Origin of the sequence: Pseudooceanicola nanhaiensis (assembly GCF_020171315.1) — a bacterium.
GTDB lineage: Bacteria > Pseudomonadota > Alphaproteobacteria > Rhodobacterales > Rhodobacteraceae > Pseudooceanicola > Pseudooceanicola nanhaiensis_A.
In genome coordinates, this window is record NZ_JAIUZP010000001.1 from 619424 (window position 1) to 674876 (window position 55453).

General features: G+C 66.9%; 51 protein-coding genes, 1 tRNA gene and 1 pseudogene (2 of these 53 cut by a window edge). 26 read left to right on the plus strand and 27 right to left on the minus strand.

Annotated elements, in window-relative coordinates:
- Positions 1-2623, plus strand: partial view of a calcium-binding protein gene (locus tag LCM32_RS02900; RefSeq protein ID WP_224819546.1) — the 3' portion only. Its footprint begins 281 nt before the window's first position; only the last 2623 of its 2904 coding nucleotides appear in the window; its start codon lies beyond the left edge, outside the window; its stop codon occupies positions 2621-2623.
- A 70-nt stretch (positions 2624-2693) separates the two neighbouring features.
- Here LCM32_RS02900 and LCM32_RS02905 read toward each other — a convergent pair whose 3' ends face one another.
- From LCM32_RS02905 to LCM32_RS02925, 5 genes are all read right to left on the minus strand, one after another.
- Entirely contained in the window at positions 2694-3158 is a 465-nt protein-coding gene (locus LCM32_RS02905; protein ID WP_224819547.1) for a hypothetical protein, read from the minus strand.
- Between the two features lie 143 nt (positions 3159-3301).
- Positions 3302-4411 carry an S-(hydroxymethyl)glutathione dehydrogenase/class III alcohol dehydrogenase gene (locus LCM32_RS02910; protein ID WP_224819548.1) on the minus strand — a complete coding sequence of 370 codons (1110 nt, stop codon included), beginning with the start codon at positions 4409-4411 and terminating at the stop codon, positions 3302-3304.
- Between the two features lie 44 nt (positions 4412-4455).
- Positions 4456-4722, minus strand: a complete 267-nt coding sequence (gene frmR, locus LCM32_RS02915; RefSeq protein WP_224819549.1) for a formaldehyde-responsive transcriptional repressor FrmR — start codon at positions 4720-4722, stop codon at positions 4456-4458.
- Between the two features lie 382 nt (positions 4723-5104).
- Positions 5105-6541, minus strand: coding sequence for a PAS domain-containing protein (locus LCM32_RS02920; protein ID WP_224819550.1), 1437 nt, complete (start codon positions 6539-6541; stop codon positions 5105-5107).
- A gap of 124 nt (positions 6542-6665) precedes the next feature.
- Positions 6666-7541 carry a Crp/Fnr family transcriptional regulator gene (locus tag LCM32_RS02925; protein WP_224819551.1) on the minus strand — a complete coding sequence of 292 codons (876 nt, stop codon included), beginning with the start codon at positions 7539-7541 and terminating at the stop codon, positions 6666-6668.
- A gap of 326 nt (positions 7542-7867) precedes the next feature.
- On the opposite strand from LCM32_RS02925, the gene LCM32_RS02930 reads away from it, so the two are divergent.
- Positions 7868-8647: a Crp/Fnr family transcriptional regulator gene (locus tag LCM32_RS02930; protein ID WP_224819552.1), complete on the plus strand. Its 780-nt coding sequence runs from the start codon at positions 7868-7870 to the stop codon at positions 8645-8647.
- Positions 8648-8694: 47 nt separating this feature from the next.
- Here LCM32_RS02930 and LCM32_RS02935 read toward each other — a convergent pair whose 3' ends face one another.
- On the minus strand, positions 8695-9633 hold the full coding sequence (locus LCM32_RS02935) for a helix-turn-helix transcriptional regulator (protein WP_224819553.1): 939 nt from the start codon (positions 9631-9633) through the stop codon (positions 8695-8697).
- 127 nt (positions 9634-9760) lie between these two features.
- On the opposite strand from LCM32_RS02935, the gene LCM32_RS02940 reads away from it, so the two are divergent.
- Both LCM32_RS02940 and LCM32_RS02945 read left to right on the plus strand, forming a co-directional pair.
- On the plus strand, positions 9761-11863 hold the full coding sequence (locus LCM32_RS02940) for a TonB-dependent siderophore receptor (RefSeq protein ID WP_224819554.1): 2103 nt from the start codon (positions 9761-9763) through the stop codon (positions 11861-11863).
- Entirely contained in the window at positions 11863-12717 is an 855-nt protein-coding gene (locus LCM32_RS02945) for an alpha/beta hydrolase (RefSeq protein WP_263618053.1), read from the plus strand. Before LCM32_RS02940 ends, LCM32_RS02945 begins: the two co-directional genes overlap by 1 nt.
- Before the next feature lie 156 nt (positions 12718-12873).
- Here the strand turns inward: LCM32_RS02945 and LCM32_RS02950 are convergent, their stop codons facing one another.
- Positions 12874-13791 carry an ornithine cyclodeaminase family protein gene (locus LCM32_RS02950; protein ID WP_224819555.1) on the minus strand — a complete coding sequence of 306 codons (918 nt, stop codon included), beginning with the start codon at positions 13789-13791 and terminating at the stop codon, positions 12874-12876.
- Positions 13792-13801: 10 nt separating this feature from the next.
- Positions 13802-14941, minus strand: coding sequence for a DSD1 family PLP-dependent enzyme (locus tag LCM32_RS02955; protein WP_224819556.1), 1140 nt, complete (start codon positions 14939-14941; stop codon positions 13802-13804).
- Between the two features lie 95 nt (positions 14942-15036).
- On the opposite strand from LCM32_RS02955, the gene LCM32_RS02960 reads away from it, so the two are divergent.
- On the plus strand, positions 15037-15936 hold the full coding sequence (locus LCM32_RS02960; protein WP_224819557.1) for a LysR family transcriptional regulator: 900 nt from the start codon (positions 15037-15039) through the stop codon (positions 15934-15936).
- Between the two features lie 296 nt (positions 15937-16232).
- A complete protein-coding gene (locus tag LCM32_RS02965) occupies positions 16233-19118 on the plus strand; it encodes an FAD-binding and (Fe-S)-binding domain-containing protein (protein WP_224819558.1) in 2886 nt (961 codons plus the stop codon).
- Between the two features lie 66 nt (positions 19119-19184).
- Here LCM32_RS02965 and LCM32_RS02970 read toward each other — a convergent pair whose 3' ends face one another.
- The 4 genes from LCM32_RS02970 to LCM32_RS02985 all read right to left on the minus strand — a co-directional run bounded on the left by LCM32_RS02970 (position 19185) and on the right by LCM32_RS02985 (position 22967).
- Complete coding sequence (locus LCM32_RS02970; protein ID WP_224819559.1) at positions 19185-19823, minus strand: glutathione S-transferase family protein; 639 nt, start codon at positions 19821-19823, stop codon at positions 19185-19187.
- Between the two features lie 140 nt (positions 19824-19963).
- Positions 19964-20791 (minus strand): formate/nitrite transporter family protein, encoded by an 828-nt coding sequence (locus LCM32_RS02975; RefSeq protein WP_224819560.1) that lies wholly within the window; start codon positions 20789-20791, stop codon positions 19964-19966.
- A gap of 209 nt (positions 20792-21000) precedes the next feature.
- A tRNA-Leu gene (locus LCM32_RS02980) sits at positions 21001-21087 on the minus strand.
- Positions 21088-21269: 182 nt separating this feature from the next.
- Positions 21270-22967, minus strand: a complete 1698-nt coding sequence (locus LCM32_RS02985) for a peptidoglycan-binding domain-containing protein (RefSeq protein WP_224819561.1) — start codon at positions 22965-22967, stop codon at positions 21270-21272.
- 104 nt (positions 22968-23071) lie between these two features.
- On the opposite strand from LCM32_RS02985, the pseudogene lipB reads away from it, so the two are divergent.
- The 4 genes and pseudogenes from lipB to LCM32_RS03005 form a co-directional block, all read left to right on the plus strand.
- Positions 23072-23755 (plus strand): annotated as a pseudogene (gene lipB / locus LCM32_RS02990) (lipoyl(octanoyl) transferase LipB); the annotation flags it as partial.
- A 150-nt stretch (positions 23756-23905) separates the two neighbouring features.
- Positions 23906-24307, plus strand: coding sequence for a c-type cytochrome (locus LCM32_RS02995; protein WP_224819563.1), 402 nt, complete (start codon positions 23906-23908; stop codon positions 24305-24307).
- Between the two features lie 306 nt (positions 24308-24613).
- On the plus strand, positions 24614-26287 hold the full coding sequence (gene ctaD / locus LCM32_RS03000; protein WP_224819564.1) for a cytochrome c oxidase subunit I: 1674 nt from the start codon (positions 24614-24616) through the stop codon (positions 26285-26287).
- Between the two features lie 93 nt (positions 26288-26380).
- Positions 26381-26875: a DUF2244 domain-containing protein gene (locus LCM32_RS03005; protein ID WP_224819565.1), complete on the plus strand. Its 495-nt coding sequence runs from the start codon at positions 26381-26383 to the stop codon at positions 26873-26875.
- A 9-nt stretch (positions 26876-26884) separates the two neighbouring features.
- Here the strand turns inward: LCM32_RS03005 and LCM32_RS03010 are convergent, their stop codons facing one another.
- On the minus strand, positions 26885-27067 hold the full coding sequence (locus tag LCM32_RS03010) for a DUF3008 family protein (protein WP_224819566.1): 183 nt from the start codon (positions 27065-27067) through the stop codon (positions 26885-26887).
- A gap of 101 nt (positions 27068-27168) precedes the next feature.
- Here LCM32_RS03010 and LCM32_RS03015 point away from each other — a divergent pair, with 101 nt between their 5' ends.
- On the plus strand, positions 27169-28092 hold the full coding sequence (locus LCM32_RS03015) for an acyl-CoA thioesterase (RefSeq protein WP_224819567.1): 924 nt from the start codon (positions 27169-27171) through the stop codon (positions 28090-28092).
- Positions 28093-28126: 34 nt separating this feature from the next.
- On the opposite strand, the gene LCM32_RS03020 is transcribed toward LCM32_RS03015, so the two are convergent.
- The 4 genes from LCM32_RS03020 to LCM32_RS03035 form a co-directional block, all read right to left on the minus strand.
- A complete protein-coding gene (locus LCM32_RS03020; RefSeq protein WP_318246168.1) occupies positions 28127-28822 on the minus strand; it encodes a DUF1045 domain-containing protein in 696 nt (231 codons plus the stop codon).
- Positions 28823-28950: 128 nt separating this feature from the next.
- Positions 28951-30015, minus strand: a complete 1065-nt coding sequence (locus tag LCM32_RS03025) for a YeeE/YedE family protein (protein WP_224819568.1) — start codon at positions 30013-30015, stop codon at positions 28951-28953.
- 98 nt (positions 30016-30113) lie between these two features.
- Positions 30114-30401, minus strand: coding sequence for an ArsR/SmtB family transcription factor (locus LCM32_RS03030; RefSeq protein ID WP_224819885.1), 288 nt, complete (start codon positions 30399-30401; stop codon positions 30114-30116).
- A 145-nt stretch (positions 30402-30546) separates the two neighbouring features.
- Positions 30547-30933 carry a thioredoxin family protein gene (locus tag LCM32_RS03035; RefSeq protein ID WP_224819569.1) on the minus strand — a complete coding sequence of 129 codons (387 nt, stop codon included), beginning with the start codon at positions 30931-30933 and terminating at the stop codon, positions 30547-30549.
- A gap of 163 nt (positions 30934-31096) precedes the next feature.
- On the opposite strand from LCM32_RS03035, the gene LCM32_RS03040 reads away from it, so the two are divergent.
- From LCM32_RS03040 to LCM32_RS03105, 14 genes are all read left to right on the plus strand, one after another.
- A complete protein-coding gene (locus LCM32_RS03040) occupies positions 31097-31834 on the plus strand; it encodes a cytochrome c biogenesis CcdA family protein (protein WP_224819570.1) in 738 nt (245 codons plus the stop codon).
- 45 nt (positions 31835-31879) lie between these two features.
- Entirely contained in the window at positions 31880-32449 is a 570-nt protein-coding gene (locus tag LCM32_RS03045; protein ID WP_224819571.1) for a SoxW family protein, read from the plus strand.
- 123 nt (positions 32450-32572) lie between these two features.
- Entirely contained in the window at positions 32573-33055 is a 483-nt protein-coding gene (gene soxX / locus LCM32_RS03050; RefSeq protein WP_224819572.1) for a sulfur oxidation c-type cytochrome SoxX, read from the plus strand.
- 28 nt (positions 33056-33083) lie between these two features.
- Positions 33084-33500, plus strand: coding sequence for a thiosulfate oxidation carrier protein SoxY (soxY, locus tag LCM32_RS03055; protein ID WP_224819573.1), 417 nt, complete (start codon positions 33084-33086; stop codon positions 33498-33500).
- 23 nt (positions 33501-33523) lie between these two features.
- Positions 33524-33853: a thiosulfate oxidation carrier complex protein SoxZ gene (gene soxZ, locus LCM32_RS03060; protein WP_224819574.1), complete on the plus strand. Its 330-nt coding sequence runs from the start codon at positions 33524-33526 to the stop codon at positions 33851-33853.
- Between the two features lie 31 nt (positions 33854-33884).
- Positions 33885-34757, plus strand: coding sequence for a sulfur oxidation c-type cytochrome SoxA (gene soxA / locus LCM32_RS03065; protein ID WP_224819575.1), 873 nt, complete (start codon positions 33885-33887; stop codon positions 34755-34757).
- A gap of 130 nt (positions 34758-34887) precedes the next feature.
- Complete coding sequence (gene soxB / locus LCM32_RS03070) at positions 34888-36585, plus strand: thiosulfohydrolase SoxB (protein WP_224819576.1); 1698 nt, start codon at positions 34888-34890, stop codon at positions 36583-36585.
- A 119-nt stretch (positions 36586-36704) separates the two neighbouring features.
- Positions 36705-37979: a sulfite dehydrogenase gene (gene soxC / locus LCM32_RS03075; protein ID WP_224819577.1), complete on the plus strand. Its 1275-nt coding sequence runs from the start codon at positions 36705-36707 to the stop codon at positions 37977-37979.
- Positions 37963-39039 (plus strand): c-type cytochrome, encoded by a 1077-nt coding sequence (locus LCM32_RS03080; RefSeq protein WP_224819578.1) that lies wholly within the window; start codon positions 37963-37965, stop codon positions 39037-39039. The genes soxC and LCM32_RS03080 overlap by 17 nt, the downstream gene beginning before the upstream one ends.
- A gap of 308 nt (positions 39040-39347) precedes the next feature.
- Positions 39348-39983, plus strand: a complete 636-nt coding sequence (locus LCM32_RS03085; protein WP_224819579.1) for an ATP-dependent Clp protease proteolytic subunit — start codon at positions 39348-39350, stop codon at positions 39981-39983.
- A gap of 143 nt (positions 39984-40126) precedes the next feature.
- Positions 40127-41389 (plus strand): ATP-dependent Clp protease ATP-binding subunit ClpX, encoded by a 1263-nt coding sequence (clpX, locus tag LCM32_RS03090; RefSeq protein ID WP_224819580.1) that lies wholly within the window; start codon positions 40127-40129, stop codon positions 41387-41389.
- Between the two features lie 240 nt (positions 41390-41629).
- Complete coding sequence (locus LCM32_RS03095; RefSeq protein WP_224819581.1) at positions 41630-42013, plus strand: NADH:ubiquinone oxidoreductase subunit NDUFA12; 384 nt, start codon at positions 41630-41632, stop codon at positions 42011-42013.
- Positions 42014-42023: 10 nt separating this feature from the next.
- Complete coding sequence (mlaD, locus tag LCM32_RS03100) at positions 42024-42476, plus strand: outer membrane lipid asymmetry maintenance protein MlaD (RefSeq protein ID WP_224819582.1); 453 nt, start codon at positions 42024-42026, stop codon at positions 42474-42476.
- A complete protein-coding gene (locus LCM32_RS03105; RefSeq protein ID WP_224819583.1) occupies positions 42473-42847 on the plus strand; it encodes a DUF2155 domain-containing protein in 375 nt (124 codons plus the stop codon). Before mlaD ends, LCM32_RS03105 begins: the two co-directional genes overlap by 4 nt.
- On the opposite strand, the gene aat is transcribed toward LCM32_RS03105, so the two are convergent.
- The 10 genes from aat to LCM32_RS03155 form a co-directional block, all read right to left on the minus strand.
- Positions 42811-43455, minus strand: a complete 645-nt coding sequence (gene aat, locus LCM32_RS03110) for a leucyl/phenylalanyl-tRNA--protein transferase (RefSeq protein WP_224819584.1) — start codon at positions 43453-43455, stop codon at positions 42811-42813. The two genes, LCM32_RS03105 and aat, sit on opposite strands and share 37 nt — an antisense overlap.
- Before the next feature lie 120 nt (positions 43456-43575).
- Positions 43576-44928, minus strand: a complete 1353-nt coding sequence (gene accC / locus LCM32_RS03115; protein ID WP_224819585.1) for an acetyl-CoA carboxylase biotin carboxylase subunit — start codon at positions 44926-44928, stop codon at positions 43576-43578.
- 11 nt (positions 44929-44939) lie between these two features.
- Positions 44940-45437: an acetyl-CoA carboxylase biotin carboxyl carrier protein gene (accB, locus tag LCM32_RS03120; RefSeq protein WP_224819586.1), complete on the minus strand. Its 498-nt coding sequence runs from the start codon at positions 45435-45437 to the stop codon at positions 44940-44942.
- Positions 45438-45648: 211 nt separating this feature from the next.
- Positions 45649-46434, minus strand: coding sequence for a PRC-barrel domain-containing protein (locus LCM32_RS03125; RefSeq protein ID WP_224819587.1), 786 nt, complete (start codon positions 46432-46434; stop codon positions 45649-45651).
- A gap of 289 nt (positions 46435-46723) precedes the next feature.
- Positions 46724-48670, minus strand: a complete 1947-nt coding sequence (gene acs / locus LCM32_RS03130; protein WP_224819588.1) for an acetate--CoA ligase — start codon at positions 48668-48670, stop codon at positions 46724-46726.
- A gap of 82 nt (positions 48671-48752) precedes the next feature.
- A complete protein-coding gene (locus LCM32_RS03135) occupies positions 48753-49508 on the minus strand; it encodes an ABC transporter ATP-binding protein (RefSeq protein WP_224819589.1) in 756 nt (251 codons plus the stop codon).
- A gap of 59 nt (positions 49509-49567) precedes the next feature.
- Complete coding sequence (locus tag LCM32_RS03140; RefSeq protein ID WP_224819590.1) at positions 49568-50332, minus strand: ABC transporter ATP-binding protein; 765 nt, start codon at positions 50330-50332, stop codon at positions 49568-49570.
- 12 nt (positions 50333-50344) lie between these two features.
- Positions 50345-51547, minus strand: a complete 1203-nt coding sequence (locus LCM32_RS03145) for a branched-chain amino acid ABC transporter permease (protein ID WP_224819591.1) — start codon at positions 51545-51547, stop codon at positions 50345-50347.
- Between the two features lie 3 nt (positions 51548-51550).
- Positions 51551-52582, minus strand: a complete 1032-nt coding sequence (locus tag LCM32_RS03150) for a branched-chain amino acid ABC transporter permease (protein WP_224819592.1) — start codon at positions 52580-52582, stop codon at positions 51551-51553.
- A gap of 136 nt (positions 52583-52718) precedes the next feature.
- Entirely contained in the window at positions 52719-54065 is a 1347-nt protein-coding gene (locus tag LCM32_RS03155) for a substrate-binding protein (RefSeq protein WP_224819593.1), read from the minus strand.
- A gap of 210 nt (positions 54066-54275) precedes the next feature.
- Between LCM32_RS03155 and LCM32_RS03160 the strand changes: the two genes are divergently transcribed.
- A protein-coding gene (locus tag LCM32_RS03160) for a helix-turn-helix domain-containing protein (RefSeq protein WP_224819594.1) crosses the window boundary here: on the plus strand, positions 54276-55453 show its 5' portion. Its footprint extends 142 nt past the window's final position; the window shows 1178 of its 1320 coding nt (coding positions 1-1178); the start codon lies at positions 54276-54278; its stop codon lies off the right edge, out of view.

Sequence of the window (55453 nt, forward strand, 5' to 3'; positions counted from 1 at the left end):
GACGGCCGATGGCGGCTTCATCGTGGCCTGGACCACGGAGGAGTACAACGGCGGCTACAACACCGGCCGCAACGTGATGACCCGAACCTACGACGCCAGCGGCACCGCCCTGAGCGACCCCGTCGTGACGGTGCTCCAGATGAGCGATAGCGGCTATGTCGTCACCAGCAGCTGGGAACAGCAGCCCAGCATCGCGCAGCTTGCCGATACCGGGGCGCTGGCGCTGGCCTTCTATGACGACCTCGAGATCGGGGTGAAGATCCTGTCACCGGACGGGCAGAGCGAGCTGACCAGCTTCCGCGCCAACGAGGTGACGGCCGAGGACCAGCGGATGCCCGTCGTGGCGGGGCTGGCAGCGGGCGGCATGGTCGTGGCCTGGGTCGGGGACGATGATCCGGTGAGCACGTCGCAGGGGGTCTTTGCCCGGATCTTCGCCTCGGACGGGACGCCGCTGACCGGCGAGTTCCAGGTGAACGAGACCACCTATGCCAGCCAGACCGCCCCGATCGTGGCGGCACTCTCCGACGGGCGTTTCCTGGTGAGCTGGTATGACGGCTACGACGAGGCCACCAGTTCGTTCCGCGGCCAGATGATGGCCCGCTACTACACTGCCGACGGCGTCGCGCAGGGGGGCGAATTCGCCATCGCGCCTGAGTTCGACGGCGGCTATGGCGGCGAGGCGCAGCAGGCGGTGCTTGCGCTGGAAGACGGCGGCTTCCTCGCGGTCTTTACCGGGCTCGTGGATTACTACGAGGACCGTACCGATATCTTCGCCTGCCGCTTCGCCGCGGACGGGACGCGGCTGACCGGGATCATTCATCTGGGGACGAGCTTCGTCGGCTACCAGAACGCCCCGCGCGCCACGCTTCTGGAGGATGGGCGCGTCGCGGTGACCTTCTATTCCTCCGCCGAGGGGACGCGACCGGAAGGGCTTCGCACCCAGATCCTCGAAATGGCCGAGATCAACGGCACGGCCACAGAGGACGCCGATTTCATCGTATTCGACGACGCGCCGCACAACGTGGACCTGCTGGGCGGGGACGATGTCGCGACCGGCGGGGCAAGCGGCGATACCCTGCTGGGCGGGGAGGGAAACGATTTCCTGTACGGGCGGCGTGGCGGCGATGTGCTGGATGGCGGCGTCGGCAATGACCAGCTCTTTGGCGATGCGCAGGACGACACGATCTATGGCCGGGACGGCAACGACGTGATCACCGGCGGTGACGGCCGGGACCTTGCGTGGCTGGGGGTCGGGAACGACCGGTTCCAGGACAACGCGCAGGAGGGCGAATACGGCCGCGACACCGTCTATGGCGAGGCGGGGAATGACACGATCGTCGGCGGCGCCGGCGATGACGCCTTCTATGGCGGCGTGGGTCAGGATTATGTCTACGGCGGGCTCGGCAATGACCTGATCTACACCGGCGCGGATGACGACCACGCCATGGCTGGAGGCGGCAACGACACTCTCGTCGAGGGCGGCGGCAGCGATTACATCTACCTCGGGGCCGGGGATGACCTCTTCTATACCGTTGCAGGCGACACCGGCGGCGACACCGTCTTTGGCGAGGCCGGGAACGATACGCTGGTCGGCGGGGAGGGGGGCGATTACCTCGGCGGCGGCTTCGGGGCCGATCTGATCCGCGGGGGGCTCGGCGATGACTCGCTGCGCGGCGGGGACGAGGCCGATGTGATCTATGGTGGCCTTGGCGATGACACCGTGGACGGCGGGGACGGGCCGGATACCGTCTGGCTGCTGGAGGGCAACGACCTCTTCATCGACAATATCGAGGGCGGCGTCGAGGGCAGCGATACCGTCTATGGCTATCTCGGGAACGATACCATCGACGGGGGCAACGGCAACGATGCTTTCTATGGCGGGGCGGGCGCGGACCTGATCCGCGGGCGTCTCGGGGATGACCTGATCTATGGCGGCGATCAGGACGACGTGATCTGGGCCGGCGCGGGCAACGACGCCGTCAACGGCGGCAACGGGCGCGATCTGGTCTATCTGGAGGACGGCAACGACAGCTTCTCGGACACGGCGCAGACCACGGCCTATGGTGCCGACAAGGTCTTTGGCGGGATCGGGAACGACACGATCGCCGGAAACGGCGGGGCCGACACGCTGTTGGGCGAGGATGGCGACGACCTGATCTATGGCGGCAGCCAGGCGGATGTGCTGTTGGGCGGCACCGGGAATGACAGCGTCTATGGCGGGGATGGCCCCGATCAGGCGTGGCTCGGCGCGGGCAACGACATCTTCTTCGACAACGCCCAGACCGGGGTCTATGGCGCGGACAGCGTCAACGGCGAGGCGGGCAATGACACTTTGCGCGCGGGGGGCGGCAACGACACCCTCACGGGGGGCGAGGATCAGGACAGTTTCCTCTTCATCGGGGCCGCGATCGGCGCGGACGTGGTCACGGACTACGTGGCCGGAGAAGATCTGGGCCTCGACGATGCGCTCTGGGGTGGGGGGCTGACGGCGGCACAGGTGGTGAGCCAGTTCGCCGACGACAGCGGCGCGGATGTCGTCTTTGACTTCGGCGGCGGCAACACGATCACCCTTGTCGGGCTCGACAGCAAGCTGGGGCTGGACGCGGACGTCTTCCTCCTCTGATCGTCCCGGGGCGTCGCGCGGCCGTGGCCGCCGCGCGGCGACGAAGGCAAAGCAGCGGTCCGGGCTGGCGTCAGCGCCCGCCTTCGGTGAAGACGCGGGCCAGGGCCTGGAAGGCGTCCATATGCGGCGCGATCACGGGGGCGTCGTTGATGTGCAGGCGGTCCGACCAATCGTCGAAGCCTGCCCCGGGGGACCACCGGCCCTGACGGTTCACCACGCCGAGCCGCACCGCGTCATAGGCGGTGAGGATGCGGTCCGTATCTGCGGGCAGGTCCACGGCGATGCCATGAGCGGCGATGAAGGCCGGCACCGCGTCGCGCAGGTAGCTGTCCGCACCGGCGGTGGCAGGCAGGCCCTGCTGGCGCGCCGCAGCTTCCAGCTTGCGAAGGGCGGCCAGCACGGCCTCAACCTCGCGGTCGGTGACAGGAGGGGTATCGGTTTTCCAGTCCACGCCAGCCTCCACGCGTGTGGTGCAGAAGGCGCCGAGGGCGGCCAGCACCAGTCGTCTGTTCGGGAATTTCGGGTCGTGTCTCATGTCGCCTCCTGCGCAGGTCTCGATCCGATCCGGCGGGGGCGGGCAGGGCCCTGCACCGTCGCCATGGGGCGAGGGTAGCCGCTCGACGGCTGCGGGTCCACAGGGGCTTCGGCCCCCGCGTGGTCGCGGGGGCCGAGGGGGGATCAATACTTGATGACCGAGCGGATCGACTTGCCTTCGTGCATCAGGTGGAAGGCTTCGTTGATCTCTTCCAGCGGCATCGTGTGGGTCACGAAGGGCGCGAGGTCGATGTCGCCCTTCATCGCGTCCTCGACCATGCCGGGCAGCTGGGTGCGGCCCTTCACGCCGCCGAAGGCGGTGCCGAGCCAGCGACGGCCGGTGACCAGCTGGAACGGACGGGTCGAGATTTCCTGACCGGCGCCCGCGACGCCGATGATCACCGACTGGCCCCAGCCACGGTGCGCGCATTCCAGCGCCGCCCGCATGACATTCACGTTGCCGATGCACTCGAAGGAGTGGTCGACGCCCCAGCCGGTCATCTCGATGATGACCTCCTGGATCGGCTTGTCATAATCCTTGGGGTTCACGAAGTCGGTCGCGCCGAACTCCTTGGCCAGCTCGAACTTGTCGGGGTTGGTGTCGATCGCGATGATCCGGCCGGCCTTGGCCTGACGCGCACCCTGGATCACGGCAAGGCCGATGCCGCCGAGGCCGAAGACCGCGACGGAGTCACCCGCCTGCACCTTGGCGGTGTTGTGCACGGCGCCGATGCCGGTGGTCACGCCGCAGCCCAGCAGGCAGACGTGTTCGTGGTTGGCTTCCTCGTTGATCTTGGCCAGCGAGACCTCGGCCACGACGGTGTATTCCGAGAAGGTCGAGCAGCCCATGTAGTGGTAGATCGGCTCGCCATTGTACGAGAAGCGGGTGGTGCCGTCGGGCATCAGGCCCTTGCCCTGCGTGGCGCGGACCGAGATGCAGAGGTTGGTCTTGCCCGACTTGCAGAACTCGCACTCGCCGCATTCGGCGGTGTAGAGCGGGATCACGTGGTCGCCCGGCTTGACCGAGGTCACGCCCTCGCCAACCTCGATGACGACGCCTGCGCCCTCGTGGCCCAGAACGGCGGGGAAGATGCCTTCGGGATCGTCCCCCGACAGGGTGAAGGCGTCGGTGTGGCAGACGCCGGTGTCGGTGATCTTGATCAGCACCTCGCCCTTCTTGGGCGGCGCAACGTCGATCTCGACGATTTTCAGCGGTTCGCCGGGGGCGAATGCGACAGCGGCACGGGATTTCATGCGCGGGCTCCTTCTGGCTTTGGCGGTCGTGGCCGCCGGGGCAATTATTTGAGGTAGGTTCTCACAAGGCCGATCAGGTCGTCGACCTTATCTCCGCCGTGTTGTGGGTCAGATGCGAACTCTTCGCGGACGTGGGTCTCCAGCACTTCGGCCATCAGCCCGTTCACGGCGCCCCGGACAGCGGCGATCTGTTGCAGGATCGGGCCGCAGTCCGCGCCCGATTCCAGCGCGCGCTCAAGTGCCTCGCACTGGCCTTTCACGCGGCGCACGCGTGTCAGGACACGTTTCTTGGCTTCGGGGGAATGGGGCATCGGGGGCCTCGGGTGCTATACTGGGGTATAGTATATTTCAGGCGGCCCGGAGAGGCAATCGCGATCTGGCTGGGGGCAGAGACACGGGTGTCCGCCCCTCGTCCACGGGACAGGCGAAGGGCGGACGGTCGAGACGCTCCGACAGCAGGGGATGGGTATCACCGCCGGAACCGCGCTGCCGGTGGGGACCAGCAGGGTCGATGTTCCCGGAGCGCGTGCCGTCTCCGGGACTTGGGGATCCCGGGAGCGGTCGATGCGGAGCGCCGAGATGCAGCGCGCCCCACGCAAACTCCGCCGGGAACCCGTTTAGCATAGCCTCTCAGGGGCTTGGCGCATTGACGGCGGACAACGGCGCCCGGTTTCACCGGGGCTGTGCGGGCGATCAGATGTCCGTGTCGCGCAGCCATTCGTGGAACAGTGCGATCTGGCTGTCGATGTGATCCTGCAGCAGGCGCGCGCGCTGTTCGGAATGCACCCGTTCGGTGATATCGACCTGTGCCCCGGTCAGGCGCTTGGGGCGGTCGGCCTCATCATATTGCACCTGTCCGCGGATCAGCAGCCAGACGACCTCGCCGTCGGGGCGGATGACGCGCCATTCGCCCTCGAATTCGCCCATCTCCAGCGCAACCTCGAGCCGCCGCGCGGCCTCGGCCCGGTCCTCGGGGTGGACCATGGCGATCCAGTCCTCGTAGCTGCCGCCGAGCGCGCCTTCCTGCAGGCCCAGCATGTTCAGCGCCTCGGGGCTCCAGCGGCCCTCGTTGGTCTGGATCAGCCAGTCGAAGGTCGCCACGCCCGCGCTGTCCTGCGCCAGCCTCAGGCGCAACTCGGCATCGCGGACGGCCTCTTCGGCGACCTTGCGTTCGGTCACATCCGTGGCGGCGCCGAACCAGTCGGTGATTTCGCCGCTTTCATCCATCAGGGGCACCGCGCGGGAATGGACCCATCCCTCGGTGCCGTCCGGGCGCATGATGCGATGTTCAAGCTGGAAGGGTTCGCGGCCCTCGATGGCGGTCTTGATCGCGGCGCTAAGCTCGGTCTGATCCGCCGGGGCGATGTAGTTCTGCAGCCAGGCCGTCTTGGAGATCGGGACATTCGGGGGCAGGGCGGTGCCCTGAAGGTCGCGTATCTCGCGCCAGTCGGGCCGCATCCGGTAGACCACGTCCGACGTGGCCGTCACCAGCGCGCGGAATTGCTGTTCGCTGACCCGAAGGGCCAGTTCGGCCGAGACGCGTTCGATATCGGACCAGATGCGGCTGGCCACCTCTTCCATCAGGCTGATCTCGTCGTCCTGCCAGCGGCGCGGGCGCGGATCATGGGCCGTGAAGACCGCGATCAGTTCGCCGTCCTTCAGCAGCGGCGCCACAACGAAACTGCCGATATCCAGCGCCGCATAGGCCGCCTTGTCCGCGCGGGTCAGCCGGATGTCCTGCAAGATGTCGTCCACGGCGAGGGTCTTGCCCTCCAGCAGGCTGCGGGTCAGGCCGGGGAAGTCCGAAAGCAGGTAGCGCCCGTCGAAGGACTGACGCCCCGGTGCGGCATAGCTGTTGCGGGCGACGAAATGCGCCTTGCCGTCCTCCCGCTCGATCAGGGCGTAATTCGCGTTCGCGACCGCGAATTCCTCGGCGATCATGCGGGTCGCCTGCGCGATGATGGCATCGGCCCCCGACTGGGGGCGCATGGCATCGCTGAGCTTGAGCAGGAAGGATCTGCGGGCCTCTTCGCGCCGCATCGCCATCTCGGCGGTGTCCAGATGTTCCAGCGTGTTGATCAGGCGCCGGAGGAACCGCTTTGGCCGCGTCTTATGGGGGGGCGACGTCATGGTATCCTCCCCGCGCAGGGCCATATCTGCCGCCGCCGGGCGGGGCGCTGCCCCCCGGGCGGTGTCTTGCGGGCCTGCGTCGCGGCGGAGAGGGGGAGAGGCCCTGTCATCCCGCGCTCCCGGCTTACACGACATCCGGGGCCACAACTGCGCCGAGGGGCGCGTCGGACAACGGGCGTGCGTCCACGTCGGGGCGCGCCGCGGGGACGGCGTGGGGCAGCGCCGTGTTCATGGCAGAAAGCAGCGACAGCCGCGGCCGCAGCCCGGAGCTGTGCGGCAGCACGGGGTCGAGACCGGCGAAGTGGCGCAGGCTGTCCATGTCGTGGATATGGTAGCGATCGGCGCCGAGGCTGGTGACCAGCTTCCGCTTGGCAAGCCATGTCATCGTGCGGCTGATCGACTCGACCGAGCTGCTCGACAGATCGGCCCAGTCCCGCCGGGACAGGTTGATCGTGACGATGACCCCGCCATCGGGTTGCGGTTCGGTCGGCATGAACTCCGACGAGGTGACGATGAAGTCGATGATGCGCTCGCGGCTGGTCAGGGCCCCGCGGCGCCAGATCAGGTCCAGCATCGATTCCCGTTGCTGGGCGGCATCTTGCATCAGCATCAGCCGGATGATCCGGCTTTTCGGCGCCAACCGCGTCAGGCCGGTGATGTCGAAGGTGCACAGCTCCACGTCGGTCGCGGTTTCTAGGGAATATTCCAGCGGGACATCCTGCGTGCCAATGATCAGGTCGCCCGGACGCAGCAGGCCCAGCAGGGTCCGCCGCCCGTCGTCACGCAGCTTCTCCTTGCGCAGGTAGCCGCTGCGCACGACGCCGAAGAACGTTGGCGGCGTGCCCTCTTCGGCGATCATCCGGTCGCGGCCGATCTTGCGGGTCTGCAGGCTTCGGATCGTCGTTCGGGATCGTTCGGCGACGGCGCGGCACAATTCGGCCCCCGCCAGCACGCACTCCCGGCACTGCGCGGGGCAATCCGCGTCGAGTATCTTGTACATTGTCACCCCCCTTGGACGTCCTTTGGTATTGCCTTCCCGATCGTGTTGCGGCGATCACAGGCCGTCTTTGCGCACGGAGTGTCCGACTGGCAGCAGGGGCCAGAACGCTCCGAAAAGACAGGGCCGTCGAATCGACTCGCTGCAGTCCCGGAAGATCAGTATGGCACCGTTTGTCCGCTTTGCCATTGATCGGCCTCAATTGATCTATTACTTATGATCGTGTTGGGTGCGGTTTCCGCAATAATCGTGCGGACGTAATGCATGTGGATCTGCCTGGTTCCTTGAGAAAAGGACCGGCCTGCACCTGGGTGGAGGAGCACGATCTCATGTCAGTCATCCCCAACGGTGGGCCTGCCACCGCCTGCGGTCTGCGGCGTTTTCCCAAGCTGAGCCAGATCGCCGGCGACCTGATGGACGACCTCGAGGCCTCCTGTCACATCCAGCATTTCTCGGCCGGTCAGGTCGTGGTGGAGGCCGGCGACGCCCCCGATTTCGTGGCCTGCGTCCAGTCCGGCTACCTGCGCCTGCAGAAGACGCTCGCGGACGGGCGGCGCCATATCGTCGGGCTGCTGGTGGAGGGCGATCTCTTCGGCCGGGTCTTCGATGCGCCGATCCAGTTCACCATCGAAGCGGCGACCGATGCGGAGGTCTGCTGCTTCCAGCGCCGCACCTTCGAGGATATCCTGCTGCGGTCGCCCGAACTGGAGCGGTCGCTCATGCTCAATATCCTGAGCGAGCTGGACCGGGCACGCGACTGGATGACGATCCTGTCCTGCCACAAGATCACCGGCAGGCTTGCGGGCTTTCTGCTGATCCTGTGTTCGCGGTTCCGCGCGGTGGATCATGTCGTGCGTGTCGACGGGGAGTGCCTCGACGTGCTGGTGCCGATCAGCCGGCCCGATCTGGCGCACCTGCTGGGCACCCGGCGCGAGTCGGTCTCGCGGGCGTTTCACGCGCTGGAGGACGAGGGCATGATCGACATCCTGCGCCCCGACCTGATCCGCGTGCGGGATGTCGAGGGGCTTGCCGCCGAGGCGGGGGACGAGGAACTGGCCGGGCGCGTCGCGCTGCTGCAGTCGACCCGGAACCTCAGCCGGAAGGCCTGACCGGGACGCCGGCCTTCGATGTGCAATCCGCGTGCCTGCTTGCCGGCCTAGTCGCGCCCGGTTGCATACTGCGAGGGTGACATCCCCATCTGCTGCCGGAAGGCCGTGGCGAAGGCGGCGGCACTCTCGTACCCCGCGATCCGCGCCGCATCGGTGACCGCATGACCGTCGCGCAGGGCGCTGGCTGCGCGTTCCATGCGCAGCGCCCGCAGGTGGCTCAGCACCGGGCGGCCATGGGCGCGGCGGAAGAGGCGCTGCATCGAGGAGAGGCTCATGCCCCCGGCGGCGGCGATCTCCTCCAGCGTGGGCAGGGGGCCGGGGCGCAGCGCGTGACTTTCCATCCGGTGCAAGCGGTCGCGATCCTGCCGGCGCAGGCCGGCGGGGTCGGACAGCAGCCCCTCCATCGCGTGGCGCAGCAGCGAGATCGCCAGCGCCTCCTTCTCCAGCAGGCGCAGGGATGCGGGGCCGGTACCGCGCAGTAGCGCCTCGGCCTGCGCCACATTGGCGGCGGCGGCGATCCAGCTTTCGCAGCGGTGGTCGGTGCCGGCCATGACGGTGTCTCGATCCAGCCCGCGGGCGGCCAGCCAGTCCCACGACATCACGACCGTCACCTTGCGCAGCCGCTGGCCCTTGTGGATGCGGCGCCGGAAGGGGGCGGGCCGCGCGGTGGCGCTGAAGACGAGGCGGACCGGGGCCGTTCCGCTGCGCGACAGGGGCAGCGCTTCTGCGCCCAGCCGGGTGTCCACCGTGCCATCCAGCACCATGTGCAGCACCACGTTCGCGGGGCGGGTGACGCGGGTCTCGAAGGTTTCGGTGACTTCCGTGTCCTGCAGGTTCACCCGCGGACCGGAAGGCGTGGACAGCCCCTCGCGCCCGCCCGTCAGCACGATGCGATCGCCGGGCACGGTTGCGCCGAAGTCCCGCAGGCCGCCCTCCGCAGCCGGTGGCAGGCTGCGTGCGATGTCTTCCAGTCGGATGTCGGCCATGCAGTCCCCCAGAGAATTTGACCGTTCTGCGAATCTTTCTGAACGTGGCGCGAAGGTCTCTGGCTGGTTCCCGCGCATCCTAGCGCCTAAAGCTTGACTTAAACAGTCGGAATTTGGGGATGCCATCATGACCACCACCGCGCGCACGCTGCGCCTTGCCCTTCTTGCCAGTACCGCCCTCTCGGCCCCGGCCTTCGCGCAGGAGGACGCCATCGTCCTCGACGAGATCCAGGTCGACGGCTCCAGCTACGAGACCGAGGGCAGCGACAGCTACACCACCGACCTGATCTCGGTCGGCGAGAAGATGACGCTCAGCCCGCGTCAGGTGCCCCAGTCGACCTCGGTCGTGACCAGCAAGCAGATCGAGGACGGCGGCTATACCGCGCTGGAAGAGGCGCTCGCCGATGTGCCGGGCATCATGATCCTGAACAACGACACCGGGCGCTCCTCGATCTACTCGCGCGGTTACGAGTTCGATTACCTCTACTTCGACGGTCTGCCCGCGCCGGTCTCCTCGATCTACGGCACCCAGCCCGACCTCTCCATCGTGGACCACGTCGAGGTGCTGAAGGGCCCGGCGGGTCTCTTCATCGGCACCGGTGAGCCCGCGGGCTCGATCAACATGCGCCTCAAGCAGGCGACGTCGACCGAGTTGAAGGGCTATGCCCTGACATCGATCGACAGCAACGGCCAGAAGCGGGCCGAGGTCGATGTGGCCAACAAGCTGAACGCGGACGGCACCCTGCGCGGGCGCCTCGTGGCGGCCTGGGGCGATGGCGATGATTTCGTCGACGGGGTCGAGAACGGGGTGACCTCGCTTTACGGCACGCTGGCCTGGGACGTGACGCCGGACACCCAGCTGACCTTCTCTCTCAGCCACATGGAGCGTGACATCACGCCCTTCAACGGCCTGCCGACCTATGATGACGGCTCGCTGATCTGGACCGATACCTCCTCCGGCATCGTGCCCGACTGGAACAGCTTCGACAACGAGACCACCGACGCGGTCGTCTCGGCGCAGCATTTCTTCGACAACGGAAGTCGGCTGAAATTCTCGCTGCGGCAGTCGAACCAGCAGGCGAATTTCCTCTACGGCTATTCCGGCTCCACTGCCGATGCCGACAACAACGTGTCGCGGCTGGCCTGGCTGGCGCGGGACTTCGAGCAGGACAGCCTTGCTCTCGACGTCCATGCCGAGATGCCCTTCATGCTGGGCAGCTGGGTCGGCACCGCCATCGTGGGCGCCGACTGGCAGAAGGTCGACAGCACCATGTACCAGGCGCGCGGCACGATCTCGGGCAGCTGGAACCTCGACAGCTTCGACGGGTCCTCCGTCGCTGCGCCGGATGTGGATTACTCCACCCGGACCGATACCGAAGCGACCTCCACGGGCCTCTACACGCAGCTGCGTCTCTCCCCGGTGGAACGTCTGACCCTGATCGGCGGCGCGCGGCTCAGCTGGTATGACGCGACCACCGAGGCGACGACAATCTCCACCGGGGCGACCACGACCTCGAAGAGCAACGTGGACGCGCATCTGACGCCCTTCGCCGGGCTCACCTACGACCTGACCCCGCGCACGACGCTCTATGCCTCCTATTCCGAGATCTTCATCCCGCAGACCGATGTGGACAGCAGCGGCAGCCTGCTCGACCCGGTCGAGGGCCAGCAGATGGAAGCGGGCATCAAGGCCACGCTGGGCTACGGGCTGAACGTCTCGGCGGCCATCTTCAACCTCCAGGAGGTGAACCGCCCCGTCGCCGTGCCGGACGAGAGCTACTACATCGCCGAGGAAGAGGTCCGCTCGCGCGGGATCGAGCTGGAAGCGGGCGGCGAGCTGGGCAACTGGCATCTCGGCGGCGGCTATACCTACACCGATACGGAGTACCTGAACGGCGACAGCGCGGGCGAGGATTTCTCGACCTACACACCCGAGCACATGTTCAAGCTGATGGCCTCCTATGACGTGACCCAGGGCGCGCTGCAGGGCTGGAGCTTCGGCGGGCGACTGACGCTGATGTCCTCCTTCTCCTCCCGCGGGATCGAGGCACCGGGCTACGGCGTGGTGGACGTGATGGCGTCCAAGACCTTCGCCAACGACCTCACCCTGCGGCTCGGCGTGGATAACCTCTTCGACGAGGAATATTACACCCGCGTCGGCTCCACGACGGTGTTCAACTTCCGTGGCGCGCCGCGCACCTTCAACGTGTCGCTCAAGAAAAGCTTCTGATGCGCCTGCGCATCGTAGCCATGGTGGCCAGCTTCCTGCTGGCCGCCTCCGCCACGCCCATGACAGCCCAGACCTCCTCCGCTCCCGCCCCCGCCGCCGAACCCTTCGGCAGCCCCTGGACCCCGGCCCGCACCACGCAGTTCGACCTCGGCCCCGCGGTCGCGCCCTTCCGCATCCTCGTCTCCCTGCCCGAGGCCCCGCCACCGCCGGAAGGCTACGGTGTGATCTATGCTCTCGACGCGGGCTGGACCTTCGGCACCCTGCGCGACAGCGTGCTGATGCAGACCGGCCCCTATGCCGGGAACGGTTCCGCCCCCACCGTGGTGGTGGGCATCGGCTGGCCCGGTGACACGCTGACCGATTTCGACCGCCGCGGCCCCGACCTCGTGGGGGACCGGCGCGCGGCCATGCTCACCTTCATCGCCGAAGACCTCATCCCCCGCGTCGAGGGCCGCCTCTCCATCGACCCGGCGCACCGGATGCTGGCCGGGCACAGCTTCGGCGGCGCCTTCGCGCTTCAGGCCCGGATCGACCGGCCCGGGCTCTTCTCCCATATCGCCGCCGGCAGCCCTTCGATCTGGACCGACCCGGAAGGCCTCTTCGCGGGCGCCACGCCCGACGGCCCCCCGGTCCTGATCACCGTGGGCGGCCTCGAGGCGCCCGAGGCCGCCGAGGCCGCAGGTACGCCCGCGGACCGCGTCGCCCGCCTGCGCGAGCGCGACATGACCGGCCGCGCCGCCCGGATGGCCGAGGCGCTCCCCGGTGCCTTCGAGGTCTTCCCTGACGCCAGCCATGGCGCTTCAGTCACGCCTTTCCTCGCCCGCGCGGTCCAGTTCCTCTGGGCCCGCCCCTGACGGAAAAACGCCCCCTCGACCTCTCGACGGGGCGTCCCTGATCCATCCACTGTTCAAAAATATCCCGGGGTGAATTGCGCGGCCCCCCGGGCCGCGCAAGAGGGGCAGCGCCCCTTCACCCCGCCGATCTGCCCGGCGCACCCGCCGGGCCGCCTCTCACGCCGCCAGCAGCGCGATCAGCGCCTCGGCCATGTAGAGATCCTGCAGCGAGATGCCCGAGCTGTCGAAGACGGTGATGTCTTCCTCCGACACCCGTCCCGGCACCGTGCCTGCGACAACAGCACCCACGGCCACCACCTCCGCACCCTCGGGCGCATATTGCATCTCGCCGATGCTGGTGGATTGCGAGGGCAGGTCGCAGGTCAGCCGGGCGCGGGCCAAGAGGGCGGGCGGCAGCTCCTGCTTGCCGCCCCCGTCCGACCCCATGGAGGAGACATGGGTGCCGGGCTTCACCCATGCTGACTCGAAGAGCGGGGCCATGGCATTCGTCGCCGTCACGACGATATCCGCCGCACGCACCGCTTCTTCCGCCCCGCACGCCCGGGCGGGCAGGCCGTCGGCCACGAGGTCCGCCACGAAGGCCGCGGTCTTCTCGGCGTTGCGGCCCACCACGAGGATCGTCTCCAACGCCCGCACCCGGGCTACGGCGCGCACCTCGTAGGCGGCCTGATGCCCGGTGCCGAAGAGCGCCAGCACCTTCGCATCGGCCCGGGCGAGCGCATCCACCGCCACGGCATCGGCGGCGGCGGTGCGGTAGGCATTCACCTTGCCGCCCTCGACGATCGCCCCGATGCGCCCCTTCTCCTGATCGAAGAGCAGGGTGCAGGAATTGTGCCGCGGCATGCCGATGGCATCGTTGGTCGGGAAGTAGGAGCCGATCTTGACCCCCGCCAGCGTTGCATCCGCGCCCGACTTCAGGGTGAAGCGGCAATCGGGCCGGCTGGCATAGCCGATGACGACGGGGTAGAGCCGCGCCTCTTCACCCGCGGCGGCCACAAGGGCGCGTTTCACCGCGTCATAGGCCAGTTCGTGGGTGATCGCCGCGGCGGATTGCTCCTCGGTGATGTGGATCATGTCTCTCTCCTTACCAGCCGCCGAACCGGGACCAGAGCGCAAGCGGCGCCCCGGGGTCGGCGGGAATGACGTGATAGGCTTCGTGCTGGGCGCCGGTGGCGCAGGCATGGTTCGGCAGGATACGCAGCTGCGTGCCGAGGGGAAGATCGGGCAGGGCGCCCTCGGTGCCGGGGCGCCGGGTGATGATCCCGTGCTCCTGGTTGGCGGCTGACAGGATCAGGTCGGGGATCACGGTGCCCTCGGCGTCGCAGACAAGGCCATAGCCCTGATCGACGGCCTGAGCAGCGGTGCCCCGGTCGCGCGACATGGCCATCCAGCCCGCATCGACGAGGATACGGCCCTGCGCGGGCTGGTGCCCGATGACGGTGGTCAGCACGCTGAGGGCGATATCCTCCACCTCGCAGACAGCAATCCCGGCCATGAAGAGATCGAAGAAGACATAGACGCCCGCCCGCAGCTCGGTCACGCCGGTGAGGTCGCGGGCGGAATGCGCGGTGGGGGTCGATCCGATGCTGACCACCGGGCAGGGCAGGCCCGCCGCGCGCAGGCTTTCGGCGGCGGCGACGGCGGCGGCGCGTTCCTGTTCGGCAAAGGCGGCATGGGCGACGTGGCCGCTCACGCCATAGCTTTCGCCTGCATGGGTCAGCACGCCGCGCAACTCGGCCCCCTGCGCAAGGCAGGCGCCGATCTCCACCAGCGCCGGGTCATCGGCCTGAAGCCCGCCCCGGTGGCCGTCGCTGTCGATCTCGATCAGCGCGGGGATCGGCGTGCCCGCCGCGCGGGAGGCCGCGACCACGGCCTCGGCCTGCTGCAGGCTGTCGAGCAGCACCGTCAGGTCGCATCCCTTGTCGCGCAGGGCCACGACACGGGGCAGCTTGGCGGGCGAGATGCCGACCGCATAGGTGATGTCGCGGATGCCGGCCTCGAAGAAGACCTCCGCCTCCTTCAGGGTCGAGACCGTCGCGGGGCCGGTGCCGCCCGTGAGCAGGCGGCGGGCGACCTCCACGGATTTCGCCGTCTTGAGGTGCGGGCGCAGGATGACGCCGAGGCTGTCGGCGTGCTGCGCGAGGCGGGTGATGTTGCGGGTCATCTTCGCCTCGGCCAGCAGCAGGCAGGGCGTGGGCAGGGCGGCAAGGCCGGTGTGGGGCATGGGCTCTCTCGGTCAGCTGTCTCCTGCGCAGCATAGGGGATGTGGCGTAAGTCCGGTATTTCCGGGTGCTGAAGTTCACGTTAAGCTTGGGCTTAATGATAGAGCTTTCCGATCTCCGCTTCTTCGGTGCCATCGCCGATGCGCCCTCGCTGGCCGCGGCGGCCCGTGCCCTTGGCATCACGCCGCCTGCCGTGTCGCAACGCCTCGCGCAGATCGAGGCGCGGCTGGGGCTGCGGTTGGTGGACCGGGGCGGCGGACGCCTGTCGCTGACGGCCGAGGGCGAATTGCTGGCGCGCCGGGGCGCGGCGCTGCTGGATGCGGCGGGGGCGTTGAGCGAGGACCTCGCGCTGCGCCGGGGCGCGCTGACCGGGCCGCTTAGGGTGATCGCGCCCTTCGGCTACGGCCGCATCCATATCGCGCCGTTGCTGGCGGACTTCATGGAGGCCCATCCCGACGTGACGCCCGAGCTGACGCTGGCCGAGGACCCGCGCGGGGCGATCCGGGGCAGCAGCTGGGATGTGCTGATCCACGTGGGTCGCCTGCCGGACCTCGACATGACGCAACGCTTCCTTGCGCCGAACCGGCGGCTGCTCTGTGCCGCGCCGGGATACCTCGCACGGGCGGGACGCCCGGAACGGCCCGCGGAGCTTGCGCGCCACCGCTGCGGCGTGGTGCGGGAGGATCAGGCGGATGTGACCCTCTGGCCGTTGAGCAGCGCGGAGGCGCGGCAAGGCGTGCGGATCACCCCCGCCTTTGCCTGCAACGACGGCGAGGTGGTGCGGGACTGGGCGCTGCGCGGTCACGGTATCGTTGAGCGGTCGGAGTGGAGCGTGGCGCAGGACATGGCCGCGGGGCGGCTGGAGGAGGTGCTGCCGGGCTGGCGGTTGCCGAATGCGGATATCGTGGCGCTGCTGAACCCCCGCAGCGGGCGGGCGGCGCGGGTCGAGGCCTTCTTGACCCATCTGGTGGCCGCGCTGTCGCGCGGGGAGGGATGAAGGCGCCTGCGGGCGTGTCTGTTTTCTGTGCCGCTGACATGCATTTGTCCCGCGCGGTCCAGCTGTCGGTAGACAAGCCCGCGCCGCTGGCCGATGAGGAACGGGCCGGGCAGGGCCTGTTCTGGGATGGATCTGGGCCGGGCCCGTGCGGTGCAGCGCCGCCTGTTCGCCCGGCGGGGCGGAGGCGAGGCCCTGGACAGGGGCTTGGCACTCCACAGTGTCCGGCATCGGGCGATCCTGCGGGGCGCCGCAAGATCGGAATGGCCCCCTCCGGGCGGCACAGGAAAGAGCGAGAGATGAAAGACCACGTCGACGACCACGAAGCCGCCACTGTCACCGCGTTCCTGCAGGCGCTTGGCTCGCGCGGTTTCAAGGGGCAGGCCCGGACCTCGCGGGCGGTCCGGGTGGTGACGGCGACGGACAATTCCATCTACTACCGTGAACCCGCCTGCGTGGTGGAGCCGAAGAGCACCGCGGACATCTGCGCCGCCCTTGCCGCCGCCGCCGCCGTCGGTCTGCCGATCACGGCGCGGGGCGGCGGGACGGGCACCAACGGCCAGTCGCTGACCGGGGGCGTGGTGCTGGACACCTCGCGCTTCCTCAATCGCATCCTCTCCTTCGACGCGGAGACCGCAACCGTGCGGGTGGAGCCGGGCGTGGTGCTGGACCAGTTGAACGCCTACCTCAAGTCGCGTGGTTTCTTCTTCCCGCCCGCCGTCTCGACCGGGTCGCGGGCGACGCTGGGGGGCATGGTGGCCACCGATGCCTCGGGCAAGGGCTCGCGCCGCTATGGCCGGACGTCGGACTACCTGCTGTCGGCCGAGGTCGTCCTCGCGGATGGCTCCACCGCCCATGTGGGCGACCTGCCTGCCGAGGCGCCGCTGCCCGGGGGGCCGCTTGGCACCGTGGCGGGGCTTCTGCGCGCGGAACTGGCCGGACAGGCCGAGGAGATCGCCCGCGTCTTCCCGGTGATGAACCGCGGACTGACCGGCTACAACCTCGACGAATTGCGCGGTGAAAACGGCGCGCTGCGGCTGACCAAGCTGCTGGCGGGCTCGGAGGGGACGCTGGCCGTCACGGCAGAGCTGGAACTGCGCGTCGTTCGCTTGCCGAAATGCACCGGCATGGCGATCATCGGCTATGCCGACAGCCTCGTGGCGCTGGGCGCGGTCTCGGACCTGCTGCCCGCCGATCCGGAGGCGATCGAGTTCCTCGACGACGTGACCGTTGGACTGGGCAAGACCACGCCCTCCTGGCCGCTGCTGGAGCCGGTGCTGGGGGCGGAGTTGTCGCGCTGCGGCGGCTATCTCTTCGCCGAGGTCTCGGCCGAGACGCCGGAGGAGATCGACCGCCAGCTTGCCGTGCTGGAGGCGGCCGTGGCCGCGGGCCAGACGCCCGCCGTGGGCATCGTGGCGACTCGCGACCGCGAGGTCATGGGCGCGCTCAACGGGCTGCGCAAGGACGCGGTGGGGCTGATGGGCAAGGGCAACGGCCCCTTCAAGGGCATGGCCTTCGTCGAGGATGCCGCCGTCCCGCCCGAGAACCTCGTGGCCTTCGTGGCGGGCTTCCGCGACGTGCTCGACAGCCATGGTCTCGACTACGGCATGTATGGCCACGCCGATGTGGGTTGCGTGCACGTGCGCCCGCTGATGGACATGCGCCTGCCCGATCACCGCGACAAGATCCGCCCGATCTCGGACGCGGTGGCGGAACTGGCCCACGCACAGGGCGGGTTGATCTGGGGCGAACACGGCAAGGGCGTGCGCGGCGAATACGTCGAATACTACTTCGGGCCACGGCTCTTTGCCTTCCTGCGCCGGATCAAGGGGGCCTTCGATCCCGCCAACCTGCTGAACCCCGGCAAGCTGGTGACGGCCGAGGGCACAGACCTGCCCGTGGACCGGATCGACGCGATCCCCTTCCGGGGCGCGCGCGACCAGCTGATCGCGGGGCACGGTGCCTATGGCAAGGCGACCGAGTGCAACGGCAACGGCGCCTGTTTCCACTGGGATGCGGCGAACGAGATGTGCCCCTCCTACAAGGCGACACGGGACCGTGTGCAATCGCCCAAGGGCCGGGCCGCGCTGTTCCGCGACTGGCTGCACGCGCGCGAAACGGACGGCGACGTGCAGGAGGCGGCGGATGCGCTGCATGTCTCGCTGGCGACCTGCCTGTCGTGCAAGGCCTGCACCTCGCAATGCCCGGTGCAGGTGGATATCCCGACCCTCAAGGCGCAGTTCCTTGCCGAGACGGAGGAGGCCAAGCGCGGCCCGCGGGACCGGCTGATCCGGCGCATGGAGGGGCTGACACTGCTGGCGGCCCGGATGCCCGGCCTTGCCAATGCCTCGCTTGCACTGGGACAGGGCGTGATGGCGCGGGTGATGGGGCTGGTGGATCTGCCCGCCTTCGATCGCACCGGGCTGACCCGGCGGATGCAGGAGGCCGGGGCCCGGCGCCTTGCCCCCGGTCAGCCGCTGCCCGCGGGGGTGAAGCCGGAACAGGCGGTGATCCTGCTCTGCGACAGTTTCCTCGGCCCGTTCGAGCCGCAGGTGCTGGAAGCCGCCGCCCGGGTGATGATCCGCATGGGCTATACCGTCTTCCACACGCCGGTGCTGCGCAACGGCAAGGCGTTGCAGGTGCGCGGCTTCCTCGGCGCCTTCGGCAAGGTGAAGGCGTGCGCGATTGCGGAGCTGCAGAAGCTGAACGCCACGGGCCTGCCGCTGATCAGCGTGGAGCCCGCGGCGACCATGCTCTACCGGCAGGACTTCAAGGACATGCCTGAGGGGCTGATGCCGCTCTCGCTCGACCGGTTCCTTGCCGCCCATGCGGCGGAACTGCCCAAGGCGGCGGGCGGCGCGTTCCGCATGATCGGCCATTGCACCGAGACCTCCGCCGATCCGGGCAACCTGACCCGGTGGAAGACGGTCTTCGAGGGCGCGGGCATGGCGCTGCAGACCGAGCGCGCGGGCTGCTGCGGCATGGCGGGGATGTTCGGCCACGAGGCCGAGCACCGGGCGCTGTCCAAGCAGATTTTCGAGCTTAGCTGGGCCTCGAAGGTGGCCGAGGGGCAGGGGCGCCTGCTGGCCACCGGCTTTTCCTGCCGCTCGCAGGCAGAGCGCTTCGCGCAGGTGGACCTGCGCCACCCGGTGCAGGCGCTGGAAGAGGCCTTCGCCGCGGGCTGACCTCCGCGCGTCGACACGAAAAAGGCCGCCCCGTGGGGCGGCCTTCTGCGTTTCCGGGTCAGATGCTCAGGGCATCGGGATCGGGCCCACGTCCTTGGGCACCGCATAGCCGCGCTGCACGGCGGGACGTTCGGCGATCCGCAGATACCACGCCTTCACGTTGGGATAGTCGTCCAGATTGATGCTCTGCCATTCGAAGCGCGAGGCCCAGGGCCAGATCGCCATGTCGGCGATGGAATAGCTGCCCGCGCCGGTGCCGGCGAGATACTCGCGCCCCTCCAGCCGGTCGTTCAGCACGCGGTAGAGCCGCGCGGTCTCGGTCAGGAACCGCTGCTCGGCGTAGTCCGCCTTGCCGGGGTTGAAGTGGTGGAAATGGTGCGTCTGGCCCAGCATCGGGCCGAAGCCGCCCATCTGCCACATGAGCCATTCCACCACGCGCCATTCCTCGCCGCCCTCTTCGAGGAAACGGCCATGCTTGCGCGCGAGGTAGAGCATGATCGCGCCGGATTCCATCAGGCTCTGGCCGGTCTCGCTGTCATGGATCGCGGGGATCTTGTTGTTGGGCGAGATGGCGAGGAACGCGGGGGCGAACTGTTCGTCCTTGCCGATGTTCACCGCGTGGGCGGTGTAGGGAATGCCCAGTTCTTCCAGCAGGATGGACACCTTGCGCCCGTTCGGCGTGGTCCAAGTGTAAAAATCGATCATGCGCTCCTCCTAAGCGGTCCCGGCGCAAGGGGAATCGCCGGTCGTCCGGCGGATCGTAGTCTGGCGAGATACTAGAATACCAGTGCGCTCCGGCACGAAGGCCCCCGGCCCGAGCGGGCGCGGGGGTGATGCTCAGACGCTCAGCGGCGCATCTCGTCGGCGACCTGTCCGTAGGCCAGCAGCGCAAAGAGCCCGGTGCCGCCGAGGATGTTGCCGATCAGCGTGCAGACGAGCAGCGCCGCCGCATGACCGAGGCCCGTCTCGCCCGAGATCAGCAGCAGGAAAAGCTCTGCCGAGCCCGCGATGACATGGGTGAAATCCCCCATGGCGATCAGGTAGGTGAAGAGCATGATGACAAAGGGCGCGCCCGCCCGGGACGAGGGCAGCATCCAGACGATCGCCGCCACGTAGAAGCCCGCCGGGATGCCATAGGTCAGCCCCTCCAGCGGGGTCAGCTCGGCGTAATGGCGCGAAATCGCCAGCATTCCCTCGACGTGTTCCGCGGGGATCGAATGGGCCCAGACGGCGAGGGCCACCGCGGCGAAGGTGCCGGTGAAATTCGCGGCGAGAATGATGCCCCAGAGCCGCGCGGTGGCCAGCAGCATCCCCGGCGTGCGCCGGGTCAGCAGCGGCAGGATCGCCGTCAGCGTGCTTTCGGTGAAGAGTTGCAGCCGCCCGAGGATGACGAGCACGAAGCCCAGCGTATAGCCGAGGTTCTCGATCGCGGGGCGATAGGGGTGATCGGCGAAGATCCCGTGCAGGATGCCCTCGGCCATGACCGAGGCGGTGATCCCCAGCCCCGCCGCCACGCCGGACCACCAGAGCGAGGTCACGGGGCGGGCCAGTTCGTCGATCCCTTCCTGGTGCACGACGCCATAGACAGACACCGCGCTGAGGCCCTGGTTCTCGGCGATGTCTTCGCGCTCCTGCCGGGAAAGGTGCGGGGTGTGGTCGTCGGTGGGCGTCATGGCCGTCGCTGTCCTCGTTGTCATCAAGAGGTCAGCAGATAAGGCGGTCGGCCTTCAGGGCAATGGGGGCGCGCGACGCAGGCCGGGCGCATGGTCCGGACGGGGGAAGGCAGCCGGGAGGCGCCAGGGCGAAAGCCGCTGGAAACTCTGGCGATGTCGTCACTGGGGAGTGTCGATCTTCAGGATCGTCTCTGCCGAAGCAGTGATCCTGGTGCGGTCGAGAAGACTCGAACTTCCACGGGAGTTACCCCACAGCGACCTCAACGCTGCGCGTCTACCAATTCCGCCACGACCGCACGTGATCAGGTAGGTGAGGGGCCGTATAACGAGTGTCTCAGCCCACCTCAAGAGCCAAAACGCATCCCCTCGACGACTTTTTTCGGTGGAGGCCCAAGTCCCTTACGTCAACTGAAACGGCCGCCCGGAGGGGGCGGCCGCTGCATGTCTGGCGGGCGCACGGAGGCGCCCGCAAATCCGCTTATTTCAGCGTGAAGGTCGGCAGGGCCGTCGCCTGCGGGGTGGCGGCGGCCGGTGCGGACATCGGGGCGGTGAGCCCGGTGGCGGCCGCGTCGATCAGCTGGGCGCGGTCGGTCTGGCCGGGGGCGAAGACCGCCTCGGCGCCATTGGTAAGCGCGGTGACGGCGGCCTTGTACCAGCCCTGCGCGAGGGCGGGGGATTCGGCGGTGCCGAAGCCCTGGCTCAGGTGGTGGCCGATGAGTTCCGCATAGGGCGTCTGGCCCGCGCCGATCAGCAGCAGCGCAGAGCCGAGCGCCACATCCATCTTGTCACGACGGTAACCGGTGTAGAGGCAGATCGCGCCGGTCTGGCGGGCCTGTTCGAGCGTCATGTTACTGTCGAGGACGAACTTCTGCACCTGCGCGGTCACCTGGCCGGCATCGGTGCTGTACAGCATCGAGACATAGCTGGCGAGACCGGCGCCGAAGGCGTCACACTGGGCGTCGATCTGATCGGTCGAGAGGCCCTGCACCTGGCTGACCATCTCCTCGCCCTTGGCGATGGAGTAGGTGCGCGACAGGCAGAACTGTTCCGACAGGGCAAGCTCGGGGTCGGCCATCGTGGCCAGCGTGGTGTAGCCGCCGTTGGAGTTGGTCAGCAGGCTGACCTTGGAGCAGTAGGAGGCCAGCGAGGGCTGCGGCGCGGCGGCGGGGGCCGCGAAGGGCAGCGGGGCCAGGGTTGCACCACCGGCGACCGGCAGCGGCTGCGGCGCGGGGGCCGAGGGCGCGGGCTGGCTGGCCATCACGCTGCCGGAGGGCATCGAGGGCTGAACCTGCGGCATCGGCGCGGCGGGGGCGGCGGCGGCCATGGTGCCGCCGTTCAGGGGATCGTTGATCTCGCAGCCCATGCGGTCACAGGCGAACATCGCCGTGGTGACCGTGTTGGTCAGCGAGGCGTTGCGGCGGTACTGGAAATCGTGCCGCTGATAGCCGTCGTGCTTCGAGGTGAAGACCAGCGTGGAGCACTGCGACTGGCCGCACCAGTAGTTCGACCCGGTCACTGCGGTGTCGATGACGTAATCGTTGCGCCCGTCGCCGTTCAGGTCGGCCATCTGGATGAAGCCGGTGCGCTGGAGCAGCTGTTCGGCCGAGGGCTCGGTGCTGTCGGCGATTTCGTCGATGGCCTCGGAAACCTCGATCGGCAGGCCGGCATAGCCGACGCCGGTCGAGCGGCCGGGCGTGCCGAACTTCTGGTCGCGCCAGGCCACCAGCAGGCTGCGGGCGCCATCGGGGTGGCGCTGCACCGCGGTCATCACCTCGGGGCCGCCGATCTGGGCGCGGTTGTACGACGTGACGAGGTGATCGCGCTCGAAGGGCGTCAGCTGGCCGGTCACCGGGAAGGACATATAGGCCTGATACTGCGAGATCGCGGTCCGCGAGCGCGAGCCCATGACACCGTCCGGGGTGCCTGCATTGAAGCCGAAGTAGTTGAGCGAGGTCTGCGTCTCGCGGTTCGCCTGCCGTGCGACGGTGTTCGCCGAGGAGGTGCGCGGCGCGGAATAGGTCCGCTGCTTCTGCTTGTTCTGTGCTGCGCCGCTCATGATGGCGCCACCGATGATGCCGCCGACAAGAGCGGCGCCGAGATCGCTGGCCATGCCTTGGATGGGTGCGGTTGCCATAATGCTGGCGGCCAGGGCCACCTTCACCGATTTGGTGATCATCAGAAATTCCCCCTGTAAGGTAATGCCGGAGTAAAATAGATGCGGGCAGTGTAGCGCGGCTTTGACATCGCGCTAGCAATTTCTGGTCCCGTACGGCGAGGAAAAAGACAAAAATGGAATGGTTGATCGAGACCGGTCTAACCGGCTACCCGGAAGCCGTCGCCCGCATGGAGGCCCGTGCAGATGCCATCGCCCGGGGCGAGGCCGACGAGCTGATCTGGCTGGTGGAACATCCGCCGCTCTACACGGCGGGCACCTCGGCCGACAGCAAGGACCTTCTCGCGGCAGACCGGTTCCCGGTCTACGAGAGCAAGCGCGGCGGGCAGTACACCTACCACGGGCCGGGGCAGCGGGTGGTCTATGTCATGCTGGACCTGAACCGGCGCGGGCGCGACGTGCGCTGCTTCGTGCGGCAGCTGGAACGCTGGGTGATCGAGACGCTGGACCAGTTCAACCTGCGCGGCGAGATCCGGCAGGGTCGGGTCGGGGTCTGGATCGCGCGGCCCGACAAGCCCGCGCTGCCCGACGGCTCGATGCGCGAGGACAAGATCGCCGCCATCGGCATCCGGCTGCGCAAGTGGGTCAGCTTCCACGGCATCTCGATCAACGTGGAGCCGGAGCTGGAGCATTTCGGTGGCATCGTGCCCTGCGGCATCTCGGGCCACGGGGTGACCAGCCTCGTGGACCTCGGCCTGCCGGTGACGATGGACGACCTCGACGTGGCGCTGCGGGCGAGTTTCGATACCGTCTTTGGCGACGCGGCCAAGGGGCCGGCCTGCACCGACTGACCGGCGGCGCTGCCTGCGATCCCGGCAGGGCAGGGTCCTCGCCGCCCCTGCGACAATTCTTCAGCGGGCCGACCGGGACAAAACCCTAGGGTGGCGGCCCGTCCTGCGCTATGCCGGTGAAAACGCGCGCAAAGACTCTGGAGAACAGCCATGAAAGCCACCAAGCCCCTTTCGGTTCTTGCCGCTCTTGCCCTGATGACCGCCCCGGCCTTCGCCGGTGATGCGGGCGCGGGCGAGAAGGACTTCCGCAAGTGCAAGGCCTGCCACTCGATCGAGGGCGCCGTGAAGGGCGGCCGCACCGGCCCGGACCTGCACGGCGTGATCGGGCGCACCGCCGGCACCTATGACGGCTTCAAGTACGGCCCCGACCTTGTCGCGGCCGGTGAGAAGGGCCTCGTCTGGGACGAGGAAAACATCGTGACTTATGTCGCGGATCCCAAGGCCTTCCTGCAGGAGTACCTCGGCGACAGCGGTGCCAAATCGAAGATGACCTTCAAGCTGCCCAAGGGCGGCGAGGACATCGCGGCCTACCTCGCGACCTTTACCGAGTGATCCGCACTGCGTGACCTGCACGCAGCGGCGGAAGGCTTCCGCTGCAACAAGGTTTGCAGGGCAGAGACCACCGGAACGACAGAAAAGGGCCGTCCGGCAGATGCCGGGCGGCCTTTTCGCGCTGTGGGCGCCCGGGGCACGGCGCTGCGTTGCGGAATGCAAGGGGGGGTGCGACAAAATAATTTGATCTCGATCAAACCGGCCCATTGCTTGTGAAACCGGAGTCATTCTAAAAACAGCATAATTGCGCGGGCTTTCCGGGGAGACTCCCGCGGTACGTCCAGTCACACCAGAGGAGGCAAGGGCATGGCGGACGCAGCCATTCATGGCCACGAACATCATGACGAGCGAGGGTTCTTCACCCGCTGGTTCATGTCGACCAATCACAAAGACATCGGTGTCCTGTACCTGATCACGGCGGCTGTCGTCGGCCTGATCTCGGTGCTGTTCACCGTCTACATGCGGATGGAGCTCATGCATCCGGGCGTTCAGTTCATGTGCCTTGAAGGCGCACGGCTGTGGCCAGCGGCGGAAGGGGAGTGTACGCCGAACGGTCACCTGTGGAACGTGATGATCACGTATCACGGCGTCCTGATGATGTTCTTCGTCGTCATTCCGGCGCTTTTCGGCGGTTTCGGCAACTACTTCATGCCGCTGCAGATCGGCGCGCCGGACATGGCGTTCCCGCGTCTGAACAACATGTCCTACTGGCTCTATGTCGCAGGCGTCTGCCTCGGCGTCGCCTCGCTCTTCGCGCCGGGCGGCAATGACCAGCTGGGCTCGGGCATCGGCTGGGTGCTTTACCCGCCGCTCTCGACCAACGAGGCGGGCTATTCGACCGACCTCGCGATCTTCGCGGTGCACGTTTCGGGCGCCTCGTCGATCCTGGGGGCGATCAACATCATCACCACCTTCCTGAACATGCGTGCCCCCGGCATGACCCTGTTCAAGGTGCCGCTCTTCGCCTGGTCCGTCTTCGTCACCGCCTGGCTGATCCTTCTGTCGCTGCCCGTTCTGGCCGGCGCGATAACCATGCTGCTGACCGACCGGAACTTCGGCACGACCTTCTTCCAGCCCTCGGGCGGCGGGGATCCGATCCTGTACCAGCACATCCTGTGGTTCTTCGGCCACCCGGAAGTGTACATCATCATCCTGCCCGGCTTCGGCATCATCAGCCACGTCATCGCCACCTTCTCGCGCAAGCCGATCTTCGGCTACCTGCCGATGGTTCTGGCGATCATCGCGATCGGTGTTCTGGGCTTCGTCGTCTGGGCGCACCACATGTACACGGTGGGCATGTCGCTGACGCAGCAGAGCTACTTCATGCTGGCCACGATGGTGATCGCGGTGCCCACAGGGGTGAAGGTCTTCAGCTGGATCGCCACGATGTGGGGCGGCTCGGTGGAGTTCAAGACCCCGATGCTCTGGGCCTTCGGCTTCCTGTTCCTCTTCACCGTGGGCGGCGTGACCGGCGTGGTGCTGTCGCAGGCCGGCATCGACCGGGCCTATCACGACACCTACTACGTGGTGGCGCACTTCCACTACGTGATGTCGCTGGGCGCGGTCTTCGCGATCTTCGCGGGCGTCTACTTCTACTTCGGCAAGATGACCGGCCGCCAGTACCCGGAATGGGCAGGCAAGCTGCACTTCTGGGCGATGTTCATCGGTGCGAACCTGACCTTCTTCCCGCAGCACTTCCTGGGCCGTCAGGGCATGCCGCGCCGTTACATCGACTACCCGGAGGCTTTCGCCACCTGGAACTTCTGGTCGTCCATGGGCGCCTTCCTGTCCTTCGCGTCCTTCGTGTTCTTCTTCGGCGTGATCATCTGGTCGCTGTTCCGCGGCGCCAAGGTGACCGAGAACAACTACTGGAACGAATATGCCGATACGCTGGAGTGGACGCTGCCCTCTCCGCCGCCGGAGCATACCTTCGAAATCCTCCCCAAGCAGGAGGACTGGGACAAAGGCCACGCGCATTGAGCCGGGCCTGATCCGAGACAGACGCGAGGCCCCGGCAGAGATGCCGGGGCCTTTGCATTTCAGGACAGATCACGACTGACCGGGGAGGGGCCGATGCCCTATGAATGGAGCGAGACGCCCGAAGGCCGCCGCCTGCGGCTCTGGCCCTATCGCTCGCTGCCGCCGCGGGGCTTTGCCTTCGTGATCGGGCTCTTCTTCCTGTTGCTGCTGATCCCGCTTTTCGGGGTGCTGGGATCGCTTGTACTCTGGGGGCTGCTGCCCTTCGGGCTGGGGGCGCTCTGGGCGCTCTGGTACGGGCTGCGGCGCTCCTACCGCTCGGCCGAGATCGAGGAACTGCTGGAGATCACGCCCGAACGGATCGCGCTGCGACGGGAGAACCCTGACGGCTCCCGTCAGGCGTGGGAGGCGCAGAGCTACTGGGCCCGGGCCGAGATGCACCAGCAGGGCGGCCCGGTGCCGTGGTATGTCACGCTCAGCGGCAATGGCCGCACGGTCGAGATCGGCGCCTTCCTCAGCGAGGACGAACGCCGGGCGCTCTATGGCGAACTGGCCTCTGCCCTCGCAGAGCAGCGCAAGCCCGCGGGCTGAGGCCGCCGCCTAGTCGGACCGTTCCGGCAGGTCGTCGTGATCGGTGCTGGCCATCTCCTCCAGCTCCGCCTCGCTCATGGTGTCGTACATCTCCTTCGAGGCGCCCTGCAGGTCCTTCACCTTGCTCTCGCCACGCTTGGCAGAGAGGGCGGCGCCCGCGGCGCGTTGCTGGGCCTTGGATTGTGCCTTCATGTCCGGTCTCCCTTGCTGACAGATCAACGCAGACCCGCGCCTTCGCGTTCCGCGCCCATCGGGGCTTGCAAAGCGGGGCGCGCGCGCTCAATCAGACGGGGATGACATGGAATGACGAGACGGAGGCGCGGATGAGCGGGCAGCAGGACGAGGCAGCAGAGGACCTTCTGGTTCCGGTTCTGGATGTGGAGCGGCTGGAAGAGGACTTCTACCGCGGCATCGCCACCCCGCGGGGCAAGGGCCGCAGCTTTGGCGGGCAGGTGATCGCGCAGGCGCTGATGTCCGCGACCCATACCGTCGACCCCAGCCGCCCGAACCACTCGCTCCATGCCTATTTCATGCGCCCCGGCAACGCGGCGCAGCCGGTGCTTTACCGCGTCGACCGGGACCGCGACGGCGGCTCCTTCTCGACCCGGCGGGTGGTGGCGATCCAGAACGGCAAGCCGATCCTGAACATGGCCGCCTCCTTCCACGTCGAGGAAGAGGGCTGGAGCCATCAGGACGCCATGCCCGACGTGCCCGGGCCCGAGGGCCTGAAGAATCAGATCGAACTGGGCGAGGAGCTGGGCGCTCAGCTTCCGGACAGGGTGAGTCGTTTCCTGTCCAGAAACCATCCGCTGGAGGTTCGCCCGGTGGAGGGCGTGCTGGCCTTCAACCCGGAGCCGGGCCGCGCGGGGCAGGACTTCTGGGTCCGCGCCCGGCATCCGCTGCCGGACAATCCGGGCCTGCACCGGGCCGCGCTTGCATATACCTCGGACCTTGGGTTGCTCGGCGCCTCGGTGCGTCCGCACGGGGCATCCTTCGCGGCGGGCAACGTGCAGATGGCGAGCCTCGACCACGCGCTATGGTTGCATGGCCCGTTCCGCATGGATGAGTGGCTGCTCTATTCCACCGACAGCACATGGGCCCGCGGGGCCCGGGGCTTCTGCCGGGGGCGGGTCTTCACGCAGGACGGCCGGCTGATCGCGGATGTGGCACAGGAGGGGCTGATCCGCCCCATGCGCGAAGAGACCCCGGCGGGCTGAGACCCGCCGGAGGGCGGCGATGGGAGCTTCCCTCTCAGCCGCGGCCGAGGGGGAAGCGCTCGATGGTCTGGAACCGGCCCCAGGGGTTTTCGCCTGCCAGCACCAGCGAGGTGATGCGGAACGGCGACCGGGTGAAGGGGGCCACGTGGTCCTCCAGCACCTCCTTGGTGCGCTCGGCCTCGCCGGGGGTGAGGCGGCCCGTCAGGGTGATGTGGAACTGGAAGTCGTCCATCACATAAGGATAGCCCCAGCGAGCGAGGTTTTCTTCCTGTGCGGGGCTCAGCGGTGCCTTGCGGCGCTTGGCCAGCTCTTCCTCGGTCGGCGGGGCGCGGAAGGCGTCCAGCCCGGCCACGCAGGCCCCTGCAAGCGCCGAAAGCGGCGCGAGGTCGCCGGTGGGCACAAGTGCGAGGAAGCCCTTCATGCACTTGAGCGTTAGCGGCCCGGTGGTGACGGGGGCCAGCCCGGCGCAGAGCCTGCGCGCGCTGTCGGCCATCTGTTCGGGGGTGCGCCCCTCGGCCAGCCGGATCGGGGCCTTGATCGTCCCGTGCAGCCCGTACTTGCGCGGGGTCGCCGTCAGGTCTGCGATGGCGCGCGGCAGGTCTTCGATTTCGGGGTGGGTTACGCCGCAGCCTTCCTGGAGGTCCCAGCCAAGCCAAGCGGCGCCGAACTCGGCCAACGGGCCGGGCTCTGGTGCGTAATAAATCGCGTAACGGTTGAATTCTGACATCATAACAATTGGGTCCGCTCGTGGTTCATCCTCGCTACCGGGTGGGGGATGACAGGACCATGTCAAAAGCGACCGCTTACGTCAGGTGACCGGTGGTGGCGCTTATCCGGGCGGCAGCCACGGGCGTTTGCCTATTCCGCAGGCTGAAAACCAGTGATGAGCTGGCGCAGGCCCAAAGCGGCCCCGGCAAAGATCGCCGCGAAGGTCAGCGGGGCGGACCAGGCGAGCACGGAAAAAGCGGACACGCCCTGTCCGATTGTGCACCCCATGGCAACAACGGCCCCTGCGCCCATGAGCACGGCGCCGGTGATCTGGCGCCGCAGTTCGCGCGGATCCTCGCAGGCTTCCCAACGGAACCGGCCCTGGCTGAAGGACCCGGCGAAGGCGCCGAGCGCCACCCCCAGAACCGAGCCGACGGAGAAGGAGAGATCGGACACCGCCCCGGTCATGGCGAAGAGGAGCGTCTCCCCCAGAGGGGCCGAGAAGGAATGCGACACGACCGGCAGGGCCGCAAAGCCGTGATGCGCGATCCAGCTGGTGCCGACCCAGCCGCTGAGGATCGCCGCCGCCACCACGGCCGACCAGAAGAGGGCGCGGCCGTCGCGGAGGAAGTCGCGTGAGGCCAGCACGCCCGCGCAGATCGCGAGGCCGAGGGCGAGGCCCGTGGCCCAGACCGGCGCGCCTGTCTGTGCGGCGATCATATGGGCGAGGCCGGGTACCGGGTCGCCGGGGGTGACGGGTTGCTGGTGGAAGAGGCTGTCGCGCAGCCCGGCCAGCGGCCCGCGCAGCACGAGGTAGGAGGTCAGCCCCATGACCAGAACGATCACGAAGGCCCGCAGGTCGCCGCCGCCCAGCCGGGCGATCGCCCCGAAGCCGCAGTTGCCCGCAAGCGCCATGCCATAGCCGAAGGTCAGCCCGCCGAGGATCGCGGCCACGGGCATCCAGCGGATCGAGAGGTAGAAGGTGTCGGCGGGGGCAAAGAGCCCCGCGCCCATCAGCCCGAAGGCCCCCACGACGGAGAGGCCGATGGCAAGCCCCCACATCCGCATCCGCCGCGACGACCCGCCATAGAGCAGGTCCTCGATTGCGCCGAGGGTGCAAAACCGCCCGAGCCGTGCCGCAAGGCCCAGCATCACGCCTCCGGCCAGGCCGATCAGCGCGGCAAGGGCCGGTTCTCCAAGTGCCAGTACGTCCATGCCCGATCCTCCCCATCCGACATGTGGTCCGCGGCGCGGCCGCGGTCAGTCACCTCGCGGGCACCGCCCCCTCCCGGGCGGCGCGGCACGGGCGTGTCTCAGTCGCAGAACAATTCGTAGACGAGTTCGAGCACCCGCTTCGGCTTGTCATCCGCGAGGCTGTAGTAGATCGCCTTGCCCTCGCGCCGGGGCACGACGAGGCCCTCAAGTCGCAGCCGCGACAGCTGCTGCGAGACGGCGGCCTGCCGGGCCGAGAGCAGGTTTTCCAGCTCGGTCACCGATTTCTCGCCGGTGACGAGGTGGCACAGGATCATCAGGCGGCCTTCGTGGCTCACCGCCTTGAGAAAATTCGAGGCGCGGGTGGCGTTGTCCACCATTCGGTCCATTTCGGCGTCCGAGAGGCTCTCGTCGAAGACGGGCAGGGTTGTCTCTTCGACGGATTTCGGGGCGGCTCCGGTCTGCATTGCGACGGTCACTTCCAGAATTTCCCTTTCGAAACAGAGTATACTAAATTCGGCGAGAGGCCAGCGGCTAGCTCGCTCTATCAGTATCCGTTTGCTCGGAAAGCATCTTTTCGAGCAGCCCCCAGAAGAAGTCTTCCCCCGGGTAGCCTTCGATCCGGCCCAGTTCGGTGCCCTCGTCCACGAGGATGAAGGTCGGGGTGAAGACCACGGGCCGGGCAAAGGTGACGCCCTCGGGCGGGGCCTCGGAGATGTCCATGCGAACCAGCGGCGCGCTCTCGCCGGCGGCGGTCTTGGGGTAGATCGGCGCGATGGTGCGGTTCCATGCCGCGCAATAGGCGCAGCCGGGGCGTTCGACCATGATCAGGTCCAGCGCGGCGGCACCGCCCGGCGCCAGACAGGCGACGAGGGCGAGGGCCGGGGCGATGGCCGGGACGAGAGCAGGCAGAAGGCGCATGGGCCGGTGTCCTATGAAGCGGGGCTGGCCCGGACGGCCCACCGGATGGCAGCAGGCCGGGCTGGCGTCAAAGAGGTGCATCGTCGCATCGTGGCGGATTGACGGGCGGCTGACAATCTATCTAATGTGAATATGTTTATGGCTCAAGGGTAGGGAGGCCCTCGTGCTGGAAATCTCTTATCTCGGCGCGGCGCTTGCCGGGCTTTTGTCCTTTTTCACCCCCTGCATTCTGCCGATGGTGCCGTTTTACCTGTGCTACATGGCCGGGCTCTCCATGTCCGAGTTGCAGGGCGACGGGGACATCGCGCCCGGCGCGCGCAAGCGGCTGGTGCTGTCCGCTGTGGCCTTCGCGCTTGGCGTGACCTCGATCTTCGTGATGCTGGGGATGGGGGCGACGGCGCTGGGGCAGGCCTTTGCCCAGTGGAAGCAGCCGCTGTCCTATGTCGCCGCCGGGATCCTGCTGCTCTTCGGGCTGCATTTCCTTGGCGTGATACGCATCCCGCTGCTCTACCGCGAAGCCCGCCTCGAATCGAAGGCCGAGCCGACGACCCTGCTGGGCGCCTATGTCATGGGGCTGGCCTTCGGCTTCGGCTGGACGCCCTGCGTCGGTCCGGCGCTGGCCTCGATCCTGATGATCGCCTCGGGCATGGGGGACCTCTGGCGCGGGGCGCTGCTGCTGCTGGTCTACGGGATCGGGATGACCGCGCCCTTCGTCATCGCGGCGCTCTTCGCGCGGCCGTTCCTGGCCTGGGTCGGGCGCAACCGCCGCTACATGGGATACGTCGAGAAGGCGATGGGGGCGATGCTGATCCTCTTCGCCCTGCTGATCGCCACCAATACCGTCAACCTGATCGCGGACTGGCTGATCCGCACCTTCCCCGGCTTCCTGAACGTCGGGTGAGGCCTGCTTGCCCCCGCAAGCGGATGGCCCAGAGGAGGAGAGACCATGAAACACGTTCTGATCGCCATGGGCACGGCGCTGGCGCTGGCCAGCGGTGCCGCCGCCGCCACGCTGGGCGATGACGGGCTGCACAAGGCGCCCTGGATGCGCGACACCTTCAAGGACCTGCGCGAGGATCAGGCAGAGGCGCAGGCCGAGGACCGCCGCCTGCTGGTGATCGTCGAGCAGCGCGGCTGCATCTACTGCACCAAGATGCACAACGAGGTCTTTCCCCAGCCCGAGATCGAGAGCCTGCTGATGGACAAGTACTTCGTCGTGCAGATCAACATGTTCGGCGACGTCGAGGTGACCGACTTCGACGGGGAAACCCTGCCCGAGAAGGACATGGTCCGCAAATGGGGCCTGATGTTCACGCCCACGATGATGATGTTCCCGACGGAGGTGCCCGAGGGGCTGTCCGCCGCGCGGGCCGCCGCCGTCACCATGCCCGGCGCCTTCGGCAAGAGCACGACCTTCGACCTTCTGACCTGGGTTCTGGACGAGGGCTACACCGGCGACGAGCCGTTCCAGAAGTACCACGCGCGGATGATCGAAGAGCGGCAATCTTCGAAATGAAATCTTCGCAGTTGCAGCAATTATAAGTAAATTCGCGTTATTGAATTTGATGTTGCGTGGTTGTGTCGCTCCGCCTATGGTGAGCGGGAGGACGCGACCGAAAAGGTAGCTGAGGGAGGAAAAATGACACGCAAGTTGATGCCGATGGCCTTCGTGCTGGCGGCAGGGGCGGCCACGTCCCTGGCGGCAGCGGAGGTAGCCCCGACCGACGTGGTCTACGATGACTACGGCGCGATCGAGGCGCCGCTGACGGATGCGCCGACCAGCCTCGAGGATGGGGCCAAGGTCATGACCACCCGGAGCATGGGCAACTGCGTGGCCTGCCACGCGGTGACGGCGCTGGAAAGCGCCCCGTTCCATGGCGAGGTGGGTCCGTCGCTCGACGGTGTCGCGGACCGCTGGTCCGTGGCCGAACTGCGCGGGATCGTCGCGAATGCCAAGAAGACCTACGACGGCACGATCATGCCGGCGTTCTACAAGACCAGCGGCTACATCCGCCCCGGCGACGCCTTCACCGGCAAGGCCGCTGCGGAACCGCTGCCGCCCCTGCTGACCGCCCAGCAGATCGAGGATGTTGTCGCCTTCCTGACGACTCTCAAAGAGTGACCCGGAAGGCCTGATCGAGGAGATGACAATGCAGATTACCCGACGCGACACGCTGGCCCTCGGCCTCGGCGCCGCCGCGCTGACGATCCTTCCGTTCCGCGTGAACGCGGCTGCGGATGACAAAATCGCGGAATTCACCGGCGGCGCGGACACGTCCGGCACCGGCCTGACCCTGACCGCCCCCGAGATCGCGGAAAACGGCAACACCGTTCCGATCAGCGTCTCGGCCCCCGGCGCGACGGCGATCCTGGTGCTGGCCACCGGCAACCCGACCCCGGGCGTTGCGACCTTCACCTTCGGCCCGCTGGCCGGCTCGCAGGATGCCTCGACCCGCATCCGTCTGGCCGGGACGCAGGACGTGGTGGCGATCGCCAAGATGGCCGACGGCAGCTTTGCCAAGGCCTCCAGCACCGTCAAGGTGACCATCGGCGGCTGCGGCGGCTGAGCTCAGGAAAGAGGATCAAGACAATGGCATCTGGTGTGAAACCCCGGGTGAAAGCCCCGAAAACCGCATCCGCTGGCGAAGTGGTCACGATCAAGACCCTGATCAGCCACCCGATGGAAAGCGGTCAGCGCAAGGACGGGAACGGCAATCCGATCCCCCGGTCCATCATCAACCGCTTCACCTGCGAGTTCAACGGCGAGAGCGTCGTGGACATCGCGATGGAGCCGGCGATCTCGACCAACCCCTACTTCGAATTCGACGCCAAGGTTCCCGAAAGCGGCGAGTTCAAGTTCACCTGGTACGACGACGACGGGTCTGTCTACGAGGACACGAGCGCGGTGACGGTGTCCTGAGGGACACCGAACATTCAGGGAGGAGCAACGCATGACAAGAACGAAGCTGACCCGGACGAGGTTGGGCGCGACGCTGGGGCTGCTCGGCGGCCTCGCCGTCGCCGCGCCCCTTGCCGCGGACGAGAATGCGGACCTGGTGATCAACGGCGATCTCAAGATCACCGTGCGCGCCGAGGCCCCCGCCCATCTGGACGGTGCCCTGTCGGAGATCACCTCCGGCTGGATCTACCGCTCGGATGAGACGCAACAACTGGAAATGGACGACTTCGACAACCCGGGCATGATCTTCGTCGATCAGGCCATGGATGTCTGGGGCACGCCCGATGGCACCGAGGGCAAGAGCTGCGCCTCCTGCCACGACGATCCGGCGCAGAGCATGGCCGGTGTCCGCGCGGTCTATCCGAAGTGGAACGAGGAGGCCGGCGAGGTGCGGACCCTCGCCATGCAGATCAACGCCTGCCGTGAAAGCCGCATGGGCGCCGAGAAGTGGGACATCGTGAAGTCCGACATGGTGAACATGGAGGCGCTGATCGCGGTGCAATCCCGCGGGATACCGGTCAACGTGGCGATCGACGGCCCCGCCCGGGAGACCTGGGAGAAGGGCAAGGAGATCTACTACACCCGCTATGGCCAGCTCGAACTGGCCTGTGCGAACTGCCACGAGGACAACTACGGCAATTACATCCGCGCCGACCACCTGTCCCAGGGCCAGATCAACGCCTTCCCGGCCTATCGCCTGAAGAACGCCAAGCTGAACGCGGTGCAGGATCGCTTCAAGGGCTGCGTGCGCGACACCCGCGCCGAGACCTTCAAGCCCGGCAGCCCCGAGTTCAACGCGCTGGAACTCTACGTCGCCAGCCGTGGCAACGGCCTTTCGGTCGAAGGGCCCTCGGTCCGCAACTGACATCGGCCTTGGCCAGACAGCGGCCTGACAACGGCCCGAAACGAGTCCCCCCCTTCCGCCCCGGCGGGAGGGGATCTGTTCCCTGCATCCTGACGCCTGTTTCCAGACGCCCTACGACGGAGCCCGTCCCATGATCTCCCGCCGCGATTTCCTTCAGGTTTCCATGGCCGCCTCGGCCCTGCTGGGCGCCTCCGGCTTTGGCAGCTGGTCGCGTCTGGCCGCGCAGCAGGCGCTGACGCAGGACCAGCTGCTGCAGTTCGACACCTTCGGGAATGTCTCGCTGATCCATGTCACCGACATCCACGCGCAGCTCAAGCCGCTCTATTTCCGCGAGCCTTCGGTGAACCTCGGGGTGGGGGGCAACAAGGGCGCGGTGCCCCATGTCACCGGCGCCGACTTCCGCAAGCTCTATGGCATCGACGACGGCTCGCCCTCGCATTACGCGCTTTCCTCGGGGGATTTCGCGGCGCTGGCGGGGATGTACGGCAAGGTCGGCGGCATGGACCGCGTGGCCACCGTGATCAACGCCATCCGCGCCGACCGGCCCGATGCGCTGCTGCTGGACGGCGGCGATACGTGGCACGGCTCCTACACCTGCCTCAAGACCGAGGGGCAGGACATGGTCAACGTGATGAACGCGCTCAAGCCCGACGCGATGACGTTCCACTGGGAATTCACCCTCGGCTCCGCCCGCGTGCAGGAACTGGTGGAGGGGCTGCCCTTCGCCGCCCTTGGCCAGAACATCTTTGACGCGGAATGGGACGAACCGGCCGAACTCTTCAAGCCTTACGAGTTCTACGAGACCGGCGGCGTAAAGGTCGCCGTCATCGGGCAGGCCTTCCCCTATATGCCGATCGCCAACCCCGGCTGGATGTTCCCGGAATACTCCTTCGGCATCCGGGACGAGCACATGCAGCAGATGGTGGACGAGGTCCGCGCACAGGGCGCCGAACTGGTCGTCTGCCTCAGCCACAACGGCTTCGACGTGGACAAGAAGATGGCGGGCGTGGTGAAGGGGATCGACGTGATCCTCACCGGCCACACCCATGACGCGCTGCCCGAGCCGGTGCTGGTGGGCGAGACGATCCTGATCGCCTCCGGCTCCAACGGCAAGTTCGTCTCCCGTGTCGATCTGGACGTGCGCGACGGACGGATGATGGGCTTCCGCCACAAGCTGATCCCGATCTTCGCGGACGTGATCACCCCGGACGCGGAGGTTGCCGCGCTGATCGACGAACAGCGCGCGCCCTTCGAGGCCGAGATGAGCGAGGTCATCGGCCAGACCGAGGGGCTTCTGTACCGCCGGGGCAACTTCAACGGCACATGGGACGACCTGATCTGCGATGCACTGCTTTCCGAGCGGGACGCGCAGATCGCCATGTCGCCCGGCGTCCGCTGGGGCCCGTCGCTGGTGCCGGGGCAGGACATCACCCGCGAGGATATCTTCAACGTCACCTCCATGAGCTACGGCAAGGCCTACCGCTCCGAGATGACGGGCGAGTTCATCAAGGTGATCCTCGAGGACGTGGCGGACAACATCTTCAACCCCGATCCCTACTACCAGCAGGGCGGCGACATGGTGCGCATCGGGGGCATGGGCTACCGGATCGACGTGTCAAAACCGCAGGGCGAGCGCATCAGCGAGATGACCCTTCTGGCCACAGGCGAGCCGATCGACCCGGCCAAGTCCTACGTCGTGGCGGGCTGGGCCAGCGTGAACGAGGGCACCGAGGGGCCGCAGATCTGGGACGTGGTGGAAAGCCACATCTCCAAGCTGGGCACCGTCCCGCCCATCGACCGCGACAGCGTCACGGTGACCGGAACCTGATCCCGGCCGCCCCGCAGCGCCGGGGCGGCCCCACGACATGCGCGTGCCAAATTTTTTTGGCCCAATGAATGCACAATGATGAATGCGATGATTTGTAACAGATTGAGGAGGTCAGCCAGATGAGTGAGACATCCAAGGGCAAGCGCCCCTCCCGCCGGGCGTTCCTGAAGGGCGCCGCTGGCGGGGCAGGGGCGGCGGTACTGGGTGCGGGGGCCGCACGGGCCGCCGGACCCGATCCGCTGATCACCGAGGTGCAGCCCTGGGCGCAGGCCCTGGGCGACGGGGTGGACGCGACGCCCTACGGGCTGCCCATCGAATACGAGGCGGACGTGATCCGGCGCAACGTGCCCTGGCTCACGGCGGACCCGATCAGCTCGATCAACTTCACGCCGATCCACGCGCTTGACGGCACGATCACCCCGCAGGGCTGTGCCTTCGAACGGCACCACTCCGGCGCCATCGAGCTGCGCAAGGAAGATTACCGGCTGATGATCAACGGCCTCGTGGATCAGCCGCTGGTCTTCACCTATGCCGATCTGGAACGCTTCCCGCGCGAAAACCACGTCTACTTCTGCGAATGCGCGGCCAACACCGGCATGGAATGGGCAGGTGCGCAACTGAACGGCGCGCAGTTCACCCATGGCATGATCCACAACATGGAATACACCGGCGTTCCCCTGCGCGCCCTGCTGGAAGAGGCGGGCGTGCAGCCGGAGGGCAAGTGGGTCTATGTCGAGGGGGCGGATGCCTCGTCCAACGGCCGCTCGATCCCGATGGAAAAGGCGCTCGACGACGTGCTGGTGGCCTTCAAGGCCAACGGCGAGGCGCTGCGCAAGGAGCACGGCTATCCCGTGCGCCTCGTGGTGCCGGGCTGGGAAGGCAACATGTGGGTCAAATGGCTCCGCCGGATCGAAGTGGGCGACCAGCCGTGGGAGAGCCGCGAGGAGACCTCCAAGTACACCGACACGCTGGCCGACGGCACCAGCCGCAAGTTCACCTGGGTGATGGATGCGAAATCCGTCGTGACCTCCCCCAGCCCGCAATCGCCGATCACCCACGGCAAGGGGCCGCTGGTGATCACCGGCCTCGCGTGGTCGGGGCGCGGCGCGATCACCCGGGTCGATGTCTCCAAGGACGGTGGCAAGACATGGGAAACCGCCCGCCTTGCCAAGCCCGGCGAGAAAATGGCGCTGACCCGCTTCTACCTCGACACCACATGGGACGGCGAGGAGATGCTGCTGCAATCCCGCGCCATGGACGACACCGGCTATGTCCAGCCGACCAAGACCCAGCTGCGCGAGGTGCGCGGCGAGAACTCGGTCTATCACAACAACTGCATCCAGACGTGGTGGGTGAAACCGACCGGGGAGGCCGAAAATGTCGAAGTTTCCTAAGCTTGCTGCCGCGCTGCTGCTGACGGGCCTCGCGCTGCCCGCGCAGGCCGAGACGCTGGGGCTGGGCCGTCCGGCCCTGCCGGAAGAGATCGCGGCATGGGATCTCGACGTGCGTCCCGACGGGCTGGGCCTGCCGGAAGGCTCCGGCGATGTCTGGACCGGGGACGAGGTCTTCTCCGAACGCTGCGCCTCCTGCCACGGTGACTTCGCCGAGGGCCGGGGCAACTGGCCCAAGCTGGCGGGCGGGCAGGGCACCCTCGATCACAAGGACCCGCTCAAGACCGTGGGCAGCTACTGGCCCTATCTCTCAACCGTCTGGGACTACGTGCACCGCTCGATGCCCTTCGGCGACGCGCAGAGCCTGACCGCCGATGAGGTCTATGCCATCGTGGCCTATATCCTCTACTCCAACGACATCGTGGGCGATGATTTCACCCTGTCGAAGGAGACCTTCTCGGAGGTGGTGCTGCCCAACACCGACGGCTTCATCGTCGATGACCGGGCCGAGACGGAATACGCCGCCTTCTCGGGCGAGCCCTGCATGACCGACTGCAAGGACACGGTCGAGATCACCATGCGCGCCGCCGTGCTGGATGTGACGCCCGACACGGAGGAGGCCGCGACTACGCCCGTGGTCGAGGCAGCGGTCGAGACGCCTGCTGCCGAAACCCCCGCCGCTGAAACGCCTGCCGTTGAAGCCCCGGCCACGCCGGAGCCCGCCGCCGCGCCCATGCCGGACCCGACCCTCGTGGCCGATGGCGAGAAGGTGTTCCGCAAGTGCAAGGCCTGTCACGAGGTCGGTGCCGGGGCCAAGAACCGCACCGGGCCCGAGCTGAACGGCATCGTCGGGCGCGCCGTCGGCGCGGTGGACGGCTTCCGCTACTCCAAGCCGATGGAGGAGATGGGCGCCTCGGGCACGATCTGGTCGATGGAGGAACTGCACGCCTTCCTCGCCAATCCGAAGAAGCACCTGAAGGGCACCAAGATGTCCTTCCCGGGCCTCAAGAAGGACGCCGACATCGACGCCGTCATCGCCTACCTGCAGGCCAACGGCGGCTGATCCCCGCCAGAAACCGTCCCGGTCCACCGCCATGGCGGGCCGGGTGCCTCCCGGCCCCACGGGGCCGGGCCCTGTCGCGGCCGGGCCTTCCGCCCCTTCACCCCGTCCGCGCGAAAGGGCGGCGCCCCCGTGGCGCCGCCCATTTTCCTTTTGCTGCCGCGCGCCCCGGCGCTGCCTCCCACTTGGCACGCTATTCACCATGGACACGAGATTTCGCCGCCCGGCCTTGCAGCCGGTCAGGTGCGTGACTAAGACTCTGTTAGGACCTGATCACTAGGGGTCAGGCAACCAGATGAGGCGGGGCCAGAATGCGCGATCCTATTGACCATTATATGAACAACCTCGTGCCGATGGTGGTGGAGCAGACCAGCCGTGGCGAACGGGCCTACGACATTTTCTCGCGCCTGCTGAAGGAGCGGATCATCTTCCTCTCCGGGCCGGTGCACGACGGGATGTCCTCGCTGATCGTGGCGCAACTGCTGCACCTCGAGGCCGAGAACCCCTCGAAAGAGATTTCCATGTACATCAACAGCCCGGGCGGTGTCGTGACCGCGGGCCTGTCGATCTACGACACGATGCAGTACATCAAGCCCAAGGTCTCGACCCTCGTGGTCGGTCAGGCCATGTCGATGGGCTCGCTGCTGCTGGCCGGCGGGGCCGAGGGCATGCGCTTCTCGCTGCCCAACTCCGAGATCATGGTCCACCAGCCTTCCGGCGGTTACCAGGGCCAGGCGACGGATATCCTGATCCACGCCGAGCACACGAAGAAACTGAAAGAGCGGCTCAACCGTATCTATGTCAAGCACACCGGCCAGACCTACGAAGACGTGGTCGATGCGCTTGAGCGGGACCGCTTCATGTCGGCCGAAGAGGCCAAGGATTGGGGCCTGATCGACGAGATCGTCGAGAGCCGGGACAAGGGCCCGGAAACCGACGGCAAGTGACGACCCCGGCGTCACGAAGGGGTTTGTGACGCATTTTTGACGTTGTGGAGCCGGTAGTGCTGTCCTACTCTGTCCTTTAACAGGCGGAAGGGGCGGTACGCCGGCCCCTCAAAGGCCCCGGAACCGGGGGAAAGGTGCGCAAAATGGCGAACAATTCGGGTGGCGACAGCAAGAACACGCTCTACTGCAGCTTCTGCGGGAAGAGCCAGCACGAGGTGCGCAAGCTGATTGCAGGGCCGACCGTGTTCATTTGCGACGAATGCGTCGAACTCTGCATGGACATCATCCGCGAAGAGACCAAGGCCACCGGCCTGAAGAGCTCTGACGGCGTGCCGACCCCGCAGGAAATCTGCGGCGTGCTGGATGATTACGTCATCGGCCAGAAGATCGCCAAGCGCGTTCTCTCCGTGGCCGTGCACAACCACTACAAACGTCTGAACCACTCGTCCAAGGCGGGCGACATCGAACTGTCGAAGTCGAACATCCTGCTGATCGGCCCGACCGGCTGCGGCAAGACGCTGCTGGCGCAGACGCTGGCCCGTATCCTCGACGTGCCTTTCACCATGGCCGACGCCACCACGCTGACCGAAGCGGGCTACGTGGGCGAGGACGTGGAGAACATCATCCTGAAGCTGCTTCAGGCGAGCGAGTACAACGTCGAACGCGCGCAGCGCGGCATCGTCTACATCGACGAGGTCGACAAGATCACCCGCAAATCGGAAAACCCCTCGATCACCCGCGACGTCTCGGGCGAGGGCGTGCAGCAGGCGCTGCTGAAGCTGATGGAAGGCACTGTGGCCTCTGTCCCGCCGCAGGGCGGCCGGAAGCACCCGCAGCAGGAATTCCTGCAGGTGGACACGACCAATATCCTCTTCATCTGCGGCGGCGCCTTCGCCGGTCTCGACCGGATCATCGCGCAGCGCGGCAAGGGCTCGGCCATGGGCTTCGGCGCCGATGTGCGTGACAACGACGATCGCGGCGTGGGTGAACTCTTCAAGGAACTCGAACCCGAGGACCTGCTGAAATTCGGCCTGATCCCGGAATTCGTCGGCCGTCTGCCCGTGCTCGCCACGCTGGAAGACCTCGACGAGGACGCGCTGGTCACCATCCTGACCCAGCCGAAGAACGCACTGGTCAAGCAGTACCAGCGTCTCTTCGAACTGGAGGATACCCAGCTCACCTTCACCGAGGATGCGCTGCTGGCGATCGCGAAACGCGCCATCGCCCGCAAGACCGGCGCCCGCGGCCTGCGGTCGATTCTCGAGGACATCCTTCTCGACACGATGTTCGACCTGCCCGGCATGGAAGGCGTGGAGGAGGTCGTGGTGAACGAGGAGGCCGTGAATTCGGACGCGGCCCCGCTGATGATCTACGCCGACCCCAAGAAGGAAGGCGCAAGCGCCTGATCTCCGGATCGGACCAGACAGCAAGGCCGGGCCCCGCGCCCGGCCTTTCGCGTTTCTGAAGGCCCGTGCACACGCGCAGGCGCCGACAGGGACGCCCCCCGTCTTCATCTTTCCCCGAATACTCAATCCCCGGCGCGCCCCATGGCACAACCTTGCGAGGGCGCCCCCGCCACGTGTCAGGGGACTGGACCTTTGCCCCCTATTGCGCCATATCGGGAAGGAGATCGAAGGAGACATTCCATGGGTATTCTCAACAGCCTGCTGCGCGGCGTCACCTGGTGGAACGGGGCTACGCTGAACACGCTGCTCTACACCCGCCGGCACGGCACGAAGGTGGGCGAGGACGATCAGGGCAATGTCTTCTACCAGACCTCTGACGGCAAGCGCCGCTGGGTGATCTACAACGGCGAGGCCGAGGCCAGCCGCGTGAGCCCCGACTGGCATGGCTGGCTGCACCACACCTACGACGAGGTGCCCACCGACAAGCCGCTGAAGCACAAGGCCTGGGAAAAACCCCACCTCGAGAACCTCACCGGCACCGCGCTGGCCTATGCACCCGCCGGGTCGCTGCGCCGCACGGAGCCTGCGCCGCGCGCCGATTACGAGGCGTGGCAGCCGGAATAAGGCGAGCCTCATGTCCGAAAATACCACAGAAATCGTCGTTGGCGGGGTGGTCGTGGCGATCGCCGCGGGCTTCCTGTTCTACGCGGGCCAGATCGTCGGCCTTGCCGCGCCCTCGGGCAGCTACCCGCTGACCGCTTCCTTCCGCTCGGCCGAAGGGATCAGCACCGGCACCGATGTGCGCCTTGCCGGCGTCAAGGTCGGCACCGTGACAGGCATCGACCTCGATCCGCAGACCTTCCGCGCGGTCACAACCTTCTCGATGTCCAACGGCATCGAGGTGCCCGACGACAGCTCTGTCGTGGTCTCCTCCGAAGGGCTGCTTGGCGGCAACTTCGTCGAGATCCTGCCCGGCGCCTCGGCCTTCAACTATGCCGCGGGCGACGAGATCGTGGACACTCAGGGCTCCGTCAGCCTGATCTCGCTCCTGATGAAATTCGTGGCGGGTGGCGGGGGCGGCGAATGATCCGCGCCCTTCTCGTGGCAGCCCTCAGCCTGACGGCGCTGCCGCTTCAGGCCCAGCAGGTCCAGGAAGCCACCACCACCGGCACCGGCGCCATCCTGCGCGGCCTCGACAAGATCAACGGCAACGTGATCGACATCGACATCCAGAACGGTGGCGTGGCCCGTATGGGCGGCCTTGTCATCCGGATGCGCGAATGCCGCTACCCCGAAGGCAACCAGGCGGGCGACGCCTTCGCCTTCCTCACGGTGACCGAGCCGGAAAAGACCGACGACACGGTCTTCGAGGGCTGGATGATGGCCTCAGCCCCGGCGCTCAACGCCATGGACCACGCGCGCTACGACATCTGGGTCCTGCGCTGCAAAAGCTCCTGACCAGTCGCGGGGCCGGGCCCCGTGAACTTCGCCTCGTATGACAGCGCCTCGGCCAGCTGCCGCCGGTAGGCGGCGCGGCTGATCTCCACCGCGCCCAGGGAGGCGAGGTGGCTGGTCAGGAACTGCGTGTCGAACAGCCGGAAGCCCCCGGCGCGCAACCGGTCCACCAGCCACGCAAGCGCGATCTTCGAGGCGTCCCGGCGGCGGGAGAACATGCTCTCACCAAAGTAGGCCGCCCCCAGCACCACGCCATAGACCCCGCCGATCAGCTGGTCGTCGAGGTCATAGACCTCCAGCGAATGGGCGTGGCCCGCGTCGTGCAGCTGTTGGTAAAGCTCCGCGATCTCGGCGTTGATCCATGTCTCTGGCCGGTCGGCGCAGGCTTCGATCACGCCCGCGAAATCCGTGTCGATCCGCACGCGGTAATCGTCGCGCCGCAGGGTCCGGGCGAGGGAGCGGGAGATGTGGAAGCCGTCGAGCGGGAAGACCCCCCGCCGCTTGGGATCGACCCAGAAAATCTCGGGATCGTCGCGGCCCTCGGCCATGGGAAAGACGCCGGACTGGTATCCGTAGAGCAGAAGCTCCGGTGTCAGCGCGTCGGGGTCCATGGGGGTGTCACCTGCTCCTGTCCGGCCCAGCCTGCCACGGCACGGGGCTTGAGACGAGCGTGATAAGAGGGGAAGCGGGGCAGGGGGCGCCGGGGCGCCCCCGCCGGTGGCGGAAGGGGCTCAGTCTGCCTTGAAGGCAGCTTCGAGCCACTTTTCCAGCCAGTGAATGTTGTAGTTGCCCGTCTGGATGTCAGGCTCGCGCAGCAGCGCGTCGAAGAGCGGCACGGTGTTCTCCACGCCGTCCACGATCAACTCACCAAGCGCGCGGTGCAGGCGGGCGAGGGCCTCGGGCCGGTCGCGGCCGTGCACGATCAGCTTGCCGATGAGGCTGTCGTAATAGGGCGGGATCGAGTAGCCGTCGTAGAGCGCGCTGTCCATCCGCACGCCAAGGCCGCCGGGCGCATGGTAATGCGAGATCCGGCCCGGGCGGGGCGCGAAATCGGGCAGGCGTTCGGCGTTGATCCGCACTTCGATGGCGTGGCCGTTGATCGTCAGATCGTCCTGGCTGAAGGACAGCGGATAGCCCTCTGCCACGCGGATCTGCTCGCGCACGAGGTCCACGCCGAAGATCGCCTCGGTCACCGGGTGTTCCACCTGAAGACGGGTGTTCATCTCGATGAAGTAGAACTCGCCGTTCTCGTAGAGGAACTCGATCGTGCCGGCACCGGCGTAGTTGATCTTGGCCACCGCGTCCGAGCAGACCTTGCCGATGGCGGCGCGCTCTTCCGGGGTGATGATCGGGCCGGGGGCCTCTTCGAAGACCTTCTGGTGGCGCCGCTGGAGCGAACAGTCCCGCTCGCCCAGATGGACCGCCTTGCCCTTGCCGTCACCGAAGACCTGGATCTCGATGTGGCGCGGGGTTGTGAGGTACTTCTCGATATAGACTTCGTCGTTGCCGAAGGCCGCCTTGGCTTCCGAGCGCGCGGTGGAGAAGGCGCGTTCGATGTCCTTCTCGCTCTGCGCCACCTTCATGCCGCGACCACCGCCACCGGCGGTGGCCTTGATGATCACCGGATAGCCGATCTCGGCCCCGATCTGCTTGGCGGTGGCGACGTCGGGCACGCCCCCGTCCGAGCCGGGCACGCAGGGCACGCCGAGCGCCTTCATCGTGTCCTTGGCGGTGATCTTGTCGCCCATGATGCGGATGTGTTCCGCGGTGGGGCCGATGAAGGTGATGCCGTGATCCTCGAGGATCTGCACGAAGGCCGCGTTTTCCGACAGGAAACCATAGCCCGGGTGGATCGCCTGAGCGCCGGTCACTTCGCAGGCCGCGATGATCGAGGGGATGCGCAGGTAGCTGTCGGTCGAGGAGGGCGGGCCGATGCAGACGCTTTCGTCCGCCATCCGCACGTGCATCGCATCCGCATCGGCGGTGGAATGCACGGCGACGGTCTTGATGCCCATCTCGCGCGCGGCGCGGATGACGCGGAGCGCGATTTCGCCCCGGTTGGCAATAAGGATTTTATCGAACATGGGCACGGGCCTTATTCGATGATCATCAGGGGGGTGCCGAACTCCACCGCGCCGCCGTCTTCGACGAGGATGCGTTTCACCACGCCGGCCCGGGGGGCGGGGATGTGGTTCATGGTTTTCATGGCTTCGACGATCAGCAGGGTGTCGCCTTCATCCACCGTGGCGCCGACCTTGGCAAAGGCGGGCGCACCGGGTTCGGGCGCCAGATAGACGGTGCCGACCATGGGCGAGGTCACGGCGCCGGGGTGGCTGGCGGGGTCTTCCGCTTCGCTTGCTGCGGCGGCCGGTGCGGCGGCTGCTGCGGCGGGGGCGGCAGCAGGGGCCGGGGCCGCGACGGGGGCGGCATAGGTCACCGGGGCGGCTTCCATCTTGCGGCTGACGCGGACGTTCAGGCTGTCGTCCTCGCCGTAGTCGCGCTTGACCTGCAGTTCGGTCAGGTCGTTGTCGCGCAGCAGTTCGGCCAGCGCCTTGATGAAGGCCACATCCGCGTCATGCGTGTTATTGGTCATGGGTTCCTCGATCGCTACATCGGCGGCCAGTGCAGTTTGGCTCTTGCAGGTGGCCCTTGTTCACGTGCGCTTATAGGCGAAGCGATCCGCAGTGAAAAGAAGGCGGAAACGCATTCGTGAGTACCAACTCGCAGGGACAGGGATGCGAAATGGCCGCCCCGGTCTCCCGGAGCGGCCTTTCAGCTCTCTCGATTGCCCTGTGGGGCTGCGGTTACGAGCGACCGAAGGCGACGATCTCGCTGTCTTCGACAGCCTGAGCGGTCTCCTTGTCGTACTCGGCCATGCTCTTCAGCTGTTCCTCGGTGTAGCCGAAGGCGGTGACATTTTCACCTTCCACGTCGAGGTCGGTCAGCGGCAGGGCCACTTCGTGCTCGCCGAGGCCAAGGAAACCGCCGACACCGATCACGGCCATCACTTCGTTGTTCACGCGAATGAACTGGTCGATCTCGCCGATCTCCTCACCGGCCGAGCTCATCACCTCGGTGCCGACCATCGAACCGGCTTCCACTTCGACGGCATTGGCCATCTCGGTGCCCGGGGTCATCTCGGTGGTGTCCTCGGTCACGGCCAGATCGGTGGAGCTGTCCGCTTCGACGGCGGTGTCGTCCTCCATCGCGTTCTCGGCGCTCTGCTGCAGCTCCGAGGCTTCCTCGGCGATCTTGTCACCGGTGGCATCGGCCGCATCGGCCGTAGCTTCGGCACCGTTCTCGATGCTCTCGCCGGCGCTTTCCGCCATGTCGGTGGCGGCATCCGCACCGTCTTCGAGGGCTTCGCCCGTGGCGTCGATCGCGTTGCCGGTGGCATCGGCTGCCTTATCCATAAGGCTTTCGTCTTCCACCTCGGCAGCGGTCTGGTTCTGCAGCGTGACGCTGGTGTCGGAGCTGTCGGTGGACATCTCCGTCTCCGTGGTCACGTCAGCCGTTTGGGCGGCAACCGGGCCCGAAACAAGTGCAAGGGCGGCCGCACCGGAGAGCAGGATTGCTTTCACATTGGTCATGGTCGTACTCCTCATGGTTGTCATATCCATCTGGGCAGACAACACGCGCCCCACTGTCCGGTTCCGGCAATTATTTTCGGGTGTTTCGGGAACCGGCAGACCCTTGCCGGTCCATCCCGCGCAACAGGGCGTTAAGGAATCAGGCGTAAAACGCAGAGAGGGCCGGCGTGATGGCCGGCCCTGTACGTTGTCCTCGCGGACGTTGATGACGGAACGATCCCGGCTTGCCTCCTTGTCCGCAACACGCTGGCCTCCCTCTCGGCAGGGCGTGTTGCGGGGAGGCGCAGCCTCAGCGGTTCATGCGGTTGTCGATCAGGTCGTCGACCACCGCCGGGTCCGCCAGCGTGGAGGTGTCGCCAAGCGCGCCGAAGTCGTTTTCGGCGATCTTGCGCAGGATGCGGCGCATGATTTTGCCCGAACGCGTCTTGGGCAGGCCGGGGGCCCACTGGATCAGGTCGGGCTTGGCGATCGGGCCGATCTCGGTCCGGACCCAGGTTTCGAGCTCCTTGCGCAGCTCGTCCGACGGATCGACCCCGTTCATCAAGGTGACATAGGCATAGATGCCCTGACCCTTGATGGCGTGGGGGTAGCCGACCACGGCGCTCTCCGCGACCTTGGAGTGGGCGACGAGGGCGGATTCGACCTCGGCCGTCCCCATCCGGTGGCCGGAGACGTTGATCACGTCATCCACGCGCCCGGTGATCCAGTAGTAGCCATCCGCATCGCGGCGGCAGCCGTCACCGGAGAAGTAGTAGCCCTTGTAGTCCGAGAAGTAGGTCTTCTCGAACCGCTCGTGGTCGCCCCAGACCGTGCGCATCTGCGCCGGCCAGCTGTCCTTGAGGCAGAGCACGCCCTCGCATTCCGTCTCCTCGATCTCGGTGCCGGAATGGGCGTCCAGGACCACCGGCTGCACGCCGAAGAAGGGCGTCGTGGCAGAGCCGGGCTTGGCCGCGGTCGCGCCGGGCAGGGGGGTCAGCAGGTGACCGCCGGTTTCCGTCTGCCACCAGGTGTCGACGATGGGGCATTTGCCCTTGCCGACCACGTCGTTGTACCAGTTCCAGGCTTCCGGGTTGATCGGCTCGCCCACGGTGCCCAGCACCTTGAGGCTGCTCAGGTCGTATTTCTCGACCCACTCGGTCCCCTGGCCCATCAGCGCGCGGATCGCGGTGGGGGCGGTGTAGAACTGGTTCACCGAATGCTTCTCGCAGACGGCCCAGAACCGGCCCGCATCGGGGTAGGTGGGCACGCCCTCGAACATCAGCGTGGTGGCGCCATTGGCCAGCGGGCCATAGACGATGTAGCTGTGGCCGGTGACCCAGCCCACGTCCGCGGTGCACCAGTAGACGTCGCCGTCGTGGTAGTCGAAGACCAGTTCATGGGTCATCGCGGCATAGACGAGGTAGCCGCCGGTGGTGTGCACGACGCCCTTGGGCTGCCCGGTGGAGCCGGAGGTGTAGAGGATGAAGAGCGGGTCTTCCGCGTCCATCTCCACCGGCGCGCAATAGTCGTCGGCCTCGAGCGCGAGTTCGTTGTAATCGTGGTCGCGGCCCTCGATCCAGGTGGTCTGGCCGCCGGTGCGGCGCACCATCAGCACCTTCACCGTGTCCTTGCAGTGCAGCAGGGCGGCGTCGGTGTTGGATTTCAGCGGGGTCTGGCGACCGCCACGCGGGGCATAGTCGGCAGTGATGACGACCTTGGCGTCACAGCCGTTGATCCGCGCGCCAAGCGCATCGGGCGAGAAGCCGGCGAAGACGATGGAGTGAATGGCGCCGATGCGCGTGCAGGCCAGCATGGCATAGGCGGCCTCGGGGATCATCGGCAGGTAGATCACCACCCGGTCGCCCTTGCGCACGCCCATGTCGCTGAGGATGTTGGCCATCCGGCAGACGCGGCGGTGCAGGTCGCGGTAGGTGATCGACTGGGCCTGTTCGGCCGGATCGTCGGGCTCGAAGATGATCGCGGCCTGGTTGCCGCGCTTGGCGAGGTGCCGGTCGATGCAATTCGCGGACACGTTCAGCGTGCCGTCCTCGAACCACTTGATCGAGACTTCGCCGAGGGTGAAGTTGGTGTCCTTCACCTTGGTAAAGGGCTTCATCCAGTCGATCCGCTGCGCCTGGTCAGCCCAGAAGCCCTCGGGGTCCGCGATCGAGGCCTTGTACATCTCGGCGTATTTCGCCGCATCGATGTGGGCATTCGCCGCAAATTCCGCACTGGGAGGATAGGTCTGGTCCGTCATGTTGACTTTGCCTTCACTTGGGTTTCGAACATTGGTGTGACCCCGCGAGGCGCCCGTCCTGCGGGCCCCGCGCGGGAATTCTTCAGATGGCGAGGTATTCGGCCCGCAGTTCCTCGTTGCCCAGCACCTCTGCCGCGGTGCCGTCGAAGACGATGGAGCCGGTGTCGAGGATCACCGCGCGGTCGGCCAGTTCCAGCGCGCGCACGGCGTTCTGCTCGACGATGATCGTGGTGATGCCCTGTTCCTTGATGATCCGCAGCGTGCGCTCGATCTCATCGACGATGACAGGGGCGAGGCCCTCGTAGGGTTCGTCCAGCAGCAGCACCTTGATGTCGCGCGACAGGGCCCGGGCGATGGCCAGCATCTGCTGTTCGCCGCCCGAGAGGGTCACGCCCTCCTGCTTGCGGCGTTCGCCGAGGCGCGGGAAGAGGTCATAGAGCCGGTCGATCGACCAGCCGATGGGCGGGGCGATCTGGGCCAGCTGCAGGTTTTCCTCCACCGTCAGGCCGGGAATGATGCAGCGATCCTCGGGCACCAGCCCGATGCCGGATTGTGCGGCCTGCCAGCTGGACATCGTGTGCAGCGGTGCGTGATCCAGCCAGATCTCGCCCCGGGTGACGGCGGGGCTGTCCATCCGCGCGATGGCCCTGAGGGTCGAGGTCTTGCCCGCCCCGTTACGTCCCAGCAGGGCGAGGATCTCGCCCTCGTGCACGTTGAAGCTGACGTTCTGGACGATGTAGCTCTCGCCGTAATAGGCCTCGACGTTCCAGACCGACAGGAACGCGGGCGCGGTCATCGCGTGACTGATGCCCTTCGAGAAGTCCGGTTTGACGTTCATGTTCTCTCCTCCACGGACGGCGGCAGGCGGGTCTGTCCCACCTGGCCGCGTCCTCCTCCTCAGGCCGCGGCGGCCGTTTCGCCCAGGTACGCTTCGCGGACCTTGGGGTGTCCCTTGATGTTGGCCGGAATGTCCTCCACCAGCGGCGTCCCCTGCGCGAGGACAGTAATCCTCTCCGCGAGGGAAAACACAACATGCATGTCATGTTCAATAATTGCGATGGTGATATCCCGCTCGTCCTTGATCTGCTTCAGCAGGTCGATGGTGTTGTTGGTGTCGGCCCGCGCCATGCCGGCTGTCGGCTCGTCCAGCAGCAGCAGGCGCGGCTCCTGCGCGAGGCACATGCCGATCTCGAGGCGTCGCTTGTCGCCGCGCGACATCGAGGCGGCATGCATGTTGCGCTTGTCGGCCATCCGCATGTCCACCAGCATCTGCTCAGCCCGTTCGAGGATGTCGCGCTGCCGGGCCACCCCGGCAAGCGCGTTCATCTCGAAGGCCCCGTCGCGCTTGGCGAAACAGGGGATCATCATGTTCTCCATCACCGTCAGATCGCCGAAGATCTCGGGCGTCTGGAACACGCGGGAGATGCCCATCTGGTTGATCTCGTAGGGCGTGCGGCCCAGCACCGACTGGCCGTCAAACATGACCGATCCGGTGTCCGGGATCAGCTTGCCGACGAGGCAGTTCAGCAAGGTGGACTTGCCCGCGCCGTTCGGCCCGATGATGGCATGGACCGAGTTCTCGGCCACGCTGAGGTTGACGTTCGACAGCGCCTTCAGCCCGCCGAAGCTCTTGTTGACGTTCTTGACTTCAAGGATGCCCATGAGCGTCTCTCCTTACTCGGCAGGGTGGGATTGGGTGGCGCCGTCCTGTGGTTCTGTGGACTTGCGGCGGAAGAGCTTTGCGATGCGCTGCCCCCCTTCGACGAGGCCACCGGGCAGGAAGGTCACGACCAGCATGAAGAGCAGGCCCAGCGTCAGGTGCCAGCCGGGGCCGACGAAATGCTCGACCACCCAGACCGCGCCGTTCTCCACCCCGTCGGGCAGGAAGGAGAACCACTGGTGCAGGACGCCCTCGTTGATCTTCGAGAAGATGTTCTCGAAGTACTTGATGAAGCCCGCGCCCAGAACCGGCCCGATCAGCGTGCCGGCACCGCCGAGGATGGTCATCAGAACCACCTCGCCCGAGGCCGTCCACTGCATCCGCTCGGCGCCTGCCAGCGGGTCCATCGAGGCCATCAGCCCCCCGGCCAGACCGGCATACATGCCCGAGATGACGAAGGCCGCAAGCGCGTAGGGCTTGGTGTTGAGGCCGGTGTAGTTCATCCGGGTACGGTTCGACTTGATCGCCCGCAGCATCAGCCCGAAGGGCGAGCGGAAGATGCGGATCGCGAGGTAGAAGGCCAGCAGCAGCACCGCACCGCAGAAGTAGTAGCCGGTGTTGAACTGGAAGAGCCATGCGCCCGCGTCGAGCGTGAAGGTGGAGCGCATCTCCATCCCGAAGAGCGAGGTGACGGGAATGCCGCCATCCGCCGTGGCCGAGACGCCGAGGATGCGCGGATCGTCCAGCGTCAACTGCAGCCCGGTCTCGCCGTTGGTGATCGGGGTGAGCACCGAATAGGCGAGGTTGAAGGACATCTGCGCAAAGGCCAGCGTCAGGATCGAGAAGTAGATCCCCGTCCGCCGCAGCGAGACGAAGCCGATCACCAGCGCGAAGACGCCTGAGACGAGCACCGCCAGAAGGATCGCGGGGATCACGTTCATGCTGAGCAGCTTGAACATCCACACGGCCGAGTAGGAACCCACGCCGAGGAAGGCCGCATGGCCGAAGGAGAGGTATCCGGTCAGGCCGAAGAGGATGTTGAAGCCGATGGCGAAGATCCCGAAGATCACGAACCGCTGCATCAGGTCGGGGTAGCCCGCGTTGAACTGCGCCATGGCGCTGTCGGCGGGGAAGGGGTTGAGGATGAACGGCGCCAGGAGAACCATGGCCGCCACGATCAGCAGCAGGGTGCTGTCTTTCTTGTTGAGACCGAGCATGGCTTAGTCCTCCATCACGCCCTTGCGGCCCATCAGGCCACGGGGACGGGTCAGCAGAATGACGATGGCGACGACGTAGATGATGATCTGGTCGATGCCGGGCAGGATCGACTTGATCTGGTTCATCGAGGCGAAGCTCTCGAGCACGCCCAGCAGGAAGCCTGCCGCGACGGCGCCCGGAAGCGAGCCCATGCCGCCCACCACGACCACGACGAAGCTCAGGACGAGGAAGTCCATGCCCATGTGGTAATTCGGCGAGTTGATCGGCGCGTACATCACCCCCGCAAGCCCGGCCACGGCGGCGGCCAGCCCGAACATGATGGTGAAACGCTTGTCGATGTTGATCCCCAGCAGGCCCACCGTCTCGCGGTCCGCCATGCCGGCACGGACGACCATGCCGAAGGTGGTGAACTGCAGGAAGGCAAAGACACCGCCGATGATCAGCGCCGCGAAGGCGAAGTAGACGAGCCGCCAGTAGGGGTAGATGATCACGTTCGGATCGAAGCCCAGCAGGACGCCGAAGTCGAGCGAGCCGCGGAAGGCGTCAGGCGCGGGCGTCTGGATCGGGTTCGCGCCGTAGTAGTGCTTGATCAGCTCCTGCATGACGATGGCGAGGCCGAAGGTCACGAGGATCTGGTCCGCATGGGGGCGCTTGTAGAAATGCTTGATCAGCCCGCGTTCCATGGCGAAGCCGATGCCGATCATGATCGGGATCGAGAAGAGGATCGACAGCGGCACCGCCCAGTCGATCAGCGAGGCACCCACCTCCGGGCCGAACCAGTCGACGAGGTAGGGCGTCTTCACCTTCAGCGGATTGCCGAGGAAGTCGGTCCGGGTCGGATCGACGGTCTCGAAGCTCAGCGAAAACAGCTTGTTGAGGGTGACAGCACAGAAGGCGCCGATCATGAACAGCGCCCCGTGGGCAAAGTTCACGACACCCAGCGTGCCGAAGATCAGCGTCAGACCAAGGGCGATCAGCGCATAGGCGGAACCCTTGTCGAGGCCGTTCAGGATTTGAAGGATGATGGCGTCCATTGTCTCTCTCTCGGGGAAAGACGGGGGTGCGCCGTGACGCACCCGACCGCGATGTCAGTCCCGGCCAGAGCCCGCGGGCAGGGCCGGAGAGGTGGGGCGCGCCGGGATCCGGGCGCGCCCCGTGAGGCGGTGGCGATCAGGCGCCGGGGTTGCACGTCCCGAGCGCACCACCCGCGAACATCGGGTGATCCGGGGCGTATTCCACCTGCGCACGCGGGGTGACCTCGACCACTTCCAGAAGGTCGAATTCCGAGGTCGGGTTCTCTTTCCCGCGCACCACGAGGACGTCCTTGAAGCACTGGTGGTCTTCGGCACGGTAGAGCGTCGGGCCGTTGCCGAGGCCGTCGAACTCGTAGCCTTCCAGGGCCTCTGCGATGGCGCAGGGGTTGAAGCTGCCCGCGCGCTGGGCGGCATCGGCATAGAGCAGCGTCTGCACGTAGCAGGTGTGGGCGGCCTGCGACGGCGGGAAGCCGTACTTGGTGCCGAAGGACTTCACGAAGGCCTTGGTGCCCTCATCCGGGAGCGACCAGTGCCAGTTGGTGGAGCCGAGGATGCCCTTGATGTTCTCGCCCGCACCGCGTGCCATCAGGCGCGAGAACAGCGGAACCACGATCTCGAAGTTCTTGCCGTTGGCCATCTTCTCGCGCAGGCCGAACTGCACGGCGTTGGTCAGCGAGTTGACCATGTTGCCGCCGTAGTGGTTCAGGATCAGCACGTCTGCGCCCGAGTTCAGCACCGGCGCGATGTAGGACGAGAAGTCCGTCTGGGCCAGCGGGGTCTTGACGGTGTTCACCGTCTCCCAGCCAAGCGCCTCGGTCGCCGCGACGATGGATTCCTCCTGCGTCCAGCCCCAGGTGTAGTCGGCGGTCAGGTGGTAGGCCTTGCGGTCGGTGCCGTATTGCGCCGCCAGCACCGGCGCCAGCGCCGCGCCCGACATGTAGGCGTTGAAGAAGTGGCGGAAGCCGTTCGCCTTCTTGTCCTTGCCGGTGGTGTCGTTCGAGTGGGTCAGCCCCGCCATGAAGATCACGCCGGCCTCCTGGCAGAGGCCCTGCACCGCGACGGCCACGCCCGAGGACGAGCCGCCGGTGATCATGATGGCGCCGTCCTTCTCGATCATCGACTTGGCCGAGGCACGCGCGGCGTCAGACTTGGTCTGGGTGTCGCCGGTGACGTATTCCACCTTCTTGCCAAGGATGCCGTTGCCCTCCAGCGCCTTCGAGCTGAAGGTCTGCAGCATGCCGCCGTCGCCTTCGCCGTTCAGGTGCTCGACCGCCAGCTGGTAGGCGCGCAGTTCATCCGCGCCTTCATCCGCATAGGGGCCGGTCTGGGGCACGTTGAAGCCCAGCGTCACGGACGAGCCCATCGGCTCGTTCATGTAGCCGGCCCAGGCCGCCCCGGTGAACAGCGTCGGAACCGCCAGCGAGGCGCCGACACCGGCCCCCGTCTTGAGCACGCCACGGCGAGTCAGGTTGTTCTTCGTCATTGATTTCCTCCCTTGGGTTTTGGGCGCGCCTCCTCCGCGCGCCCGTGCACTCTCGTGCAAAATGATTATGGCAAGGCGAAAGAAAATATCGCAACAACTGCTTTGTTTGGTTCGATTTTTTTGTAAACAAATGAACAGTATGCTGTAGAATTCCGTAAAGGTTCTTATTCGGCGGCGCAGAAACGCGTTGAAAGGGCAGGGAAATCACCCATGGCGAGAACGACGCTTACAGGAAGCCGCATCCGGGAACGCCGGATCATGCGGGGCATGCGGCAGGCTGAACTGGCGCGGCAGGCCGGGATTTCGGCCAGCTACCTCAACCTGATCGAACACAATCGCCGCAGAATCGGCGGGAAACTGCTGCTCGACATCGCCGCCGCGCTGGAGGTGGAGCCGTCCCACCTGAGCGAAGGCGCCGAGGCCGCGTTGATCGCGACCCTGCGGGAGGCGGCGGCCGAGCGCCCCGTGGCCGGTGCCGAACTGGACAGGATCGAGGAATTCGCGGGCCGCTTCCCCGGTTGGGCGCAGCTGATTGCCGGGGGCTACAGGCGGCTGGCGGCGATGGAGCAGGAGGTCGAGGCGCTGACCGACCGGCTGTCGCACGACCCGCATCTGGCCGCCTCGCTGCACGAGGTGCTCTCGACCGTCACGGCGATCCGCTCCACCGCCTCGATCCTCGTGGATACGCCCGAGTTGGAGCCAGACTGGCAGGACCGTTTTCACCGCAACATCTCCGAGGACAGTCGCCGTCTGGCCGAGGGCGCGCAGCGGCTGGTGGCGGAACTGGATGCCGGTGACACCCGCGAGACGGCTCAGAGCGTCCCGCAGGAGGAGGTCGAGGCCTATCTGACGGCGCAGGGGTTCCACTTCCCGGCGCTGGAGCCGGGCGGCGGCGGCGACCCCGCGCGTCTGGTGGCGGAGGCGGAGGAGCTGACCAGCAGCACCGCCCGGGCCATGGCGCAGGTGCTGCTGGAGCGCTACGCCGAGGATGCCCGGCATCTGCCCGCGACGCGCCTGTTGCCGGAGTTGCCGAAAAATCCCGAGACGCTGAACCCCGCCGCGCTTGCCGATGCCTTCGGAACGGATACCGCCCGCGTGTTGCGCCGGCTGGCCAGCCTGCCTCCGGGGGAGGGGACGCTGGACAAGGTGGGGCTGGTGATCTGCGACGGGTCTGGCACGCTGACCTTCCGCCGCCCGCTGGAGGGCTTCCCGCTGCCGCGCTTCGGCACGGCCTGCCCGCTCTGGCCGCTGTTCCAAAGCCTCAGCCGTCCGATGATGCCCATGCGCCGCCCTGTCCGACTGGCCGGGCGCAGCGAAGGGGCCTTCCTGACCTATGCCGTGGCGCAGCCCAAGGGCGCGCCGCGCCTGAACCGGGAACCGCTCTTCGA

What these genes read in the sequence shown, in the direction of transcription:
- LCM32_RS02905 (WP_224819547.1), bottom strand. Translation starts at nt 3,158, where the DNA reads ATGAGACACGACCCGAAATTCCCGAACAGACGACTGGTGCTGGCCGCC.
- LCM32_RS02910 (WP_224819548.1), bottom strand. Translation starts at nt 4,411, where the DNA reads ATGAAATCCCGTGCCGCTGTCGCATTCGCCCCCGGCGAACCGCTGAAA.
- frmR (WP_224819549.1), bottom strand. Translation starts at nt 4,722, where the DNA reads ATGCCCCATTCCCCCGAAGCCAAGAAACGTGTCCTGACACGCGTGCGC.
- LCM32_RS02920 (WP_224819550.1), bottom strand. Translation starts at nt 6,541, where the DNA reads ATGACGTCGCCCCCCCATAAGACGCGGCCAAAGCGGTTCCTCCGGCGC.
- LCM32_RS02925 (WP_224819551.1), bottom strand. Translation starts at nt 7,541, where the DNA reads ATGTACAAGATACTCGACGCGGATTGCCCCGCGCAGTGCCGGGAGTGC.
- LCM32_RS02930 (WP_224819552.1), top strand. Translation starts at nt 7,868, where the DNA reads ATGTCAGTCATCCCCAACGGTGGGCCTGCCACCGCCTGCGGTCTGCGG.
- LCM32_RS02935 (WP_224819553.1), bottom strand. Translation starts at nt 9,633, where the DNA reads ATGGCCGACATCCGACTGGAAGACATCGCACGCAGCCTGCCACCGGCT.
- LCM32_RS02940 (WP_224819554.1), top strand. Translation starts at nt 9,761, where the DNA reads ATGACCACCACCGCGCGCACGCTGCGCCTTGCCCTTCTTGCCAGTACC.
- LCM32_RS02945 (WP_263618053.1), top strand. Translation starts at nt 11,863, where the DNA reads ATGCGCCTGCGCATCGTAGCCATGGTGGCCAGCTTCCTGCTGGCCGCC.
- LCM32_RS02950 (WP_224819555.1), bottom strand. Translation starts at nt 13,791, where the DNA reads ATGATCCACATCACCGAGGAGCAATCCGCCGCGGCGATCACCCACGAA.
- LCM32_RS02955 (WP_224819556.1), bottom strand. Translation starts at nt 14,941, where the DNA reads ATGCCCCACACCGGCCTTGCCGCCCTGCCCACGCCCTGCCTGCTGCTG.
- LCM32_RS02960 (WP_224819557.1), top strand. Translation starts at nt 15,037, where the DNA reads ATGATAGAGCTTTCCGATCTCCGCTTCTTCGGTGCCATCGCCGATGCG.
- LCM32_RS02965 (WP_224819558.1), top strand. Translation starts at nt 16,233, where the DNA reads ATGAAAGACCACGTCGACGACCACGAAGCCGCCACTGTCACCGCGTTC.
- LCM32_RS02970 (WP_224819559.1), bottom strand. Translation starts at nt 19,823, where the DNA reads ATGATCGATTTTTACACTTGGACCACGCCGAACGGGCGCAAGGTGTCC.
- LCM32_RS02975 (WP_224819560.1), bottom strand. Translation starts at nt 20,791, where the DNA reads ATGACGCCCACCGACGACCACACCCCGCACCTTTCCCGGCAGGAGCGC.
- LCM32_RS02985 (WP_224819561.1), bottom strand. Translation starts at nt 22,967, where the DNA reads ATGATCACCAAATCGGTGAAGGTGGCCCTGGCCGCCAGCATTATGGCA.
- LCM32_RS02995 (WP_224819563.1), top strand. Translation starts at nt 23,906, where the DNA reads ATGAAAGCCACCAAGCCCCTTTCGGTTCTTGCCGCTCTTGCCCTGATG.
- ctaD (WP_224819564.1), top strand. Translation starts at nt 24,614, where the DNA reads ATGGCGGACGCAGCCATTCATGGCCACGAACATCATGACGAGCGAGGG.
- LCM32_RS03005 (WP_224819565.1), top strand. Translation starts at nt 26,381, where the DNA reads ATGCCCTATGAATGGAGCGAGACGCCCGAAGGCCGCCGCCTGCGGCTC.
- LCM32_RS03010 (WP_224819566.1), bottom strand. Translation starts at nt 27,067, where the DNA reads ATGAAGGCACAATCCAAGGCCCAGCAACGCGCCGCGGGCGCCGCCCTC.
- LCM32_RS03015 (WP_224819567.1), top strand. Translation starts at nt 27,169, where the DNA reads ATGACATGGAATGACGAGACGGAGGCGCGGATGAGCGGGCAGCAGGAC.
- LCM32_RS03020 (WP_318246168.1), bottom strand. Translation starts at nt 28,822, where the DNA reads ATGATGTCAGAATTCAACCGTTACGCGATTTATTACGCACCAGAGCCC.
- LCM32_RS03025 (WP_224819568.1), bottom strand. Translation starts at nt 30,015, where the DNA reads ATGGACGTACTGGCACTTGGAGAACCGGCCCTTGCCGCGCTGATCGGC.
- LCM32_RS03030 (WP_224819885.1), bottom strand. Translation starts at nt 30,401, where the DNA reads ATGGACCGAATGGTGGACAACGCCACCCGCGCCTCGAATTTTCTCAAG.
- LCM32_RS03035 (WP_224819569.1), bottom strand. Translation starts at nt 30,933, where the DNA reads ATGCGCCTTCTGCCTGCTCTCGTCCCGGCCATCGCCCCGGCCCTCGCC.
- LCM32_RS03045 (WP_224819571.1), top strand. Translation starts at nt 31,880, where the DNA reads ATGAAACACGTTCTGATCGCCATGGGCACGGCGCTGGCGCTGGCCAGC.
- soxX (WP_224819572.1), top strand. Translation starts at nt 32,573, where the DNA reads ATGACACGCAAGTTGATGCCGATGGCCTTCGTGCTGGCGGCAGGGGCG.
- soxY (WP_224819573.1), top strand. Translation starts at nt 33,084, where the DNA reads ATGCAGATTACCCGACGCGACACGCTGGCCCTCGGCCTCGGCGCCGCC.
- soxZ (WP_224819574.1), top strand. Translation starts at nt 33,524, where the DNA reads ATGGCATCTGGTGTGAAACCCCGGGTGAAAGCCCCGAAAACCGCATCC.
- soxA (WP_224819575.1), top strand. Translation starts at nt 33,885, where the DNA reads ATGACAAGAACGAAGCTGACCCGGACGAGGTTGGGCGCGACGCTGGGG.
- soxB (WP_224819576.1), top strand. Translation starts at nt 34,888, where the DNA reads ATGATCTCCCGCCGCGATTTCCTTCAGGTTTCCATGGCCGCCTCGGCC.
- soxC (WP_224819577.1), top strand. Translation starts at nt 36,705, where the DNA reads ATGAGTGAGACATCCAAGGGCAAGCGCCCCTCCCGCCGGGCGTTCCTG.
- LCM32_RS03080 (WP_224819578.1), top strand. Translation starts at nt 37,963, where the DNA reads ATGTCGAAGTTTCCTAAGCTTGCTGCCGCGCTGCTGCTGACGGGCCTC.
- LCM32_RS03085 (WP_224819579.1), top strand. Translation starts at nt 39,348, where the DNA reads ATGCGCGATCCTATTGACCATTATATGAACAACCTCGTGCCGATGGTG.
- clpX (WP_224819580.1), top strand. Translation starts at nt 40,127, where the DNA reads ATGGCGAACAATTCGGGTGGCGACAGCAAGAACACGCTCTACTGCAGC.
- LCM32_RS03095 (WP_224819581.1), top strand. Translation starts at nt 41,630, where the DNA reads ATGGGTATTCTCAACAGCCTGCTGCGCGGCGTCACCTGGTGGAACGGG.
- mlaD (WP_224819582.1), top strand. Translation starts at nt 42,024, where the DNA reads ATGTCCGAAAATACCACAGAAATCGTCGTTGGCGGGGTGGTCGTGGCG.
- LCM32_RS03105 (WP_224819583.1), top strand. Translation starts at nt 42,473, where the DNA reads ATGATCCGCGCCCTTCTCGTGGCAGCCCTCAGCCTGACGGCGCTGCCG.
- aat (WP_224819584.1), bottom strand. Translation starts at nt 43,455, where the DNA reads ATGGACCCCGACGCGCTGACACCGGAGCTTCTGCTCTACGGATACCAG.
- accC (WP_224819585.1), bottom strand. Translation starts at nt 44,928, where the DNA reads ATGTTCGATAAAATCCTTATTGCCAACCGGGGCGAAATCGCGCTCCGC.
- accB (WP_224819586.1), bottom strand. Translation starts at nt 45,437, where the DNA reads ATGACCAATAACACGCATGACGCGGATGTGGCCTTCATCAAGGCGCTG.
- LCM32_RS03125 (WP_224819587.1), bottom strand. Translation starts at nt 46,434, where the DNA reads ATGACCAATGTGAAAGCAATCCTGCTCTCCGGTGCGGCCGCCCTTGCA.
- acs (WP_224819588.1), bottom strand. Translation starts at nt 48,670, where the DNA reads ATGACGGACCAGACCTATCCTCCCAGTGCGGAATTTGCGGCGAATGCC.
- LCM32_RS03135 (WP_224819589.1), bottom strand. Translation starts at nt 49,508, where the DNA reads ATGAACGTCAAACCGGACTTCTCGAAGGGCATCAGTCACGCGATGACC.
- LCM32_RS03140 (WP_224819590.1), bottom strand. Translation starts at nt 50,332, where the DNA reads ATGGGCATCCTTGAAGTCAAGAACGTCAACAAGAGCTTCGGCGGGCTG.
- LCM32_RS03145 (WP_224819591.1), bottom strand. Translation starts at nt 51,547, where the DNA reads ATGCTCGGTCTCAACAAGAAAGACAGCACCCTGCTGCTGATCGTGGCG.
- LCM32_RS03150 (WP_224819592.1), bottom strand. Translation starts at nt 52,582, where the DNA reads ATGGACGCCATCATCCTTCAAATCCTGAACGGCCTCGACAAGGGTTCC.
- LCM32_RS03155 (WP_224819593.1), bottom strand. Translation starts at nt 54,065, where the DNA reads ATGACGAAGAACAACCTGACTCGCCGTGGCGTGCTCAAGACGGGGGCC.